At 73.7% G+C, this 57,333-nt stretch carries 49 protein-coding genes, 2 tRNA genes and 2 pseudogenes; 22 read left to right on the plus strand and 31 right to left on the minus strand.

The window, feature by feature from the left end; genetic code table 11:
* Nucleotides 1–1,283 precede the first annotated feature (1,283 nt).
* The 8 genes and pseudogenes from BUE45_RS28040 to BUE45_RS28075 form a co-directional block, all read right to left on the minus strand.
* Nucleotides 1,284–1,709, minus strand: coding sequence for a PIN domain-containing protein (locus tag BUE45_RS28040; RefSeq protein WP_143173508.1), 426 nt, complete (start codon nucleotides 1,707–1,709; stop codon nucleotides 1,284–1,286).
* 112 nt (nucleotides 1,710–1,821) lie between these two features.
* On the minus strand, nucleotides 1,822–2,931 hold the full coding sequence (locus BUE45_RS28045; RefSeq protein ID WP_073383911.1) for a helix-turn-helix domain-containing protein: 1,110 nt from the start codon (nucleotides 2,929–2,931) through the stop codon (nucleotides 1,822–1,824).
* Between the two features lie 745 nt (nucleotides 2,932–3,676).
* A complete protein-coding gene (locus BUE45_RS28050) occupies nucleotides 3,677–5,413 on the minus strand; it encodes an ankyrin repeat domain-containing protein (RefSeq protein ID WP_143173509.1) in 1,737 nt (578 codons plus the stop codon).
* Nucleotides 5,410–6,546: a leucine-rich repeat domain-containing protein gene (locus tag BUE45_RS28055; protein WP_073383914.1), complete on the minus strand. Its 1,137-nt coding sequence runs from the start codon at nucleotides 6,544–6,546 to the stop codon at nucleotides 5,410–5,412. The genes BUE45_RS28050 and BUE45_RS28055 overlap by 4 nt, the downstream gene beginning before the upstream one ends.
* Nucleotides 6,547–6,623: 77 nt before the next feature.
* Nucleotides 6,624–6,695 (minus strand): annotated as a pseudogene (locus tag BUE45_RS28060).
* 103 nt (nucleotides 6,696–6,798) lie between these two features.
* A tRNA-Ala gene (locus BUE45_RS28065) sits at nucleotides 6,799–6,871 on the minus strand.
* A gap of 97 nt (nucleotides 6,872–6,968) precedes the next feature.
* Nucleotides 6,969–7,041: transfer RNA gene (locus BUE45_RS28070), tRNA-Gly, on the minus strand.
* Between the two features lie 115 nt (nucleotides 7,042–7,156).
* Nucleotides 7,157–8,386, minus strand: a complete 1,230-nt coding sequence (locus tag BUE45_RS28075) for an ROK family transcriptional regulator (protein ID WP_073383916.1) — start codon at nucleotides 8,384–8,386, stop codon at nucleotides 7,157–7,159.
* Between the two features lie 98 nt (nucleotides 8,387–8,484).
* On the opposite strand from BUE45_RS28075, the gene BUE45_RS28080 reads away from it, so the two are divergent.
* On the plus strand, nucleotides 8,485–9,084 hold the full coding sequence (locus BUE45_RS28080) for a GNAT family N-acetyltransferase (protein ID WP_178378682.1): 600 nt from the start codon (nucleotides 8,485–8,487) through the stop codon (nucleotides 9,082–9,084).
* A 10-nt stretch (nucleotides 9,085–9,094) separates the two neighbouring features.
* A complete protein-coding gene (locus BUE45_RS28085) occupies nucleotides 9,095–9,565 on the plus strand; it encodes an NUDIX hydrolase (RefSeq protein ID WP_073383919.1) in 471 nt (156 codons plus the stop codon).
* 21 nt (nucleotides 9,566–9,586) lie between these two features.
* Here BUE45_RS28085 and BUE45_RS28090 read toward each other — a convergent pair whose 3' ends face one another.
* The 4 genes from BUE45_RS28090 to BUE45_RS28105 form a co-directional block, all read right to left on the minus strand.
* Nucleotides 9,587–10,519: a M48 family metalloprotease gene (locus tag BUE45_RS28090; protein WP_073383921.1), complete on the minus strand. Its 933-nt coding sequence runs from the start codon at nucleotides 10,517–10,519 to the stop codon at nucleotides 9,587–9,589.
* Between the two features lie 195 nt (nucleotides 10,520–10,714).
* On the minus strand, nucleotides 10,715–11,386 hold the full coding sequence (locus BUE45_RS28095; RefSeq protein WP_073383923.1) for a DivIVA domain-containing protein: 672 nt from the start codon (nucleotides 11,384–11,386) through the stop codon (nucleotides 10,715–10,717).
* Between the two features lie 28 nt (nucleotides 11,387–11,414).
* Complete coding sequence (locus BUE45_RS28100) at nucleotides 11,415–12,026, minus strand: DivIVA domain-containing protein (protein ID WP_073383924.1); 612 nt, start codon at nucleotides 12,024–12,026, stop codon at nucleotides 11,415–11,417.
* A gap of 93 nt (nucleotides 12,027–12,119) precedes the next feature.
* Entirely contained in the window at nucleotides 12,120–13,016 is an 897-nt protein-coding gene (locus BUE45_RS28105; protein ID WP_073383926.1) for an N-acetylmuramoyl-L-alanine amidase, read from the minus strand.
* A 429-nt stretch (nucleotides 13,017–13,445) separates the two neighbouring features.
* Between BUE45_RS28105 and BUE45_RS28110 the strand changes: the two genes are divergently transcribed.
* Nucleotides 13,446–14,675 carry a hypothetical protein gene (locus BUE45_RS28110; protein WP_073383927.1) on the plus strand — a complete coding sequence of 410 codons (1,230 nt, stop codon included), beginning with the start codon at nucleotides 13,446–13,448 and terminating at the stop codon, nucleotides 14,673–14,675.
* Between the two features lie 386 nt (nucleotides 14,676–15,061).
* Complete coding sequence (locus BUE45_RS28115; protein WP_245833505.1) at nucleotides 15,062–16,285, plus strand: hypothetical protein; 1,224 nt, start codon at nucleotides 15,062–15,064, stop codon at nucleotides 16,283–16,285.
* A gap of 346 nt (nucleotides 16,286–16,631) precedes the next feature.
* Here the strand turns inward: BUE45_RS28115 and bldC are convergent, their stop codons facing one another.
* Together bldC and BUE45_RS28125 are read right to left on the minus strand one after the other, a co-directional pair.
* Nucleotides 16,632–16,835, minus strand: coding sequence for a developmental transcriptional regulator BldC (gene bldC / locus BUE45_RS28120; protein WP_013155387.1), 204 nt, complete (start codon nucleotides 16,833–16,835; stop codon nucleotides 16,632–16,634).
* A 700-nt stretch (nucleotides 16,836–17,535) separates the two neighbouring features.
* A complete protein-coding gene (locus BUE45_RS28125) occupies nucleotides 17,536–18,369 on the minus strand; it encodes a DUF8083 family protein (protein WP_073383973.1) in 834 nt (277 codons plus the stop codon).
* 301 nt (nucleotides 18,370–18,670) lie between these two features.
* Between BUE45_RS28125 and BUE45_RS28130 the strand changes: the two genes are divergently transcribed.
* Nucleotides 18,671–18,892, plus strand: a complete 222-nt coding sequence (locus tag BUE45_RS28130) for a DUF3073 domain-containing protein (RefSeq protein WP_073383930.1) — start codon at nucleotides 18,671–18,673, stop codon at nucleotides 18,890–18,892.
* Between the two features lie 150 nt (nucleotides 18,893–19,042).
* On the opposite strand, the gene purM is transcribed toward BUE45_RS28130, so the two are convergent.
* From purM to BUE45_RS28145, 3 genes are all read right to left on the minus strand, one after another.
* Nucleotides 19,043–20,104 (minus strand): phosphoribosylformylglycinamidine cyclo-ligase, encoded by a 1,062-nt coding sequence (purM, locus tag BUE45_RS28135; protein WP_073383932.1) that lies wholly within the window; start codon nucleotides 20,102–20,104, stop codon nucleotides 19,043–19,045.
* Nucleotides 20,105–20,218: 114 nt separating this feature from the next.
* On the minus strand, nucleotides 20,219–21,715 hold the full coding sequence (gene purF / locus BUE45_RS28140) for an amidophosphoribosyltransferase (protein WP_073383933.1): 1,497 nt from the start codon (nucleotides 21,713–21,715) through the stop codon (nucleotides 20,219–20,221).
* 2 nt (nucleotides 21,716–21,717) lie between these two features.
* The gene (locus BUE45_RS28145; protein ID WP_073383935.1) at nucleotides 21,718–22,194 is read right to left on the minus strand and encodes a sterol carrier family protein; all 477 of its coding nucleotides are present in this window, start codon (nucleotides 22,192–22,194) and stop codon (nucleotides 21,718–21,720) included.
* A gap of 922 nt (nucleotides 22,195–23,116) precedes the next feature.
* Here BUE45_RS28145 and BUE45_RS28150 point away from each other — a divergent pair.
* Entirely contained in the window at nucleotides 23,117–23,734 is a 618-nt protein-coding gene (locus BUE45_RS28150) for a DUF47 domain-containing protein (protein WP_073383936.1), read from the plus strand.
* 150 nt (nucleotides 23,735–23,884) lie between these two features.
* Entirely contained in the window at nucleotides 23,885–24,346 is a 462-nt protein-coding gene (locus tag BUE45_RS28155; RefSeq protein ID WP_073383938.1) for a PaaI family thioesterase, read from the plus strand.
* On the opposite strand, the gene BUE45_RS28160 is transcribed toward BUE45_RS28155, so the two are convergent.
* Nucleotides 24,333–25,298, minus strand: a complete 966-nt coding sequence (locus BUE45_RS28160; protein ID WP_073383939.1) for a nucleoside hydrolase — start codon at nucleotides 25,296–25,298, stop codon at nucleotides 24,333–24,335. The genes BUE45_RS28155 and BUE45_RS28160 overlap by 14 nt on opposite strands.
* A 448-nt stretch (nucleotides 25,299–25,746) precedes the next feature.
* Here BUE45_RS28160 and BUE45_RS28165 point away from each other — a divergent pair, with 448 nt between their 5' ends.
* Nucleotides 25,747–26,085: an SH3 domain-containing protein gene (locus BUE45_RS28165; protein WP_073383941.1), complete on the plus strand. Its 339-nt coding sequence runs from the start codon at nucleotides 25,747–25,749 to the stop codon at nucleotides 26,083–26,085.
* Between the two features lie 189 nt (nucleotides 26,086–26,274).
* Here BUE45_RS28165 and BUE45_RS32115 read toward each other — a convergent pair.
* The 9 genes and pseudogenes from BUE45_RS32115 to BUE45_RS28205 form a co-directional block, all read right to left on the minus strand.
* Nucleotides 26,275–26,388 (minus strand): annotated as a pseudogene (locus BUE45_RS32115) (phosphate ABC transporter ATP-binding protein); the annotation flags it as partial.
* Nucleotides 26,389–26,414: 26 nt separating this feature from the next.
* Nucleotides 26,415–26,723, minus strand: coding sequence for a helix-turn-helix domain-containing protein (locus BUE45_RS28170; RefSeq protein ID WP_073383942.1), 309 nt, complete (start codon nucleotides 26,721–26,723; stop codon nucleotides 26,415–26,417).
* Entirely contained in the window at nucleotides 26,720–27,040 is a 321-nt protein-coding gene (locus BUE45_RS28175) for a type II toxin-antitoxin system RelE/ParE family toxin (RefSeq protein WP_245833507.1), read from the minus strand. The genes BUE45_RS28170 and BUE45_RS28175 overlap by 4 nt, the downstream gene beginning before the upstream one ends.
* A gap of 148 nt (nucleotides 27,041–27,188) precedes the next feature.
* Nucleotides 27,189–27,968 (minus strand): phosphate ABC transporter ATP-binding protein PstB, encoded by a 780-nt coding sequence (pstB, locus tag BUE45_RS28180; protein WP_073383943.1) that lies wholly within the window; start codon nucleotides 27,966–27,968, stop codon nucleotides 27,189–27,191.
* A 32-nt stretch (nucleotides 27,969–28,000) separates the two neighbouring features.
* Nucleotides 28,001–29,086 (minus strand): phosphate ABC transporter permease PstA, encoded by a 1,086-nt coding sequence (gene pstA / locus BUE45_RS28185; protein ID WP_073383944.1) that lies wholly within the window; start codon nucleotides 29,084–29,086, stop codon nucleotides 28,001–28,003.
* Nucleotides 29,086–30,048: a phosphate ABC transporter permease subunit PstC gene (gene pstC, locus BUE45_RS28190; protein WP_073383945.1), complete on the minus strand. Its 963-nt coding sequence runs from the start codon at nucleotides 30,046–30,048 to the stop codon at nucleotides 29,086–29,088. The genes pstA and pstC overlap by 1 nt, the downstream gene beginning before the upstream one ends.
* 351 nt (nucleotides 30,049–30,399) lie before the next feature.
* Complete coding sequence (gene mshD / locus BUE45_RS28195) at nucleotides 30,400–31,386, minus strand: mycothiol synthase (protein ID WP_073383946.1); 987 nt, start codon at nucleotides 31,384–31,386, stop codon at nucleotides 30,400–30,402.
* Nucleotides 31,387–31,613: 227 nt separating this feature from the next.
* Nucleotides 31,614–32,606 carry a hypothetical protein gene (locus tag BUE45_RS32740; protein ID WP_073383947.1) on the minus strand — a complete coding sequence of 331 codons (993 nt, stop codon included), beginning with the start codon at nucleotides 32,604–32,606 and terminating at the stop codon, nucleotides 31,614–31,616.
* Nucleotides 32,607–32,960: 354 nt separating this feature from the next.
* Nucleotides 32,961–33,755, minus strand: a complete 795-nt coding sequence (locus BUE45_RS28205) for a winged helix-turn-helix transcriptional regulator (protein ID WP_073383948.1) — start codon at nucleotides 33,753–33,755, stop codon at nucleotides 32,961–32,963.
* A gap of 109 nt (nucleotides 33,756–33,864) precedes the next feature.
* Here BUE45_RS28205 and BUE45_RS28210 point away from each other — a divergent pair, with 109 nt between their 5' ends.
* The 13 genes from BUE45_RS28210 to BUE45_RS28270 all read left to right on the plus strand — a co-directional run bounded on the left by BUE45_RS28210 (nucleotide 33,865) and on the right by BUE45_RS28270 (nucleotide 51,655).
* Nucleotides 33,865–34,122 (plus strand): MoaD/ThiS family protein, encoded by a 258-nt coding sequence (locus BUE45_RS28210; RefSeq protein ID WP_073383949.1) that lies wholly within the window; start codon nucleotides 33,865–33,867, stop codon nucleotides 34,120–34,122.
* A 34-nt stretch (nucleotides 34,123–34,156) separates the two neighbouring features.
* Nucleotides 34,157–34,423 (plus strand): glutaredoxin family protein, encoded by a 267-nt coding sequence (locus BUE45_RS28215; RefSeq protein ID WP_073383950.1) that lies wholly within the window; start codon nucleotides 34,157–34,159, stop codon nucleotides 34,421–34,423.
* Between the two features lie 341 nt (nucleotides 34,424–34,764).
* Nucleotides 34,765–35,460, plus strand: a complete 696-nt coding sequence (locus tag BUE45_RS28220; RefSeq protein ID WP_073383951.1) for a redox-sensing transcriptional repressor Rex — start codon at nucleotides 34,765–34,767, stop codon at nucleotides 35,458–35,460.
* 167 nt (nucleotides 35,461–35,627) lie between these two features.
* Nucleotides 35,628–37,100, plus strand: a complete 1,473-nt coding sequence (locus tag BUE45_RS28225) for a glutamyl-tRNA reductase (protein ID WP_073383952.1) — start codon at nucleotides 35,628–35,630, stop codon at nucleotides 37,098–37,100.
* Nucleotides 37,097–38,074: a hydroxymethylbilane synthase gene (gene hemC, locus BUE45_RS28230; protein ID WP_073383953.1), complete on the plus strand. Its 978-nt coding sequence runs from the start codon at nucleotides 37,097–37,099 to the stop codon at nucleotides 38,072–38,074. Before BUE45_RS28225 ends, hemC begins: the two co-directional genes overlap by 4 nt.
* A 92-nt stretch (nucleotides 38,075–38,166) precedes the next feature.
* The gene (locus BUE45_RS28235) at nucleotides 38,167–39,849 is read left to right on the plus strand and encodes a bifunctional uroporphyrinogen-III C-methyltransferase/uroporphyrinogen-III synthase (protein WP_073383955.1); all 1,683 of its coding nucleotides are present in this window, start codon (nucleotides 38,167–38,169) and stop codon (nucleotides 39,847–39,849) included.
* A gap of 45 nt (nucleotides 39,850–39,894) precedes the next feature.
* Entirely contained in the window at nucleotides 39,895–40,893 is a 999-nt protein-coding gene (gene hemB, locus BUE45_RS28240) for a porphobilinogen synthase (RefSeq protein ID WP_073383956.1), read from the plus strand.
* A 95-nt stretch (nucleotides 40,894–40,988) separates the two neighbouring features.
* Entirely contained in the window at nucleotides 40,989–41,648 is a 660-nt protein-coding gene (locus tag BUE45_RS28245; protein ID WP_073383958.1) for a bifunctional DNA primase/polymerase, read from the plus strand.
* 807 nt (nucleotides 41,649–42,455) lie between these two features.
* Nucleotides 42,456–44,228 carry a glycoside hydrolase family 6 protein gene (locus tag BUE45_RS28250; RefSeq protein WP_073383959.1) on the plus strand — a complete coding sequence of 591 codons (1,773 nt, stop codon included), beginning with the start codon at nucleotides 42,456–42,458 and terminating at the stop codon, nucleotides 44,226–44,228.
* Nucleotides 44,229–44,500: 272 nt separating this feature from the next.
* A complete protein-coding gene (locus BUE45_RS28255) occupies nucleotides 44,501–47,170 on the plus strand; it encodes a glycoside hydrolase family 48 protein (RefSeq protein WP_073383961.1) in 2,670 nt (889 codons plus the stop codon).
* A gap of 392 nt (nucleotides 47,171–47,562) precedes the next feature.
* Nucleotides 47,563–48,954, plus strand: a complete 1,392-nt coding sequence (locus BUE45_RS28260; protein ID WP_073383962.1) for an endo-1,4-beta-xylanase — start codon at nucleotides 47,563–47,565, stop codon at nucleotides 48,952–48,954.
* 152 nt (nucleotides 48,955–49,106) lie between these two features.
* The gene (locus BUE45_RS28265) at nucleotides 49,107–50,498 is read left to right on the plus strand and encodes a cellulase family glycosylhydrolase (protein ID WP_073383964.1); all 1,392 of its coding nucleotides are present in this window, start codon (nucleotides 49,107–49,109) and stop codon (nucleotides 50,496–50,498) included.
* A gap of 68 nt (nucleotides 50,499–50,566) precedes the next feature.
* The gene (locus BUE45_RS28270) at nucleotides 50,567–51,655 is read left to right on the plus strand and encodes a lytic polysaccharide monooxygenase (protein ID WP_073383966.1); all 1,089 of its coding nucleotides are present in this window, start codon (nucleotides 50,567–50,569) and stop codon (nucleotides 51,653–51,655) included.
* Between the two features lie 334 nt (nucleotides 51,656–51,989).
* On the opposite strand, the gene BUE45_RS28275 is transcribed toward BUE45_RS28270, so the two are convergent.
* Both BUE45_RS28275 and BUE45_RS28280 read right to left on the minus strand, forming a co-directional pair.
* Nucleotides 51,990–52,511 (minus strand): hypothetical protein, encoded by a 522-nt coding sequence (locus BUE45_RS28275; RefSeq protein ID WP_073383967.1) that lies wholly within the window; start codon nucleotides 52,509–52,511, stop codon nucleotides 51,990–51,992.
* Between the two features lie 91 nt (nucleotides 52,512–52,602).
* Complete coding sequence (locus tag BUE45_RS28280; RefSeq protein WP_073383969.1) at nucleotides 52,603–53,403, minus strand: GNAT family N-acetyltransferase; 801 nt, start codon at nucleotides 53,401–53,403, stop codon at nucleotides 52,603–52,605.
* 244 nt (nucleotides 53,404–53,647) lie between these two features.
* On the opposite strand from BUE45_RS28280, the gene helR reads away from it, so the two are divergent.
* A complete protein-coding gene (gene helR / locus BUE45_RS28285; protein ID WP_073383970.1) occupies nucleotides 53,648–55,822 on the plus strand; it encodes an RNA polymerase recycling motor ATPase HelR in 2,175 nt (724 codons plus the stop codon).
* A gap of 152 nt (nucleotides 55,823–55,974) precedes the next feature.
* On the opposite strand, the gene BUE45_RS28290 is transcribed toward helR, so the two are convergent.
* Entirely contained in the window at nucleotides 55,975–56,742 is a 768-nt protein-coding gene (locus BUE45_RS28290; protein ID WP_073383972.1) for a VOC family protein, read from the minus strand.
* A 148-nt stretch (nucleotides 56,743–56,890) separates the two neighbouring features.
* Nucleotides 56,891–57,333, minus strand: a 443-nt coding sequence (locus tag BUE45_RS28295; protein ID WP_342746018.1) for an ATP-binding protein, incomplete at its 5' end; no start/stop codon positions are given.

Consider the following 57,333-nt stretch of genomic DNA (forward strand, 5'->3'; position numbering starts at 1 on the left):
CGGGTGGTGGGGGTGTGCTGTCCGGGGGCGGGTCCGGGCGAGGCCTGCCCCGCCCGACCACGTGGAAAGGGAGGAAGGGTCCGCCTGCACAGCCGCGGTTGCTCACGACCTTGCTTGGAACACCAGCCCCAGACGTAGTAACCCGCACCCAAGCGCCCTCCCGCACCACGACGCACCGAGGCCGCGCGTGTGCGCCGCCCTCACCCCCGCGCGGCCGGGCGAGCAGGTACCCGCGGCTTCCACCCGCTGCGGACCGGATGGGAGCGACACCCTCCGGCTGGGGCCGGGGGCTCCAGTCGGGTGGACAACCCCCAGGGGCGCGGCCAGCAGGTACGCGCGGCCTTCACCCCCACGGGTTCGCGGAGCCGGGTACGCCCTCGTCAACCCCCTGGGGTCGGGGTGGCGATTCATGCTCACCGGCTGTGCCTGGGGCCCCAAGACCGTGCACGTTCCACCCCCTACGGCGTTGGGAGGGCATGGGTGTGCTCTACGTTCGGGCCGCTTGCCGCGCCCACCGCCCTTTGCAGGGGGCATTCCTCCCGCCCCGGGCGGCTGAGCTGGGATCGCCTCGCTCGACCCAGCCCCGGATGACACCCCCACCACTGACGACGTGTGCCCAACGCACCGGCCTTGCGGTCTGCCGTGCGCCGACTGCGCCGGGGCCAGGTCCACGCTCCGCCGGCCGCCGTTTCCAAGCGGCTGAGCTTTTGGAGAACTCCGGTCGAGCTTTCACCCCCTGGAGCGGAGGTCGCGGTCCGCTGACCGGCTGGGGCCGGGGGCTCCGGTTGGGTGGACAACCCCCCGTGGCTGGTCAGGGCAAGTGCGCGCGGCCTTCACCCCCGTGTGTCTGGGGAGGGAGGTACGCCCTACCGAAACCCGCTGGGGTCGGGGTATGGATCAACGCTGACCGGCTGTGCCCGGGGCCCAGAGACAGTGCACGTTTCACCCCCTACGGCGTTGGGAGGGCATGGGTGGGCTCTACGTACGGGCCGCTTGTCGCGCGCCTGGTCCTTTGCAGGGGGCATTCCTCCCGCCCCAAGCGGCTGAGCTGGGATCGCCTCGCTTGACCCAGCCCCGGATGACACCCCCACCACTGAGGATGCGCGCCCAACGCACCGGTCCTGCGCTCTGCCGCCCGCCGACCACGCCGGGGCCAGGTCCACGCTCCGCTGGCCGCCGTTTCCAGATGGCTGGACTTTTGGAGAACTCCGGTCGAGCTCTCACCCCCACGACCTGAGCTGGCAGCGACGCCCTCCCGCTGGGGCCGGGGTCGCGGCCCGTGCTCACGGAAGGAGGCCCTCTTCATATGCCCAGGTCAGAAGGCTCTCTCCTGATTGCAGAGGCAAGAACATGCCGGTGCCGAGCAGGTCGTCCACCACATCGGCGGCGGTCTTGCGGTCTCTGTCGAAGAGCGTCTTGTACGCCTCGATGACGATCCACAGGGTGTCGTGGTTGGGCACGCTGAGACGATCCGCCTGGGCGACCGCCGCGCGCTCGTCCAGGACCGCGGTCAGTCTCCGGTGCTTCGCACAGGCGATGACCGCGCACTCACCCATGTGTTCAGTCGGTCCCCCGCTCATCTGGGCCTTGATCTGGGCCTGGGTCCAGATCTCGGTCTCGTCCAGGACGGCGATCTCCGCCCATGCGACGGAAGCGACACTCGGGATGTTCGCGTACGTGTCCCGACCCCGCTCGATCTCCTCGCTCACGTCGCTCGGTATGAGCACGACCCCGCCGGGCGCGAGTCCTTGAAGGAGGCTCGCGTGCCCCGCCCGGCAGAAGTGCGTGTAGACGCTCGTGTCCATCACCCACCTGCGCCGATCAGTCATCGTGCCCCGCGAACGACCGTCGGTAGTCATCCGGCTCAAGCGCGTTCTTCCGGGGCAGTTCCTCGGCGGAAAGGGTTCCCCGCAGCAGTTCGACCGTCCGGTCCGCGGTCAGGCGGCCCGAGGTGTACCCGTTCAGGCAGGCCGACGCATAGGCGGGGGAGATGTAGGGGCTGGACAGCTCGTTGTCCCAGGACAGTCGCAGACGCAGATAGTCGCCGAACTTCGGTTCCTCTCTCCCCAGGTGTCTGCGCTCGTCCTGGCTGATGAGGCCGAGGTTTCTCAGCTGCCCGACCGCCGCGGACCAGCTCAGCCGGAAAGAGGCTCCCACGGCGAGTGCCCGGTCACGTGTGTTCCAACCCGAGTTCCTTCGCCACACCTCGGCGACCCCCGAGCGCGGAGCGAGAAAGTGGATGGCGAAGGAGCTGATCATCTTCTCGCTCTCCAGTGACGCCTGGGAGTCGTAGGCGTCGCCGCAGAGCCAGTGGCCGAGTTCGTGGGCCAGGGTCATGCGACGGCGCCCGTGGGCGGCCTCGCCGTTGATCACCGCGACCCCGAGGGCCGACGATTCTTCGCCGACCTCGACGCAGCCGCCGTCGGGCCCGTGCTTGCCGAGCGAAACGGAGTACGTGTACAGCCCCAGGTCCTCGGAGACCGCGCCGAGATCTTGGACGGGGCCGTTGCCGAGACCGAGGCGGTGCCGCACCTGCCCGGCCAGCCGTTCGGAGTCTTCGTGGTCCCGTGGCGTGCACGCCTGCGGGTTGCGTTCCACCGGGGCGAGGAGTCCCATCTCCACGCACGACCGCACGTCCGCCGCGAACTGTTCGAGTTCGGTGTCCAGAGCCCGGCTCGTGTGATGGGGCGCCGCGCTGTCGCTCCGTCGACTCACCACGGAGGGAACGGGCTCCGCCACGAAGTAGGCCAGCGGTCGTCCGAGCACGTTGGCGACCGCGACCAGTTCGGGAACGCTGAGCTTGCGGTCGCCCTTCTCCAGCCGACTGACCGCGCTCCGGTCCAGCCCCACGGCCCGGCTGACGTCCTCCTGTGTCAGCCCCGCGTCCTCGCGAGCGTCGGCGATGCGCTGTCCCAGAGCCAACTTGTCCATGTGTGATTTTCACACATCGTGATCGTGCTTGTCGAAGGAACACGGAACCCTGTCCCTGGTCACGCTGCCGCGGCGGTGAGCCGGTCGCGTGGTTCAGGGGCGGTGAGGGTACGTGTGGGCTTCATTCCCCGTGGTCCGGGTGGGAGCGACGCCCTCCGGCTGGGGCTGGGGGCGCCGGGCGGGTGGACGATCCTTGGTGGCGGGGTGGGGAGGGTGCGCGTGGGCTTCACCCCCGTGTGTCTGGGGAGGGAGGTACGCCCTCGTCAACCCCCTGGAGTCGGGGTATGGATCAATGCTCACCGGCTGTGGCCGGGGCCCGAAGACAGCGCACGTTTCACCCCCCATTGCGTTGAGGAGGGCATGGGTGGGCTCTACGTACGGGCCGCTCCTCGCGCGCCTGGTCCTTTGCAGGGGGCATTCCTCCCACCCCAAGCGGCTGAGCTGGGATCGCCTCGCTTGACCCAGCCCCGGAACACACCCCCACCACTGAGGATGCGCGTCCAACGCACCGCCCCTGCGCTCTGCCGCCCGCCGACCGCGCCGGGGCCAGGTCCACGCTCCGCTGGCCGCCCTTCCCAAGCGGCTGAGCTTTCGGAGAACTCCGGTCGAGCTCTCACCCCCGCGACCTGAGCTGGGAGCGACACCCTACGGCTGGGGTCGGGGCCGCGGTCCGCCGACCGGCAGTGGCCGGGGCCGCGGTCCGCCGACCCTCTGGGGCTGAGCGCTCAGGGCCGGTGGCCGTTCCTCACGCCTCCTCCAGCAGGCTCGCCCAGTCCTGCTCGATGACGCCGTCCTCCTCGGAGTCCTCGATCGAGCGCTGGTCGACCGCGTCCGACAGCTCGTCGCCGTGGTCGCCGCCGATGCCCGTGGTCCGCGCGCCCGCCTCCAGCAGGGCGCGGGCCAGCTCCACCGTCCCGCTGCCCACCACCGCGAAGTACAGCGGGGTGTGCCCGGCCGCGTCGGGGGCGTTCACGTCCGCCCCGGCGCCGAGCAGCCGCGGCAGCAGCGCCGCGTGGTCCAGGACGCCGGCGTGATGCAGCAGGGTGCGGCCGTGCCGGTCGCGGATGCGCGGGTCGCCGCCCGCGTCCAGGTAGCGCAGGACGGCACCGGTGTCGCCGTGCCGCACCCGCTCGAACAGCTCGTCGCGGTGGGCGCGCAGCGGGCGCGGCAGGCGGCCGTGCCCCGTCTCCCAGGCCCGGAGGGCGGCGAAGCAGCCGCCCGGCTCCCCGCCGAGCACCCGCAGCGACGCCTCCCGGACCTTCTCGTCCTCGCCGTGCGGGACGGCCATGCCGCGGCCGTCCACCGTGACGGTGTGCCACGCGCCGCGGCAGCGCACCCGCGCCGGGGCCGGGTGCGGTGACACCGCGGTACCGGTCACCGGGCCGCCTGCGGGCCGCCGGGCCGGGGCCAGGGCCGCGCGCACCAGCGGGTGGAGTTCGTCGGGGGTCATCCCGTCGCGGAGGACGTCGATGTCCGGCGGGCGCGCCCAGCACACCTCGGGCAGCACCGGGAGCTCCTCGGACTCCCAGGGCCGGTACTCCTCGACGTCCAGGTCCGGGACGTCCTTCTCCACGTCCAGGACCACCATCTCGTGGATGCTGTACGGGATGCGGAACCGCCCGCCGAACCCCGCTCCGGAGAGCAGCCGCGCCTCGCCGACCAGCCGCGCGGGTGAGAGCGGCAGCCCCGCCGCGATCGCGACGGGGTCGGCTGCGGCGCCCCAGTCCAGGTCGATCGGCGCCGGGTCGAGGCCGATCCCCGCCGCGGCCAGGGCCTCGACGACCCTTCCGGTCTGGTGGAGGGTGTCGATCCACTCGGTGCGGGCCGCAGGGTCCCCGGGGCCCGGGTCCCCCGAGGGCAGGCGGTCCGGGGTGCGCGGGGTGCCGTCCGGGTCCAGGAACGGCGCCCGGTCGGCGCCGCCGCCCCAGCGCTCCCGCATCTCACCGACGCGCCGGGAGTCCCACAGGTGGCGGGAGGTCGTCCACAGGTGGGCGGCCCCCGTCCAGTGCCCCGCGTAGGGGACCCGGTTGGAGCGCCGGAGGAAGTCGCGCACGGGCGGGTCGTCCACCTTCAGGACCAGCCGCTGGTCCCCGTGCACCTTCCATCCCCGGGTCCGCAGCGTCAGCCACGGCCCCTGCGGCCCGCCCGGCCGTGACAGCAGCACGGGCTGGGCCGGGACCAGGGTCCCCGACCCGTTCCAGAACCGGGGCAGGTGCAGCCGTGCCAGGTCCGGGGCCAGGTGGTGGAGGTCGTCGAGCAGGCGGTCGGTGAACTCGGTGCCGTGTTCGGCGCGCAGGGCGGCGGTGTCGATCTCGGCGTCGACCCCGGCGGCGGCGCAGGCGCCGCGCCAGTCCCCGGCCAGCCGGCGCTCCGTCGCGGCCTCGACCATGGCGGGCGCGATGCCGTAGCGGCGCCCGTTGCGCAGCCCCGCCGCCCGCATCGGCCGGTGCGACTCCGAGCGGGGGCGGTGGGAGCGCCTCACCGGTACAGGCTCCCGATCGCGCGCACGTCCTCGTGCACCCGGGACGCCGGGCGCAGGTTCCCGGCGATGGCCCGCTTGGTGCGGCGCGGCAGGCCCGGGCCCAGGCCCGCGTACTCCATGCGCCCGCTCCGGGCCACGGCCTCCGACAGCGCACGCGCCGCCGGGTACCCGAACCCGGTGTGGCGCACCTCCAGGCGGCGCAACGGGCTCGCGGGGATCGCCTCGGCCAGTGCCCTCACGCCCGCGTCGCCCAGGTCGTTGGCGGGCGCGCCCAGGGCCCGCTGCGACGGCGGGCGGCCCAGGTCCAGTGCCTCGATGCCGCCCAGGGCCCCGGCCAGGGCGCGCGCCCCCCGCGCGCCGATGCCGTTGCCGCCCAGGCCCAGGGTGACCGGCCGGTCCAGCCCGGCCGCCGCGGCGGCGATGGTCCGCGCGCCCTCGTCGCCCAGGTGGTTGGCGGGCGCGTACAGCTCCCGCACCCCGGCCTCGCGCAGGAACGCGGCCAGCAGTTCCGCGGTGTCCGGTCCCAGCCCGTTGCCGCCCAGGAACAGGCGCTCCAGCGGGGCGCCGCGGTCGGCCAGCGCGTCCAACAGGGCGCGCAGCCCGTCGGCGGTGACCCCGGTGTTGACCAGGTCGAGGGAGCGCAGGCGGCGGTTGCGGGCGAGCGCGCCGGCGACCGCCCGCGCGCCCGCGTCGCCCACGGGGTTGCGCTTGAGCCACAGCGCCCGCACGGTGTCGTCGCCGGCGAGCCGGTCGGCCAGGGCGGCCGCCCCGTCCGCGCCGATCCGGTTGCAGCCCAGGTAGAGGGTCTGGAGCCCGTGCCCGTCGGTGAGCGCCCCGGCCAGGAGGCGGGCGCCCTCGGAGCCGACGGCGTTGGTGCCCAGCAGCAGGTGGGCGGCGTGCGGGGAGGCGACCGCCGCGGGGATGACCCGGCGCGCTCCGGCCGGGCCCAGGCCCTGCTTGCACAGGTCCACCCGGCCGTCGGGGCGCAGCGTGCCCAGCGGGAAGACGGCGTCGGCCGTCACCGGGGCGGGGTCGGCCAGGCGCGCCAGCAGGGGGTCCAGCCCCGCCGGGTCCGCCAGGGGCAGGTCGGGGTGCTCGATGGCGGGGCAGCGTACGGGTGTCTTGTCGGGCATGGCCATTCCACCGCTCGATCGTGATCGGGCCGGTGGACGGAGCCGACCGGGGCCCCTGCGTGCAGAAGAAGAAGCGGCAGGACCGGTCGGATTCGAACCGACGTCCTCCAACTCGCTGTCCGGCGCGACGACCTCTGCGCTACGGCCCTGCCGAGCAGGGAGTCTAACCGCATCCGCCGACGTTTCCGGGGGTTCGGTCCCGGTTTTCCGTGTTCTCGCACGTGGGGAGGGACGAAAAGGGAACCGGGGCGGCGGGGGCGACCGGATTCGAACCGGCGTCCTCCTCCATGCCGTGCAGGCGCGACGACCTCTGCGCTACACCCCCGCCACGCGACGAGGGTAGCGGCCCCGGGGCGCGGGTGCCGTGCGCGGTCAGGGGGCGCGGTGCCGGGCGCGCCAGGGGGTACGGTGCGCGGGGACGGCGGGACCGGCCGGAATCGAACCGGCGTCCTCTCGGAGGGAAGCCGAGCGCGACGACCTCTGCGCTACGGCCCCGCCGCCGCGGGACACGCTAGCGCACGGAGCGGGCGGGCCGGGGCCGGCGGGGGCGCCGCGGGGGACGGCGTTCGGAGGCCGGGACCGGACCCTCCTGGGCCGCCCGGGGGCGGGGTCACGCCGTGCCCGCCGCCGCGGGCAGCGGCAGCGCACCCGAGTCCAGGGCGTGGATGACCCCCGCGGCCCCGCCCCGCGCCGCCGCGCTCAGCCCCAGCGCCGACGGCTCCACCCGGCACCCGGCGGGGCCGGCGGCGAACACCCCGGACGCCAGGGCGGCCCGGCACCGCGGCAGCAGCCACGGCCCCATGGGCACGAAGTACCCGCCCAGCAGCACCAGCCCCGGGTCCACCAGGTTGACCAGCGCCGCCAGCCCCCGGCCCAGCCGGGTCCCGGCCCGCTCCAGTGCCGCCACCGCCACCGCGCCGCCCGCCGCCGCCCGGCCCACCGCGGCCTCCACCAGCGCCGCCACCTCCTCCCCCGACAGTGGACGCCCCGGCGCCAGGTCCGGGACCGCGTCGCGCAGGATCGCGCCGATGCCCGCCACCGCCTCCAGGCAGCCGCGCCGCCCGCACGAGCACTCCGGCCCGCCCGGGTCCAGTTCCAGGTGGCCCAGCTCCCCGGCGAACCCGCCCGAGCCGCGCAGCAGGCTCCCGCCGGTGAGCACCCCCGCGCCGATCCCGACCTCGCCGGTGACGTAGACCAGGTCGGGGGTCCCGGCGAAGGAGCCCACCCGGTACTCGGCCACCGCCCCCAGGTTCGCGTCGTTGTCCACCCGCACGGGGAACCCCAGCACGTCCACGCTCTCGCCCAGCGGGAAGTCCGACCAGCCCAGGTTGGGGGCCCGGCGCACCGTCCCGGTGGGGGAGTCCACCAGCGCCGGCACCGCGATCCCCGCGCCCACCACGGTCCGCCCGCGCACCGCCGGGTCGTCGGCGGCCTCCCGCAGCGCCGCCACGATCCGCCGGGCGCTCTCCCGCGGCCCCGCCTCCCGGGCGTCGAAGGGCGTGTGCCGGGCGGTCAGCTCCCGCTGCACCAGGTCCACCGCCACCACCGACAGGTAGTCGACGTTGACCTCCAGGCCCAGCGCCGCCACCGACGTGTCGTCCAGGTCCAGCAGCACCCCGGGGCGGCCCACCCCGTGCTGCTCGGTCCTGCCGGTCTCCCGGACCAGGCCGCGCGCCATCAGGTCGGCGACCAGGCTGGACACCGTCGTCTTGTTCAGGCCGGTGGCCGCCGCCACCGCCGCCCGCGAGCACGGGGCCGACTCGCGGACGGTGCGCAGCACCACCCCCAGGTTGGCCTCGCGGACCGTGCGCAGGCCCACCGTTCCCGAACCCGCCCCCACGGGGACCCCCCTCGTCGATGCTCCGCCGTGTCCGGATCGTACCGGGCGGACCGAAAACGGTTTGCCGGGCGTCCGACGACGGTGGTGGAATGCCGACCATGGTCCCCGCAGACGTCTTCCGCGACCAGCCGGTCCTCACCGGCGACCTGGTCGAGCTCCGCCCCCTCGACGCGGTGTCGGGTGCTCCGCTCGTCGCGTCCCTCGTCGACATGGACCCGGAGGTGCGCCGCCTCACCGGCACCCACCGGCGGTTCACGCGCGAGGTCGCGCAGGAGTGGAACCGCACCCGCCCCGACCACCACGACCGGGCCGACTGGGTGATCGTCGAGCGGGCCGGCGGCACCGCCGTCGGGGACTGCGCGCTCATCGGGCTGGACCCCGACAACGCCTCCGTCGGCTACCGGATCGCGCTCACCGGTCTCGGGCACGCCGGGAAGGGCTACGGCACCGCGGCCACGGACCTGGTCCTGGAGTACGCGTTCACGGTCGCCGGCCTGCACCGGGTGGCCCTGGAGGTGTTCGACTTCAACCCGCGGGCGCGGCGCTCCTACGAGAAGTCCGGGTTCGTCCGCGAGGGGGTGTGGCGCCAGGCCCTGCACTGGGACGGGGAATGGCACGACGCCGTCCTGATGTCGGTGCTGGCGCACGAGTACGCGGCCTTGCGCGCCGGTGGGGGATCCGCGGCCGGGGGCCGTTAGCCTCGGGGGCATGCCCGTTCCCGAGTTCCTGCGCGAGCTGCGCGACCAGATCGGCCCCGCCCTGCTCCCCCTGACGGGGGTCACCGGCGTCGTGCTGGACGAGGACGACAACGTACTGCTGCACCGGCGCGCCGACGACGGCCGCTGGGCCACCCCCGGCGGCATCCTCGAACCGGGGGAGCAGCCCGCCGCCGCCGTGGTGCGGGAGGTGTGGGAGGAGACCGGGCTGGTCGTCGAGGTCGAGCGGCTGGTCAGTGTGGTCGGCCAGGACCCCTACGTCTACCCCAACGGCGACCGGGTGCAGTTCCTGGACCTGGCGTTCCGCTGCCGCCCGGTGGGCGGCGCCCCCGACGCGGGCGGGGACGAGACGCTGGAGGTGGGGTGGTTCGCCCCCGACGCGCTGCCCGCCATGTCGGACAGCATCATGCGGCGCATCGGCTACGCCCGCGAGTCCCGCACGGAACCCTTCTACGTCCTCTGAGGCGGCGTCCCGGGCGGCCGGTCAGAGGAAGATCCGCCCGCGGCGCCCCCGGTCCCGCAGCGCGGCCATCCGGCGCACGTTGCCGGGCCGCCGCGACAGCAGGTGGTACAGCAGCAGCGTGCCGCTCCGGTCGGTGCGCGCCCGGTCGGCCATCTCGCCCATGTTGACCCGCGGGTACAGCCGCACCCCGCCCGCGTGCATCCGCACGGTGTGCGCGCCCTCCGGGAAGTGCGCGTAGGCGTGGTTGTCCGCCGTGTACTCCGAGCAGCGCGCCAGCGCCGCGCCCAGCAGCGGCACCAGGTCGGCGCACAGGATCGCGACCCGGCGCCAGAACCCGGTGTGCCCCGCGACCACGTGTCCGAGCTGGTGCGCCACCGCGAACGCCAGTGCGTCCGCGTCGCGCGCCCGCCCGTCGTCGTCGAACAGCTCGCCCGACAGCACCAGGTGGCTGCGCAGCCCGTGCCCGCCGGCGTCGGCCTGCCCGCCGTCCACCCGCACGTACGCCTCCGGGGTGCGCACCCCCATCGCCGCCGACAGCATCGCGATCACCCGGTACGCCTCGGGGAACTGGGTGGGGGAGATCTTCACCGACTCGGCCCGGTGCCGGGCGTGCCGCAGCCCCCGCACCAGCCAGCAGGCGGCCGGGACCAGCGCCAGCGCCAGCGCCGGGGCCTGCCAGGTGCCGGTCAGCCCGCCCAGCAGCTGCGCGCCCAGGGCCAGCAGCAGCAGGTTCGCCAGGACGCACATGAGGAACAGCGGCGCCTCCCACGGGTGGGCGGGCGCCGGGACGATCTCCTCGCCCTCCCCGAGCTCGTAGGAGCCCCGGCCCCCCGGCCGGGCGGAGCGGCAGTAGGGGGCGGCCGGGTACCGGGTCTCCGGGACGTAGCCGCACCCGCCCGACCCGTGCACCGAACAACCCGTGGGGCGGCCCTGCGCGGACACGGCACGGAACATGGTGGCCCTCCCCTCGGGAGCGGGAACGATGGATCAAGGGTTGATCACTCCCTGTATCCAAATATTACTTTCCGCTTCCACCGGGATGGGCTTAAAGGCACTACGGCGTGTCAGAAAGTGACCGCCGCCCCCTTTGCGGGCCGGGGCGCCCGTGTGCGGGGCCGGCCCCCGCGGAGGCCGCGCCCCGCCGCGCCCTCAGCGCTGCTCGTACCGGCGCAGCTCCTCGGCGAGCACGTCCAGGAAGCGGTCCACCTGCGCCGGGTCGTACCCCGGCCGGGCCCGCGTGGTCGAGAACTGGACCCGCTCCACGTCCTTCGATGACAGCGTCGCCCGCTCCGGCCGCCCCTGGTGGAGCACCTCCAGGGTGAACTCGGCCCGGTCCAGGAAGTCGTCGACCTCCTGTTCGTTGTAGCCCGTGGTCAGCCGCGTGGTGGCGAACTGCTGGCCGCGCACCTGCTCCGGGGTCAGCCCGGGGGGCGGGGCCTGCGGCCCCTGCCGCCCGCGGTCCGCGGGCGGGGGCTCGGCGGCGGTCCGCGGGGCCCCGCCGCGCGGCGGCAGCGGTGGGGTGCCCGGACCGGACCTGCCCAGGCCGCGACCGGCCAGGTCGGCGACCACCACGTCGAGGAAGTCGTCCACCTCGTCCTCGCGGTACCCCGGGCTCAGCCGGGTGGTCCGGAAGCGCGAATTGCGCACCTCCTCGGCCGTGATGGGCGGACCCTTGCGCGGTCCGCCCTCCAGCGCGACGAGCGTCGCCTCGATGCGGTCGAGCAGCGCGTCGACGTCCTCCTCGTTGTATCCCGGGCGCAGACGCACCGTGTGGAACTTCTTGTTGCGGATGTCCGCCGGTGTCAGAGGCATGGTCCCTATTGTGCAGTTCAGGAGGTTCTCAGGGTGGTCATTCCCGCCCGCCGCGCTCCTCCGACCGCGCGACGCGCTGTGCGAGGTCGTCCAGCACGGCGTCGACCTGGACGCGGTCGTAGCCCCGCAGGACGACGTCGAAGCGGGCGGAGGCGAGTTCGGCCGCGGTGACCGCCGTGGTCCCGGCGGGGGCCTCCACGGGGGAGGCGGTCCCGGTGCGGGCGGTGAGGGTGGCGAGCGCCCGGTCGATGATGCCGCTGACCTGGACGCGGTCGTAGCCGCGCAGGACCACGTCGAACCGCGGCGGCTCCACGGGTGACTCCGGGGCGGGGAGATCCCGCGCCGGGCGGTCCGGGCCCGCGCCGGTATTCCCGGTGCGGGCCTCCAGGAGGGCGATATCGCGTGCGAGGTCCTCGATCCAGCCGGCGACCTGGGTGCGGTCGTAGCCGCGCAGGACGACGTCGAAGCGGGCTGAGGCGAGTTCGGCCGCGGTGACCGCGGTGGTCCCGGCGGGGATCTCGGCCCGCGGCCGCTCCCCGGTGCCGGCGGCCAGGGTGACGATCGCCCGGTGCAGCAGGTCGGTGACCTGGACGCGGTCGTAGCCGCGCAGGATGATGTCGAAGTCCGGGACCGCCAGGGGGGAGTTCATGCCCGCATTATGCCGAGGGGCCGTGGCCCGCGCCATACCGGAGCGCGCCCGTGGCCGACTGCGGACGCCCGGCCGGGACCACTCCCGCACCGCTCATTCCCGCATCAGGTACATGGCCAGGCCGCGGGCGATCGCGTCGGCCGCCCGCTCCCGCCACTCGGGGTCCTCCAGCAGGGCTGCGTCCTCGGCGTTGCGCATGTTCCCCGCCTCCAGGAACACCTTGGGCACGGTGGACATGTTGAGCCCGCCCAGGTCGGTGCGCTCGTCCAGGCCGTCCTGGGCGAGGTAGTCGGCGTAGGGGACGTCGGTGCCCTCGCGGTACTCGCGGCGCAGGTCCTCGGCCAGCTCCAGGGAGGGCTCGACGATGTCCTCGGTATAGCCCTCGACCTCGCCCGGCACGATCACGTGGAAGCCGCGCCCGGACTCGGGCCCGCCGTCGGCGTGGATGGACACGGCGGCGTCGGCCTCCGCCTCGTTGCCGATGCCGGCGCGCTCGTCGATGCAGGGGCCCACGCCCTCGTCGTCCTCGCGGGTGAGGACCACCGTGGCGCCGTCGGCCTCCAGCCGCTCCTTGACCAGGACGGAGAGCTCCCAGTTGAAGAGGTGCTCGGGGTAGCCGGTGTTCGTCTCCGCGCCCACGGTGTCGCAGGCCTTCTGCTGGGGCCCGGCGGGCACCTGCTGGTTGATCTCGGAGGCGGCGGAGGCGTTGCCGCCGTTGTGCCCGGGGTCGATGACCACGACCCGGTCGTGCAGCGGGCCGTCGCCCACGGGCCGCTGGGCGGCGCCGTCCTCCCCGTCCGCGGTGTCCCCGGGGCCCCGGCCGGAGGAGCCGTCGTCGGGGCCGGGCAGCGGGATGGCGGAGGTGGGGTCGGAACCGGGCTCGGCTCCGGACGCCGACGCGCAGCCGGTGGCGAGGAGTGCCAGGAGCGGGATGAGGTACAGGGCGCGGGTGGCGCGGCTCCGGGGCCCTGACGGTGCGGAGACGGGCATGCCCACAACCTACCGGGCGAACCGGGCGGAACGCCCCTCTCGCGCGGGTACTTCTTATTAAGACGCCCGGTGCATTGATCGGTTTACACGATACAGGGAAGTTTTCTGAAGTGAATTCGAATCCCTCCGGAGAGTAGTGGGAGTTTCTCCCGTAATCTTTTTGTGATCCATTTTCGGATGTTTTCGGCCATGAGTGAGCTGTAGGATTCCCGTGAGGAAGCGGGAAGTCTCCCGCATCGGTTCCGCAGGCCCCTCCGTCCAGGGCCGCAGCCGGTTTTCACAGGTGGAAGGCCTTTTCGAGCGCCTCCCCTGCCCCCATCCGAACCCTGGTGACAGTCGATCGCCCGGTGCGGCCCCACCCGCACCCGGGCATTGCATTGAACCGGGCCGACCTGTCCCATGCGGGTCGGAATCCCCTAGAGGATTGATGTGAAGAGCACCAAGATCGCCGCCCGCCGTGTCATTCAGGCCGGCGCCACCTTCGCTGCTTTCGGCGCGCTGACCGTGGCGGCGGCCCTCCCCGCGGCCGCGGACCCCGTCTCCGGCTGGGCCTACGCCTCCTCCAACGGCGGCGCCGGCTTCATCGAGACGCAGGACGGCAGCGTCAGCGACGCCTTCTCCGTCGACTACGGCTGGGTCTCCTGGTCCGGCAACTCGACCGCGTCCGTGACCGGCAGCGGGGTCCTGGCCACGGTGGAGGTCCCCTCCGTCCGCGTCCAGATCACCGTGGCGGACGCCGAGAACGGCCTCCCCACCGAGGACGAGGATGAGGAGGAGACCGAGGACGGCGCGGAGGCGTCCGAGGAGCCGACCGACACCGACGACGACCAGGCCCCCGGTGACGGGGAGGGCGACACCGGCGGGGACGACACCTCCGGCGGCGGGGACGACGGCTCCTCCGAGGGCGGCCAGGACGGCGGGGGCGAGAGCGGTGGCGACACCGACGAGCCCGCCCCGACCGCGCCCCCGGCCGACGGGGACGACACGACCCCCTCGCCCAGCCCGGAGCCCAGCCCCTCCGCCGAGGAAGCCGACGCGGACGCCGCCGAGGCCGACACCACCGTCGTCGTGCTCGACGAGACCAACAGCGAGCCGGTGTCCGAGTCCGACGAGATCCTCGTCGAGGCCACCATCTCCGGCATCTCCGTCAGCACCTTCAAGAGCTGGGACGGCTCGGTCCGGCACAGCGTCGACCCCGGCAGCGTCAGCGGCGTGACCGTCCCCGAGGACGTGGACTTCACCATCACCCCCGACATCTACGAGTGGGAGCAGCCCACCGAGGTCGACGGGTACACGTGGGAGGACGCCTACTCGGTCCTCGACTACGACTTCAAGGTCGACGGCGAGCTGGTCCAGTTCGTCACCATCGCCGAGACCGGTGTCGGCACCCTGACCGTCGACGGCGGCGGGAACCCCGGCGGGGGCGACGGCGACGGCGAGGAGAAGCCGCGTCCGGAGAAGCCCGTGGAGAAGCCCGAGGCCGACGACAAGAAGCCGGTCGCCCAGCCCGCCGAGGCCCTGGCCACGACCGGCAGCCCGATCGGCGGCCTGATCGCCGCCGGTGCCGCGATCGCCGCCGGTGGTGGCGCTGCCGCCTACCTGGCCCGTCGCAAGAAGAACGCCGTCGTCGAGGCTCCCGCCGAGGAGAACGACAACTAGGCACCGGCCACCGCACCACCGGCCCCGCCGGTGACACGGTGACCAGCACGGCCCCGGGGCACCTCCCCGGGGCCGTTCGCGTTCTCGGACACCGGAACTCCCCGGGGCCGGCGGCCGTTGACCGGGCATCCGGACCATCACAGTGAGCGATCACGCGTAGGAGGGCGGTTTCCGTTTCGTGATCGAGCGGTTAGGCTCGGCCGTGCGGGCGCGCTCCGTGCGCCCCGCCCCGCACGGCCCCTTCCCCCGGGGCGGGAAGGCCGTCGTCCCCGCCGCCCCGCATGCCGCGCCGCCGCGCGCGGCGCTCCCCGTGGACCCCGCTCCGAGCCCGGTCACGGGACCGGCCGCACGGCCGGACATCCCCCAGTAGCTACAGGAGTGCCGTGGTGACCCCCGCCAGAAAGACAGCACACCGCCTGCTCGGCGCCGCCGCCGCGGCCGTGCTCGCGGCCTCGCTCGGCCTCACCGCGTCCCCGGCCGGGGCCGCGGTCGCCGCCGTCGACCCGCTCGTGTGGGGGAACGCCCAGGCCTGGGCCGCCAACGGCGACGCCGTCTCCGGCTACTCCACCGCCGTCAGCTTCGGCGGCGACAGCGAGGAGCGCGGCGACACCGGCGAGGTGTACGGGCCGCTCGCCCCCTACATCAGCATCCGGGGCTCCAGCCGCACCGCCGTCGACGACAAGGGCGCCGCCGCCACCGCCGGCGTGGAGTCGGCCGTCCTGCGCCTGACCGTCGTGGACCTGGTCACCCTCGGCATGATCGACGTGCCCTCCGGCGTCGACCTCGCCCCCTCCTCCCCGGACGACGTCCCCTCTGGCGACGGGGAGGACCCGCTCGGCCCCTACTGGGACGCGCCGACCCCGGAGGGCGGGGAGGAGCCGGAGCCCCGGCAGCCCCCCGCCGACGGGGACCACCCGTTCCGGGACGGGGAGTCGGAGAGCCCCGCCCCGGAGAGCCCGTCGCCGAGCGGCAGCCCCACGGACGACGTGATCGCCCTCGACGACGCCGACACCCGCCGGGTCTCGGCCGACAATACCCTGGAGATCTCGGTTGCCGACGTGGTCACCACCGCCTCGGCGGGGTTCTCCGGGAGCACGGACACCGGTTTCGAGCACGGTGCCCTGAGCGCTTTCGGGGTACCCGTGGGCGAACTGCGGTCCGGGCGGGCCCACGTGGTCGAGGACGTCCTGGAGATCATGGACGAGGAGGGGGAGACGGTCCAGGAGGTCCCGGTGGCCGTCCACTTCGCGCGCGTCCAGGAGACCTTCGACGACCAGGACCCGGACTGGAGGGGCGAGGGCTCCCGCTCCCGGCTGTCCGTGACGGTGAGCGTGGGGGCGGCCGGGGACGGCAACGGCTTCAGCATCGACTTCGCCGACGCCTGGGCGCTGGGCTCCACCTACGAGGCGGGTTCCTCCCCGTCGCCCCAGGACCGCGCGAGCGCCTCCCCGCAGGCGCAGGAGCAGCGCCCCCGCAACAACCTGGCGATGACCGGCAGCTCCCTGGCGGCGCTGATCACCGCCGCGCTGGTGGCCGTCGGCGGCGGATCCGCCGCCACGTTCCTGGCCCGCAAGCGCACCAGCGCCATGGACGACCGCCTCGGCGACTGACGCACCGGGCGGACGCCGGGTCCTGCCCGTCCCGCAGGCCGCCCGCGCCGCCTCCGCGCGGTCGCGGGCACCGGTCCCGCCGGCGGTCGGCTACGGGTGCGGCCGGGAGCCCCGCCGGGGTCGCCCCGGCCGGGCCGGCGGCGTCCGCGCGGTGCTCCGCCTCGGCGGGCCCGACCCCGGTCCCGGGCGCGCCGACGGGCCGCCGCCCCGGCAACACGCCGCCCCCCGAACACAAGGGGGCGGGCCTTCTCGGTGAAGGCCCGCCCTCGGGTCTTGTCAGCCTGTGTCGGCGGCCGGAGCCACTCCGGCCGGTTCCCCCCGGAAACAGCGGCTCAGACCGGGGAGATCACTCCGTACGCTGGCTGGGGATACCGGCCAGCAGGGCACGGACCTCCGTCTCACGGTAGCGACGGTGTCCGCCCAGGGTGCGGATCGAGGTCAGCTTGCCCGCCTTGGCCCAGCGCGTCACGGTCTTGGGGTCCACGCGGAACATGGTGGCAACCTCGGCGGGGGTCAACAGGGGCTCCGCCTCGGGCGTGCGAGTTGACATGTGTACGGCCTCTCCTCCTGGATCTGTGTGCCGATCCTTGAGCCTGTGATCCTGGCGCTTCGCCCGGATGACCAATATGGGTTCATACTGGCATCACCCGAGGTGATGGTGCAGCCACTTTCAGCAACTTTGCTCAGGGGAGGCCCCGGAAGCCGTTCGTGGCTGCGTCACGCTAAGTGATTCTAGCGACACGTTTAGTGGCATGTGGCGTATTCGGTCAAAACTTCGTTCTCGGGCCTCGTTTTTCTCGATCCGGAGGACACGAAGTGCTACGGAGGTCTGACCGAAACCCCGGTGTCGGGCTCTCGGCCGCTGGATCGTGCCCCTGGCCGGCCCGCCGGGGGAGGGCGGGAGCGCCGGGGGGCGGGATCCCCCTCCGCGGTCCGCCCCGGGGCGGACCGATCGCACGGGATCGCCCGCGCGACAGGGGTTCTCCGATGGTCGTCGGTGCTTTCGGTGATCGGGCGACTACAGTCTACGTCGATCACTAACGGGCGTTATGCCCAGTTTCTCCATGCTTGATGTCGTGCGCGGGCGACGTCCGGGCTCGCACCGTTGTCACGTGCGCAAACGACTCCGGTGGGCGGAAAGAAACCTGGTGTACCAGGTTGGCGGACGGCGCGTCGCGGACGTGCGGGTGCCGGAATTTCACGACGGACCACGGGGTGGTGTCGACGAAAACCTGGGCATCTCATCACCGTCAGTTGGCGTGCTCCAGGGCGCGCAGCGACCTCCAGCGGCGCAGCAGCCGGTCCCGCAGCTCCACCACCCGCTCCGCGTCGCCCGCCGCCAGCGCCTCCACCGCCCCGGCCACCTCCGCCACCGACCGCTCCCCGGCCAGCCGCGCGTCGTCGAACAGGTGCACCAGCCCGCCGTAGTCCAGCTCCAGCAGCGAGCCCGGGTGGGCCACCGACCGCAGCCAGTCCACCAGCCGCTCCGTGGCCGCCGACACGGCGTGCCTGCCGATGTGCTCGGTCATCACCGCCCCGGTGCGCTCCAAACGCTCCAGGCCGGTCGCGGTCCGCGTCAGGTACACCAGGGCCCGGGTCGGCCCCGCCGACGCCACCAGGCGGCGCTCCCCGTCGGAGAAGGGCACGAACCACGGCACCGGCACCGCCCAGTTGCTCGACAGGATCCCCGGCCGCAGGTGCGCCCCCGACGCCCGCCACTCGCGGTACCCCTCCTCCACCCGCTCCGCCTCCCGCTCCGGCACGAAGGCCTCGCTCAGCGAGGGAGGCGTCCGCTCCGCGAACTCCGTGAAGGCCCGCCACGACCGCAGCCGGGTCTCCCAGGGGCACACGTACAGCAGCCCCTCCACCCGGCGCAGGTACGCGTTGCGGCTCTCCTCCCGCGGCGCCGCCAGCGGCGGGGTCACCAGCAGCCGGCCCAGCACCTCGGCCTGCTCTGCGGCCAGGGCGTGCGCCCGGCGCGGCCGGTGGGGCGAGCGCGCGTACTCCTCCCACCTCCTCCGCTCGTCGGGCGCGAACGATGCGAGCGGCTGGTAGACGCGGAGATAGGCGGTGTAGGGCAGCACGGAACGCATCGTGGCACACATCCCGGCGTGTGGCACTCGCCACGCCCGAAGCCCGTATCCGCCGCTGGGGAAGGGTTTCCGGGGGCCGTACCGGTGGTGGCCGGGGCGGTTGCGGACCCCTTCACCACACCCGTCACACCCGGGTGGCGTAGGCACGGCGGGGCCCGACCAGGTACGGTTGTACGTGTACGTAAGCTGACGCCTGTCGTCAGTCGCGTTTGACGGCCGTCAGCCCGTTAGTGCGGGTTAGTTAAGTGATCCGGGGTTCCGTCGGAACCCCATCGTTGAGGGGGTCGAGCCAATGGGGCGCGGCCGAGCCAAGGCCAAGCAGCAGAAGGTCGCCCGGAAGCTCAAGTACAGCACCGGTGGGACCGACCTTGATCGGCTGCGGTCGGAGCTGGGTGTCGCTGAGGATGAGGAACCGACCGGACCGGGTCCGGACGATTCCTACGCGGATTCTCACGATGACCTGATCGACCGCTACGCGGATCTCGCCGAGAAGTACACGGAGTCCGACAAGTAGGCAGTACGTCGGACGGGGCTTCCAGGTCGCTCGGACAACACGACAGACCTGCGGACACCACCGGTCCCTGCGGGGACCGGGCCGGACAGGTGGATATAGCCGGTGCGAACCACTGCGGTGGTTCGCACCGGCTATGTTCGCGTCCACCGCTCACGCGCCGGGGTGGTCGCCGTTCAGGTGGGCCGTGCCGGTGCCGGGCGTGACCGTGCCCAGCCTCCAGGCCGGGACGCCGCGCTCGGAGAGCACCTCCAGGGCGCGCTCCGCGTCCTGCGCCGCCACGACCGCCACCATGCCCACGCTCATGTTGAACGTGGCCTCCATGTCCTCCCGCGACACCCCGCCCTTCTCCGCCAGCAGGCCGAACACGGGGGCGGGCGTCCAGGTGGAGCGGTCCAGCACCGCGTCCAGGTGGCCGGGCAGCGACCGCGACAGGTTGGCCGCCAGGCCGCCGCCGGTGATGTGCGAGTACGCGTGCACCTCCACAGCCCCGGTCAGCGCCACGCAGTCCTTGGCGTAGATCCGGGTCGGGGTGAGCAGGACCTCGCCCAGCTCGGCGCCCAGCTCCGGCGGGTGCGCCTTGAGGTCCAGGCCGGCGGTGTCCACGATGCGGCGGATCAGCGAGTAGCCGTTGGAGTGGGGTCCCGAGGACGCCATCGCGATCACGGCGTCGCCCTCGCGGACCCGGTCCGGGCCCAGGATCGCGTCGCCCTCGACCACGCCGGTCCCGGCGCCGGCCAGGTCGTACTCCTCGGGGCCCATCGCCCCGGGGTGCTCGGCGGTCTCCCCGCCGATGAGGGAGCACCCGGCCTGGTGGCAGCCCTCGGCGATACCGCCGACGATCTCGGCGATCCGCTCCGGGACCACCGAGCCGCAGGCGATGTAGTCGGTCATGAACAGCGGCTCGGCCCCGCTGACCACCAGGTCGTCGACGACCATGCCCACCAGGTCGATGCCGATGGTGTCGTGGCGGTCCAGCTTCTGGGCGAGCAGCACCTTGGTGCCCACGCCGTCGGTGGACGTGGCCAGCACCGGGTCCTTGTACCTGCCGGTGTCCAGGCGGAACAGGCCCGCGAAACCGCTGGCGTCGGTGACCTGCTCGGGGCGCCGCGTCCGCGCGACATGGCGCTTCATCAGGTCGACGGCGCGCTCCCCGGCGGCGATGTCGACGCCCGCGGCGGCGTACGCCCCCGTCGCCTTGCTGTCGGCTGCCACGCGAGTTCTCCTCGTGCTGTGATGGTTGGTGCTCGTTGGTGCCGGTACGGCCCGCCGCGCCCCGGGGTCCGGGGCACGGCGGATCCGCGCACGGCGGGACCGCCGTGCGGACGGCTACTTGGGGCTGCTGGCCAGGGTGGATCCCTCGGGGGTCCCGCAGGACTTCTCCAGCAGGTACTTGCCGCGGGCCGCCGGGTCCACCTCGATCGGGTAGACGCCGTCGAAGCAGGCCCGGCACAGGTCGTTCTTGGGCACCGTGGTGGCGGCGATCAGCTCGTCCAGGTCGACGTAGGCGAGGCTGTCGGCGTTCACCGACGCGGCGATCTCGTCCACCGAGAGGTTCGCGGCGATGAGCTCGGCCCGGGTGGCGAAGTCGATGCCGTAGTAGCAGGGCCACAGCACGGGCGGGCTGGAGATGCGCACGTGCACCTCCGCGGCGCCCGCGTCGCGCAGCATCCGCACCAGCGCGCGCTGGGTGTTGCCGCGCACGATCGAGTCGTCCACCACCACCAGGCGGCGGCCCTCGATGACCTCGCGCAGCGGGTTGAGCTTGAGCCGGATGCCGAGCTGGCGCAGGGTCTGGCTGGGCTGGATGAAGGTCCGGCCCACGTAGGAGTTCTTGACCAGGCCCTGGGCGAACGGGATGCCGCTGGCCTCGGCGTAGCCGACCGCGGCGGGCGTGCCGGACTCGGGCACCGGGATGACCAGGTCGGCCTCCACCGGGTGCTGCCTGGCCAGGCGGCGCCCCACCTCCACACGGGTGGAGTTGACGTTGCGCCCGGCGATGGTGGTGTCCGGGCGGGCCAGGTAGACGTACTCGAACAGGCAGCCCTTGTTCCGGGCGGGCGCGAACCGGCGGGACCGGACGCCGCGCTCGTCGATGGTGAGCAGCTCGCCGGGCTCGATCTCGCGGACCACCTCGGCGCCCACGATGTCCAGCGCGGCGGTCTCGCTGGCGACCACCCAGCCGCCCGCGCCGGAGGTCTCGCCCAGGCGGCCCAGCACGAACGGCCGGATGCCCTGCGGGTCGCGGGCCGCGTACAGGGTCTCCTCGTCCATGAACACCAGTGAGAAGGCGCCCTGGACCTGCGGGAGCAGCTCCATCGCGGCCTCTTCGACGGTGCTGCCGTCGCGGGCCCGGGAGGCCAGCAGGTTGGTGAGGACCTCGGTGTCCGTGGTCGCGCCGCTCCGGGAGTCCGGCAGCATCGCGGCCAGTTCCGGGGTGTTGATGAGGTTGCCGTTGTGGCCGAGGGCCAGGCCCCCCTCGCGCGCCGTGTAGAAGGTCGGCTGCGCGTTCTCCCAGACCGGCGAGCCGGTGGTGGAGTAGCGGCAGTGGCCGATGGCGAGGTGCCCGCGCAGGGAGTCCAGGGTCGCCTCGTTGAAGACCTGGGAGACCAGCCCCATGTCCTTGTAGACGAGGATCCGCTCCCCGTCGCTCAGGGCGATGCCCGCGGACTCCTGTCCGCGGTGCTGTAGAGCGTAGAGGCCGAAATAGGTGAGCTTGCTGACTTCTTCGCCGGGAGCCCAGACCCCGAATACACCGCAGGCGTCCTGCGGGCCGCGTTCGAGCGGGTCGAGGTCCATGGAGAGCCGGCCGTCGGAGTACGACACGCTCACAGCTTAGTGCCTGGGGATGCGGGCGGTACCACCCGGGGCCACAGGGGCAGGTGTCCGGACAGGTCGGAACGGGTCCCGCTGGCCTGTACCGCCCCCTGCTCCACCGCCCGTCCCCAGGGGGTTTCGCCCACCGCCAGGCGCAGCCAGGTGTCCGGGGAGGCCTCCACCACACCGGGCGGGGTGCCCCGGGTGTGACGTGGGCCCTCGATCGCCTGTACGGCTCCGAACGGCGGCACGCGGACCTCCAGGGAGTTGCCGGGGGCCCGGTCGGCGAGCAGCGCCAGGGAGGCCCGCACGGCGAGCTTGACCAGCGGCCGGGCGGCCCCGGGGTCGGAGTCCGCGCGCGCCAGCGCGGTGCGCGCCAGGGCGGCCACGGCCCCGTCGGCGCCCGCGTCCGCGGGGATGTCGGCGCCCGCGTCGGCCAGGGCGCTCAGGACCCGGCGCACCAGCGCGGGGGTGAGAGTGGACGGCATGCCCGAAGCCTAGGCGCACCGGGCGCGGGGGCCGGTCACGGGCGGTGCCCGCCCCGCCCGGTCCGCGTGGGGAGGGTCGTCGGCGGCGGTGCGGACCGCGGGATCCGCGCCGGTCCGCCCGCGGGGGTGGCCGCCGCGCCCGGGTCCGCCGTCTCGTGGACGGCGGGCGGCCGCGGTGTCCGTGCATCCCGTCCGCGAGGGGGCGTCGGCGCACCGCCCGGGAGAGGAGTCTCCGCCCGCCCGGGAGGTCCCGCCCGCGCGGTCGCGGGCGCGCCGGCCGCCGGGCCGCCGGTGCGCGCGGGGCGGGGCCCGGGTCGTTGCCCCCTGCGTGCTTTGTGGGAGATTGTCATGAGTTCGTGTGTTCCGACCAGGGGTGGCCGTCTGTGGCGCCCCGGGTGCGCACGCGGGTCCCGGGGGGTACGGGGGTCCTTCGTCACCCCGCAGGTCCGCCGGGGGCGGCATCCGGAGCCCCGCGGCACCCCCGGTGCGGCGGATCCTCCGCTGCTCAGGGCCTGCCGGGACGGGCCCGGGGGCCGGGGCCGCCCACCCGGGGTCCGTCAACGTCCAGATGAACGGGCGGGATACTTGCCATTGCCGCCGAATGGCCTGAAAGTGGACATCGAAGAGTCGGGGGGTCCGCGTCCACCGGTCTCCTACCGATCGGGTGATTCGTGTCTCAGCGCACCGCTGGTCAGCGGGCGCCGAACACGGTAGCGTCCCGAACCGTCCCGGTGTCGTTGAGATTGGGAGGAATGCGATGGGCCCCTTCCCCCAGGGAGTTCCACGCACCGGGGCCGCCGGGTGAACGAGGGATGACCGCGCACGCGACCGACGCGACGGACCCTCGCGTCACGACGAGCCGCTCGGCGGACCCGCTTAACATCCACCAAGGAACACCCACCGCACCATCGGGAGAGACGACGTGCGCCTGCGTTTGCGCCCGCGTGATGACAGTTACTACGAGATGTTCACCGACTCGGCGAACAACCTGGTCATCGCGGCACGCCTGCTGGTGGAGCTGATGAGTGACGGCGCCGACCGCGAGGCCATCACCGAGAAGATGCGTGCCTGCGAGCACGCCGGAGACGACGCCACCCACGCGATTATGCGCCGCCTCAACAAGAGTTCGGCGCCTCCCATGCACCGGGAGGACATCTACCGTCTGGCCTCCAACCTCGACGACGTCATGGACTCGATGGAGGCGGCGGTCGACCTCATCGGCCTCTACGGGCTGGACCGGCTCCCCAAGGGCATCATCGACCAGATCGAGGTCCTGGAGCGCGCCGCCGAGCTGACCGCCGAGGCCATGCCGCGCCTGCGCACCATGCAGGACCTCACCCGGTACTGGATCGAGATCAACCAGCTGGAGAACCAGGCCGACCGGATCTACCGCAAGCTCCTGGCCAAGCTGTTCAGCGGCGAGTACGACGCGCTGACGGTGCTCAAGCTCAAGGACGTCATCGAGGAGCTGGAGACGGCCGCCGACGCGTTCGAGCACGTGGCCAACACGGTCGAGAGCATCGTCGTCAAGAACCGCTGACCCGGAACCCGCCCGCGCCCGCCCCGGACCCCGGCGGGCCCGCACGGCCCCTCCGCGCCCCCGCGGGGGCGGATGTGGGAACCTGCACGGGGGACCCGGCGGGGGCGTGTCCGCGCCCGGGACCGGAGAGCGCGGTGGAAGGCGGGTGCCATGTCGTCCGAGAGTCCCGGGGCCGGCCCCGGTGCCGTTCCGCCCTCCGGGGCCGACGCGCTCGCCCTGGCCGCCTCGGTCCTGGACGCGCAGCCCTTCAGCAGGCTGCTCGGCGCGCGGATCACCCGCTTCGACCCGGGCGGCGCCGTCCTGGAGCTGGACGTGCGCGACGACCTGCTCCAGCAGAACGGCTTCCTGCACGGCGGGGTGCTCTCCTACGCCGCCGACAACGCGCTCACCTTCGCCGGCGGCGCGGTCCTGGGCCCGTCGGTCCTGACCGGCGGTTACGGCATCGAGTACCTGCGCCCGGCCCGCGGGGTGCGCCTCAGCGCCCGCGCGCACGTGGTGGAGCACACCCGGCGCCGCGCCCTGTGCCGCTGCGACCTGGTGATGGCCGACGCCGCGGGCGGCGAGACGACCGTCGCCGCCGCCCAGGGCGTCATCGCGTTCACAGGCCCGTGATCTCGCGCTCCGGCGCGGTCTCCCCGGCCAGCACGCCCCGGACGAGCGCGTAGAACGCCTCGGCGTCGATCTCCTCGACCACCCGGGCGTTGGGCTCCAGGCCGTGCACGCCCCACGACATCGCCGAGTAGCCCCGGGTCAGCTCCCCGGCGGTCTCCACGTCCACGTGGTAGCGGGAGGCCCTGAGCACCAGCTCCGGGTGGAGCAGCACGGCCGCGGTCAGCGAGTCGGGGTGCGTGGTGCCGTCGATGCCCACCCTGCGGTCGAATTCCAGCGTCGCCGCGCAGATGCGGGTGAAGAACCGCGAGAGCGGCGTGTCCAGTGCGGCGATCTCGTCCAGGCGCTCCTGCCCGAACACGGCCTGGCGCAGCGTCAGCGGGTCCCACGGCACCACGGTGATGTCGAACCCGGCGGCGAACACCGCCTTGGCGGCCTCGGGGTCCACGTAGAAGTTGAACTCCGCGGCGGCGGTGATGTTGCCGCGGCCGTTGTTGGAGCCGCCCATGATGAACAGCGACTTCACGTTCGCCGCGAACCCGGGGTCCTTGACCACGGCGGCGGCGATGTTGGTGAGCGGGCCGATCGCCACGACCGACAGCTCGCCCGGGCTCTCGGCGGCCATCCGCACCAGGGCGTCCACCGCGTGCTCGGCCTCCGGAGCCAGGCCGCCCTGGTCCATGGCCAGCCCCCCGGAGCCGTCCCCGTGGACGTCCTCGGCGCTCACCCACGGCCGCACCAGCGGCCGGCGGCAGCCCAGGTACACGGGAACGCCCGCCCCGGTCCCGGACACGTTGAGCGTCATGAAGGCGTTGCGGACCTGCTGGTCGAAGCCCACGTTGCCGGCGACCATCGTGATCGCCCGCAGGTCGGCCGCCGGGTCCAGCAGGCCGACCAGCAGGGCGACGCAGTCGTCCTGCGCGGTATCGGTGTCGATCACCAGCGGTACGGCCATGCGGTTCCCCCGAGCAGACGACGGGAGCCCGCGGCGGGCCCCCTCCCGCTCCCATTCAACCCGGTCCGCCCGGGCGCCCGGCCTGCGCCCGCGCACACGCGCGGGGCCCGCGGGACCGGGCGCGGACCCCGGCGGGCGCCGGGGCGCGGACCGGTCACCGGAGCCCCGTGTTCCCCGTGGGCCCCGGAGGGAATCGTCGACACCATTCCGGTACGGGGTCTCCTGAAGGGGCGACAGGGAAAGCCGTGAAAAGGGGTGATCCGCTACCCGGGCCGTAATATCCGGCTTTCTCCGAAAGGAGAGCGGGCGGGTGGCCTGATGCGGCCGAAACCGTGCGCGCAAGGTAATTCGCCGTTACGCTGACCGTGGATTCCGGCGGTGCCCCCGCTCGCGGATCCCGCCCTCGGCCGAGGTCCGCCCATCCGTTACCGCATGATGGAGGAAATCCGTGAAGACCACGAAATCCCGTCGTCTCGCCCGCGGCCTGGCGGCCGCGGCCCTCGCCGCCGGCACCGTCCTCGCCGGGCTGTCCGCCCCCGCCCAGGCGGCGCCCGTCCCGGGGGAGGCCTCGGCCGCCGCGGTCTGGTGCCGGTACAAGGTCAGCGCCAGTGGCGGCCTCAACGTCCGCAGCGGCCCCGGGACCGGCTACTCCGTCGTGGGCTCGCTGGCCAACGGCGCGATCGTGAACGCGACCCAGGCCACCACCAACGGCTTCCGTCAGCTGGGCACCACCCGGTGGGCCTCCTCGGCCTACCTCGTCAAGCAGCCGGGCGCCTGCTTCACCTGATCCCGCCCGGGGCGGTCCCGGCCCCGCGTCCCCCGGCGGGGCGTCGGAGGAAAGGGCCGGGGCCCTCCTGGAACGGCGTTTCCCCGCGGCGCGGAATCCCATCCGGCCCCCTTTCGGGAATCCGCCGCCCCGCCCCGCGCGAAGGGGGTCCGCGGTGCGGACCCCCTTCGCGGAGCGGACGTGGCGGGTTTATCCGAAACGGCCGGTGATGTAGTTCTCGGTGTCCTTCTTCTCGGGGCGGGTGAAGATCTTGTTCGTCTCGCCCATCTCGACCGGCTTCCCCGGCTTGCCGGGCGCCCGCGGGCTGAAGGGAAGGGCCCGTGACGTCCTCAGGCCGCGGCGGTGGGGTGCTCCAGACGGACGCTGAGGACCAGGCCCAGTGCCTCCGCCAGCTTTTCCAGGGTCGGCAGCGTCGGCTGGGTGCCGCCGTGCTCGAACCGGGCGATGCTGGGCTGCGGCATGCCCGCCCGGCGCCCGAGCTCGGCCTGGGACCACCCGAGTTCCTCGCGGCGGAGCCGTACCGCCTCGCCCAGTGTGAAACGCAACCGCGCCAACTCGTAGGACTCGCGGACCGCGGGGCGGTCGAAGCGCTCCGACTCCCTCAGCTCCGACAGGGTCGTTCTCGGAGTCTCCCTCACTGCTCCTCCTCGTTCTCCGCCGTGTGTCCTGCCGCCGCACACGCGTCCATGGCGCGCTTGGCCCTGCGCACCTCGGCGGTCTCCCGCGCGGAGGTCTTGTGGAACACGGTCAACATGATGATGCGCCGCTCACCTGTCATGAAGTACGTCAGCCGTACACGACGGCCGCCGCAGTAGAACCGCAGTTCCCTGAGCCTGCCGTCGAGTTGGCTCGTGTAGGGGAAGCCGAGTGCGACACCCCTCTCCTCCAGGAGGTCCAGATGGAACAGGGCCTGGCCCCATTCCTCGTCGGGGAGGCCTCCCAGCCACTTCTCCACTTCGGGTTCAAGCTCTACCGTACCCCAGGTCATATCAACGATGCTATGACCCGGGCCGGTGGGGCGGGGGCGTTTCCGGGAACCGGGCCGGGGGAACGCGAAGGGGGTCCGCGGTGCGGACCCCCTTCGCGGAGCGGACGTGGCGGGTTTATCCGAAACGGCCGGTGATGTAGTTCTCGGTGTCCTTCTTCTCGGGGCGGGTGAAGATCTTGTTCGTCTCGCCCATCTCGACCAGCTTCCCCGGCTTGCCGGGCGCCGACAGGTTGAAGAACGCCGTGCGGTCCGACACCCGGGCCGCCTGCTGCATGTTGTGGGTGACGATGACGATCGTGTAGTCCTCCTTCAGCTTGTGAATGAGGTCCTCGATCGCCAGCGTCGAGATCGGGTCCAGGGCCGAGCAGGGCTCGTCCATGAGCAGCACCGACGGCTTGACGGCGGTGGCGCGCGCGATGCACAGGCGCTGCTGCTGGCCGCCGGACAGGCCCGAGCCGGGCTTGTTCAGCCGGTCCTTGACCTCTTCCCACAGGTTGGCGCCGCGCAGCGAGTCCTCGACCAGTTCGTCGGCGGCGGCCTTGCTCATCCGCTTGTTGTTGAGGCGCGCGCCCGCGAGCACGTTGTCGTAGATCGACATCGTCGGGAACGGGTTGGCCTTCTGGAACACCATCCCGACCTCGCTGCGGACCAGCACCGGGTCCACGTCGGGCGCGTAGATGTCCATGTCGTCCAGGAGCACCTTGCCCTCGGCGCGGGCGCCGGGGGTGACCTCGTGCATCCGGTTGAGGGTGCGCAGGAAGGTGGACTTCCCGCAGCCGGAGGACCCGATGAACGCCGTCACCGAACGCGGCTCGATGGTCATTGACACGTCCTCGACGGCGAGGAAGTCGCCGTAGTAGACGTGGAGTCCGGAGACGTCGATTCGTTTCGCCACTGGATGTTCCTCGTGATTGCCGGGTTGGCGGGCTAGCGGGACTTCGGCGCGAACAGGCGGCCGATCATGCGGGCCAGGAAGAAGAGCAGCATCACCACGAGGATGAGCGTCAGCGCGGCCGCCCAGGCCCTCTCGTAGTTGACCGCGCCGCCCATGCGCACCTGCGAGTAGATGAACACGGGGAGGCTCATCATCTGCCCGTCGAACAGGTTCCAGTTGATCGACACCGCGGACGACCCGGCCGTGAGGATCAGCGGCGCCGTCTCACCGATAACGCGCGCGATGGCCAGCATGATTCCGGTGGTCAGCCCCGCGGCCGACGTGGGGAGGACCACCTTGGTGATCGTCCGCCACTTGGGCACGCCCAGCGCGTAGGACGCCTCGCGCAGGTCCTGCGGGACCAGGCGCAGCATCTCCTCGCTGGAGCGGACCACGACCGGGATCATCAGCACCGCGAGGGAGAGCGCGCCGGCGGCGCCGTTGGTGTTGCCGGGGCCGAAGAGGATGATCCACAGGGCGACCACGAACAGTCCGGCGACGATCGACGGGATGCCCGTCATGACGTCGACGAAGAACATGATGGTGCGCTTCATCCGGCCGCGCGCGTACTCCACGAGGTACACGGCGGTCATCACGCCGACCGGCACGGAGATCAGCGTGGCCATGCCGGTGATCGCCAGGGTCCCGACGATCGCGTGGTAGGCGCCGCCCGCGTCCATGCTCGGCAGGACGCCGTTCATGGACACCGACAGGAAGTACCCGTCGAACCGGGCGAGGCCGTTGCCCAGCACCGTCCACAGCACCGACACGAGCGGCAGCATCGCCAGCGCGAAGCAGATGTAGACGAGCGAGGTGACCAGGCGGTCCACGGCCTTGCGCCCGCTCTCGACGCGCGCGGAGGCCGCCACCACGATCACGGTGTAGGAGAGCGCGGTGAGCACGGCCCACAGGACGAACCCGAACGAGGAGAAGGCCAGCAGGACCCCCGCGACCACGGCGGCCGAGGAGGCCAGCAGGGCGGCGGGGAAGTAGCGGGGCAGCGAGCCGCTGCGCAGGTCGCGGCGGGGCGCTCCGGCACCCGGACCGGGGCCGGCGGGCTGGGCGGTCGTCAGGCTCATCAGGACTCCTTGTTGCCGCGCGCGACGATGTAGCGGGCGCCCATGTTGACGACCAGGGTGATCGCGAACAGCACGAGGCCGGCCGCGATCAGCGCGGACACGCCGTAGCCGGTGGCCTCGGGGTACTGGAGCGCGATGTGGCCGGCGATGGTCTGGTTGCCGCTCTGCAGCAGGTTCCAGGAGACGGCCAGCGAGGGCGACAGGATCATGGCGACGGCCATGGTCTCGCCCAGGGCGCGGCCCATGCCGAGCATGGCGCCGCCGACGATGCCGGACCTGCCGAAGGGGAGGACGGCCAGGCGGATCATCTCCCAGCGGGTGGCCCCCATGGCGAGCGCGGCCTCCCGGTGCCCCTGCGGCACCTGGTGGAACACGTCGCGGGACATGGCGGTGATGATCGGCAGGATCATCACGGCGAGCACGATGCCCGCGGTGAGGATGGTGCGGGCCGAGGTGGAGGCGGGCCCGGCGAAGAGCGGGATCCAGCCGAGGTTGCGGGCCATGCCCTCGTAGACGGGGACCAGCTGGGGGGCGAGGAACCCGATGCCCCACAGGCCGTAGACCACGCTGGGGATCGCGGCGAGCAGGTCCACCAGGTAGCCGAGCAGCGAGGCGAGCCGGCGCGGTGCGTAGTAGACGATGAACAGCGCGATGCCGATGGCGACCGGGGTGGCCAGCAGCAGGGCGATCGCGGCGGCCAGGACGGTGCCGAACGCCAGGGCCCCGACACCGAAGGCGGGGTTCTCGCGGACGTTGGCGTCCCAGGACCGGTCGGTGATGAAGTTCGCGGTGTTCGCGCTCAGCGACGGCCAGGCCTGAACGATCAGGAAGGCGGCGACGCCCGCGAGGATCACGAGGATCAGGATCCCCGAGCCCTGGGCGAGCCCGGCGAATACGACATCGCCGATCCGGCGCCTGCCCCTGGGCGGTGGTGCCACCGTGGGCGCGTCCGTCGTCGTCATGTATCGGCTCCGGTTCGGAAGGGTTCAGTGCTGCCCACCAGCCCCCTGCGGGTGGGTTCCGGACCCTGTCGGGTTCGGTTTTCCTCCCGGGGAGGTCCCCCCGCGGGAGGTCGTCGCGACCATCGAACACGGAAAGGCCACGATGCGCCGAATGCGAAGGTAGGCCCACTAGGTGACCAGTTGTCCCAGGGAAGGTGAACGGAAGATGAACGAGGTGTCGCACTCCCGTGGCGGCCAAGGGTTCGACCGGTGAATGTGATCAGCGGCACGCGTCGGCGGCCGGACCGCCGGGGCGTCCCCCGGCCCGGCCGGGCGGGGCGCCCGGTCCGGTGACCGGCGCGCGGCGCGCCCTCACGCTCGGGCGGCGGGCCCCTCGGGCGGCGCGTACATCACGTCGGTGTCCCAGATCTCGAAGCCCAGCGACGTGTACAGCCGCACCGCGGCCTCGTTGTCCCCGTCGACGTACAGGTGGACCCAGGGCAGCCCCGCGTCGCGCAGGTGCAGCAGCCCCTTGAGGGTGAGCGCCCGGCCCAGGCCGGTGCCCTGCCAGTCCGGGTCCACCCCCACCGCGTACACCTCGCCCGCGGGCCCGCCGTCGGTCAGCCCGGCGCCGTCGGCGTGCACCTTGGTCCAGTGGAACGCGGTGACCCGGCCGTCCTTGGCGGTGGCCAGGAAGAACCCGTGCGGGTCGAACCAGTCCTCGATCTCCCGCTGGAGCAGGTCGTCCAGGGTGAGCCTGCCCTGCTCGGGGTGGTGGGAGAAGGCGCGGGCGTTGGCGTCGAGCCACGCCCGCTCGTCCTGCCCGACGACGAACGCGCGCACCTGCACGCGGTCGGCCACCTCGGGCCGCAGCACCGGCTCGTGCAGGACCGGGGCGGTCCGCGGGCCGCCCCGCTCGTCCGCGGCGAGGTCGCGCAGCGGCATCCGCATCTTGTGCAGTTCGCGCACGGACCGCCACCCGTCCTGCTCGGCCACCGCCACCGCACCGGGGGTGCGGCCGTGCGCCCACACGCGCACCCCGTGGGGCCCCGCGTCCCGGTGGACCGAGTGCAGCAGGGCGGTGCCGTGCCCGCGCCCGCGGTGCCCGGGGTGGACGACGACCTCTCCGGCGTCGGGCTCGTCCGCGCCGCGCTCGACGAAGGCGAAGCCCACGACGCGGCCCTCCTCGGAGAGCACGTGGAAGCGGGCGCTGCCGGACGGGGCGCCGTGGCGGACGCGCAGCAGGGTGTGTTCGGACAGGGGGGCGGTGCCGTCCGCTCTGCGGGCGGCCTCGGCGAGCGTCAGCACCTGGTCGGCCGGTCCGGCCGCCAGGTCGTCGGTGACCAGCGGGGTGCTCATGGACCGAAAGCCTACGACGACGGGCACGTAAAGATTCCGTTGGCCCGGCCCACCGGCCGACCGCCTGTGCTCCGTGCCTGGTCGGAGGGGGTTTCGTGCCCGATCCGCCAGGGCGGTCGGCGTGTCCGCGACCCGCGGCGCCCCCGGACCGGAACGCCGTCCGCACAGGGGCGCGCCCCGGTCCCGCGGGTGCGGGGGCCGGGGCGCGTGTGTCGCCGGTGCGGCCGTCAGCCCCTGCGGCGCCGTCCCTGGTAGCCGCCCGCGCCGGGGCGGACCCGGCGGGTGGGGGCCAGCGGGGCGGCCAGCAGCAGGGTGAGGAGGAAGGCCGCCAGCAGGACCGCGGGGGCCATGTTCGGCCCCATGTCGGTGTGCTCGGCGGCGATCTCGGTCTCGGCCGCGTCGTCGGTCCCGGTCGGGGTGGCCAGCGGCAGGGTCGCCAGGTCCTCGCCGGGCAGCACGTCGGGCAGGGCCGCCTCGTCCCGCGGCAGCGTGGGGATGTCGGCGCCGCTGGTGGGCACGTCGCCCACGCCGCCGCGCGGGCGGTTGGGGGTGGAGGGCCGGGAGGTGTTGTTGTTCGGGGGCCGGGTGGAGGGCCTGTCGCTCGTCCGGTCGTCGGTGGGGGTGGCCGACGGGGTGGGGCGCTCGGTCGGCGTCGGGGTCGGGGTCGGGGCGGGCGTCTCGCTCGGCGGCCCCGTGGGGGAGGGGGTCGGGGTGGGCGAGGGGGAGGGGCCGGGACGGGTGACGGTGACCGCCCACACCCCGGAGGAGAGGGAGTGCACGTCGCCCGGGGGCGTGGTGCATCCGTTGTCGGGGTCGGCGGCGGCGAAGGTCAGCGTGGCGATCACGTCGGTCGAGCGCCGCGGGGAGCCGGTCACCGTCACGGTGTCCGAGTCGCCGGGGGCGAGCGGGCCGCCGTCGAGGCCGTGGGCCGTGAAGCCCTCGGTGACCTCCAGACCGATCACGCAGATGTCGAGGGTGCCGGTGTTGGCGAGGGTGAGCGTGTTGGGCGGTGCCTGGCCGCCCAGCGTGACGCTGTCCGCGTCGCGCGCGAAGGCGACCTCGGCGACCGGGGTCGCGGGCGGGCTCGGATCACCGGGATCCGTCGGCTCGGCGCTGGCGGGGGGGACCACCGCGACCAGCGTCGATCCGATGAACGCGGCACCGAGGGCGATGCCGAGACGTCGGAGGGTGAGCGGGGTGCTCGCGGCGTGGGTGGACATCGGGGCGGGTTCACTCCTCACGGGGCGCGCCATGCAGCGGTCCGCACCCGGTCGGGGCGCCATGCCGCGCCTGGCCCGGCCCCGTGGGGTGCCCCACAGATCTTAGGGCGTCCCCGCCCTCAAAACGAGGCCCCACACCACACCGTTCTTGTCCTGTAACGGTGAGTTCCTCCGCTTTCGGGAGTCCGCGGGGGAGGAGGTGTGATGTCCGGTCCCGTCAATATAAGTCGCTCTTGCAGGGTTTTTCGATGGAATGCGGAGACCCCGGCCCCTGTCCCGCCGGAAGCGGACGCCTTCCCCGCGCGGGCGCCGGGCCGCGGGTGCGGCCCGGCACGAGCGCTCGGTGCCGGCCGGTCAGCTGGCGGTGGCCTCGGTGCGCGCGGCGGGCAGGGCCTCGCCGCCCCCGCCGGCCTCGCCGGGCTGCGCCTGGCCCGCCCCGGCGGACTGCTGACCCTTGTTGACGGGGTCGGGCACGAACCGGTAGCCGACGTTGCGCACGGTCCCGATCAGCGACTCGTACTCCGACCCCAGCTTGGCCCGCAGCCGCCGGACGTGCACGTCGATGGTGCGGGTGCCGCCGAAGTAGTCGTAGCCCCACACCTCCTGGAGGAGCTGAGCCCGGGTGAAGACCCGGCCCGGGTGCTGGGCCAGGAACTTGAGCAGCTCGAACTCCTTGAAGGTGAGGTCGAGGATGCGCCCGCGCAGCCGGGCGATGTAGGTGGCCTCGTCGATCACCAGGTCGCCCCGGCGGATCTCGTCGGGGTCGTCGGTGCCCGCGTCGGCGCCGCCGACGGCCAGCCGGAGCCGGGCCTCCACCTCGGCCGGTCCGGCGGCGGTGAGGATGAAGTCGCTCACCTGCCAGTCCGGGGTGAGCGCGGCGACGCCGCCCTCGGTGAGGATCACCAGCAGCGGGCAGTCCAGGCCCGTGGTGTCCAGCAGGCGGCAGAAGTTCCGGGCGGCGGCCAGGTCGGTACGGGCGTCGACCAGAATGGCGTCGACCGGGGCGTTGGAGCCGGACCCGGCGCCGGACGCCAGGAGTGCGCCGGCTTCGGCGGGCGCCACCCGCACAGAGTGCAGGAGGAGACCGAGGGCGGGCAGCACGTGATCGGACGGTTCGTTGGAGTTCGTCAACAGAAGCAGATGGCTCATGCGTCTCTTCCCGTCACCCCGCGCTATGCGGGCGATCGAAGGCGCCATTGCCCCCGGTGAAGATTTGTTTAATACGTCGCCTCCGAGCAACACCAAGGATAATCAACAGATGGCGAAGTGCACTATCAGGTACTGGGCCGCGGCCAAGGAAGCGGCGGGAATCGCCGAGGAGCAGGTCGATGCCGCGACTCTCGGTGAGGCGCTCGACTCGGCGCGCCGACTCCACCCCGACGACCGCTTCCTGCGCGTTCTCGGGGTTTCCTCGTTCCTGGTCGACGGGGCCCCGGTCGGCCGCAGGGCCCATGGTGACGTCTCGGTCACGGATGCGACTGTGATCGAGGTCCTACCGCCCTTCGCGGGCGGATGAGGAGTTCGAAAAGCCTGTGGAATCCGGAGGAAACATGACGGAAATGCCTGCCTGGGCGGGCCGCGCGCGCGTGGTGATGCTCGGGCGGCCGGGGTGCCACCTGTGCGAGGACGCCTGGAAGGTGATCGGCGCGGTGGCCGGCGAGGCCGGCGCGACCCGGGCCGAGGTGACCCTCGACGAGGTCGCCGAGGCCGACCGGGAGGAGTACTGGGACAAGATCCCGGTCACTTTCGTCGACGGCGCCCGGCACGATTTCTGGCGGGTGGACGAAGGGCGGCTCCGCGCCGCGCTGAACTCCTGAATCCGGGGCGGAAAGCGTTCCGCGGAGAATGCCCGGCCGCCGTGCCGACGCGTTCGGATTCCCTTTTTCCGTCCGCGGAACGGCCGGCGCGGAGCAGCGATAACACCACGTCCCACCGGGCGCGTTCCGCGTGCGGGGCGGCCGGGCCGCACGCGGGTCGCCGGCCCCCGGGGGCGTCGGCGCGGGGTGACCGCTGGGAACTTATGGGGCGCGCCTCACAACCCACCCCACTTTGTGCGTGCTTTCACAAGCGCGTAGCCTGGAGCCACCCGCCGACCCTCCGGGGGTCCGCCCCGGCCGCCGCCCCGCGTTCGTACGACCGCCCTCAGGAGCACTCGCACGTGACCAGTCGTCCGCCCAGGCCCCGGGAGAGGGGAATCCCGGAGGCCACCGTCGCCCGGCTCCCCGTCTACCTGCGCACGCTTCAGGCGCTCCAGGACCGCGGCACCCTCACCGTGTCATCGGAGGCCCTCGCCTCGGCCGCCGGCGTCAACTCGGCCAAACTCCGCAAGGACCTCTCCCACCTGGGGTCCTACGGGACGCGGGGGGTCGGCTACGAGGTCGAGTACCTCGTCTACCAGATCTCGCGTGAACTTGGTCTCACCCAGGACTGGGCCGTGGCCATCGTCGGGATCGGCAACCTGGGCCGCGCCCTGGCCAACTACGGGGGGTTCGGGACCCGCGGGTTCCGCATCGCGGCCCTGCTCGACGCCGACACCGCGATGGTGGGCAGGCGCGTCGCTTCACTGGACGTCGGGCATATTGACACCCTGGAGGCCGTTGTGCGCGACAAGGGCGTCTCCATAGGGGTGATCACCACACCGGCCGCCGCCGCGCAGGCGGTCGCCACCCGCTTCGTGGAGGCGGGGGTGGCCAGCATCCTCAACTTCGCCCCGGTCGTGCTCAATGTGCCGGACGGAGTCGATGTGCGTAAGGTCGACTTGTCCATCGAACTCCAGATCCTCGCGTTCCACGCGCAGCGCCGCAACGGCGACGGGGGCCGCGGCGCGGAACCGGCGGGACTGGAACTGACATGAACACACCGCGGGACCGCCGGGTCCCGCGGACACGGGCCGCGAGGCCTGCATGGGCGGCGGCGGTGAGCGAGCGTGCGCCGCGCTTGACGGGGGGTCGCGCGCAGACGGCGCGGACCCTGCCGGAGCATGGAGAGACGCCGATGTAGTGCCTGCATAGGAGAATGCGGATGAGTGTCCTGGCCGTGGGGTTGAGCCACCGGAGTTCGCCGGTGGCGCTCCTGGAGCGTGTCGCGCTGAACGGGGAGACGCGCGCCAAGGCCGTCGAGGAGATGATCGGCGCCGAGTCCGTCAACGAGGTCATGGTGGTCTCCACCTGCAACCGGACGGAGATCTACGCCGACGTCGACGCCTTCCACGGCGGTGTCGCCGCCGTGACCGAAATGCTGTCCTGGCACACCGGCGTCCCCCTGACCGACCTCGCGGAGCACATGTACGTGCACTACGAGGACCGTGCCGTGCAGCACCTGTTCTCCGTCACCTGCGGGCTCGACTCCATGGTCCTGGGCGAGGGCCAGATCCTGGGCCAGGTCCGCGACGCCCTCAAGACCGGGCAGGAGTCCGGCTCCGTCGGCCGCGTCCTCAACGACCTGGGCCAGCGCGCCCTGCGCGTGGGCAAGCGCGCCCACACCGAGACCCACCTGGACCACGCCGGCGCCGACATGGTGAGCTTCGGCCTCACCGTGGCCCTGCGCCGCCTGGGCGCCGGCCCCACCGGCGGCGGCGAGCTGACCGCCGACCGCACCGTGCAGGCGCTCGGCGCCACGCCCCCGGTCGGCTGTCCCATGTCCGCCGCCGAGGGCGACACCGCGGACGCCCCCGGCATCGCCCGCGCCACCGCCGGGCCCCTGGCCGGGATGAGCGTCCTCATCCTGGGCGCCGGCTCCATGAGCGCCCTGTCCGCCAACACCGTCGCCCGCCAGGGCGCCGCCACCGTCGTCGTGGCCAACCGCACCCGCGAGCGCGCCGACCGCCTCGCCGAGTGCCTCACCGAGGCCTACGAGGGCGTCACCGCCCGCTCCGTCCCCTTCGCGGACGCCGCCGCCGTCCTGTCCGGCGTGGACCTGGTCGTCTCCTGCACCGGGGCCCAGGGCCTGGTGCTGCCCGCCGACGCGGTCGCCGCCGCCACCGCGGGCCGCACCCGCCCGCTGGTCTTCCTCGACCTCGCCCTGCCCCACGACATCGACCGCGCCGTGCGCGACCTGCCGCACGTCCACCTCGTCGACATCGAGGACCTGCGCCGGGCCGCCTCCCACGGCGCCGGCACCGGGGCCGGCCGCGGCGGAGCCCTCGAACTCGTCCGCGGCATCGTGGACGAGGAGGTGACCGAGTTCCGCACCGTCCGCCGGGCCGCGCAGGTCGCCCCCACCGTCGTCGCCCTGCGCGCGCAGGCCCGCGGCGTGGTGGAGGCCGAGCTGGACCGCCTGCACGGGCGGCTGCCCGAGGACCTGGACGACCGCAGCCGCGAGGAGATCACCCGGGCGATGCGCCGCGTCGCCGACAAGCTCCTGCACCGGCCCACCGTGCGCGTCAAGGAACTGGCCGCCGCCCCGGACGGGGAGTCCTACGAGGCGGCCCTGCGGGAACTGTTCGACCTCGACACCACGACCACGGCGGCACCCGCCGCCCAGGAGAAGGCATGACCGGCACCACCGGGCCCGCCAGGCTCGCCACCCGTCGCAGCACCATGGCCACCAGCCAGTCGCAGCTGGTCGCCGACGCGATCACCGCGCGCACGGGGCAGGAGATCGAGCTGGTCCTCGTCACCAGCTTCGGCGACGTCACCAAGGCCCACCTGACCCAGCTCGGCGGCACCGGCGTGTTCGTCAACGCCCTGCGCGACGAGCTCACGGCCGACAGCGTCGACTTCGCGGTCCACTCCCTCAAGGACCTGCCCACCACCCCCGCCGAGGGCCTGGTCCTGGCCGCCATCCCCGAGCGCGACGACCCGCGCGACGCCCTGTGCGCCCGCGACGGCCTCGCGTTCGCCGACCTGCCCGCGGGCTCCAGGATCGGCACCGGCTCCCCGCGCCGCGTCGCCCAGCTGCGCGCCCTGCGCCCCGACCTGGAGTACGTGCCGATCCGCGGCAACGCCGAGACCCGCCTGGGCAAGGTCGCCTCCGGCGAACTCGACGCCGTGGTCCTGGCCTACGCCGGACTGGGCCGGGTGGGCCGCATGGCCGACGTCACCGACGTGTTCGACCCCGACCAGGTGCTGCCCGCCCCCGGCCAGGGCGCCCTGGCCGTGGAGTGCCGCGCCGACCGCGGCGCCGGGGACCTGGCCTACCTGGCCTCCGTGGACCACCCGGCCACCCGGCTGGCCGTGGTCGCCGAGCGCACCGTCCTGGCCGAGCTCGAAGCGGGCTGCGCCGCCCCGGTCGGCGCCCACGCCGTCCACGACGCCGGGAGCGGCGAACTGCGGCTGCGCGCCGCGGTCGTGGCCACCGACGGCTCCGAGGCGGTGCGCGGCGAGCGCACCGCTGTCCTCTCCGGCACCGCCGACCTGAAGGGCGCCGCGGCCCTGGGCCGCGACCTGGCCCGCTCCATGATCGCGGACGGCGCCGACCGCATCGTGGCCGCCGCCTTCGCCGAGAGGGACGCCCCGACCGAGTCGTGAACCAGAGCCCACCGGCGGGCACGTCAGGCCCCGCCGGTCCCGCACGCATCCCGGCGACCGCGCCCCGGGACGCGGCAACCCAGAGGAGTCACGTGAACGCCAACGCCAACCCCTCGCCGGAGGAGCAGCGCCCCGCCCCCCGGCCCGGGCACGTCGCCCTGGTCGGTGCCGGGCCGGGCGGGGCCGGGCTGCTGACCCTGCGCGGCGCCGAGCTGCTGCGCGACGCCGACGTGGTCATCACGCTGCGCGAGCCCGCGGCCGAGGAGATGGCGGGCTTTCGCGGGGAACTCCTCGCCCTGTGCCGCGAGGACGCCGCCGTCGTGCGCGCCGAGGACGCCGGCGACGTCGACGCCTTCGCCGTGTCCCGCGCCCGCGAGGGGCAGCGGGTGGTGCGCCTGTACGCGGGGGACCCGTTCTTCGGCTGCCGCGGCGCCGACCTGGTCCTGGCCTGCCGGGAGGCGGGCGTCGAGGCGGAGGTCGTGCCCGGCATCTCCTCCGTCACGTCCGTCCCCGCCTTCGCGGGCATCCCGCTGCTGGGCCACGGCGCACCCGAGGTGCGCGTCCTCAACGCCCGCGACCACACCGCCGAGGTGGACTGGCACGAGGCCGCCGCCGGTGACGCGCCCCTGGTGATCCTGGGCGGCGACGCCCCCGCCGACGAGCCCCCCGCGTTCCAGGGGCCCGGCTTCGACGTGCTGTGCAAGGCCCTCATCGCCGGGGGGCGGCCCGCCGCCACCCCGGTCGCGGTCGTGCGCGCCGGGGGCACGACCCGCCAGACCACCGTCGCCTCCACCCTGGGCCGCCTGGTCGCCGAGCTCAAGGCCAAGGACGCCAAGGGGCACCACCTCACCGCCCCCGCGATGATGGTCGTCGGCGCTCCCGCCGGCCGCTCGCGCGATCTGGGCTGGTACGAGAGCCGCCCGCTGTTCGGCTGGCGGGTCCTGGTGCCCCGCACCAAGGAGCAGGCCGCGGCCCTGTCCGAGCAGCTGCGCGACCAGGGCGCGGTGCCCGAGGAGGTGCCCACCATCTCGGTGGAGCCGCCCCGCACCCCGCAGCAGATGGAGCGCGCCGTCCGCGGCCTGGTCACCGGCCGCTACCAGTGGGTGGCGTTCACCTCCGTCAACGCGGTCAGGGCGATCCGCGAGCGGCTGGAGTCCTACGGCCTGGACGCGCGCGCGTTCGCCGGGGTCAAGGTCGCCGTCGTCGGCGAGGCCACCGCCCGCGCCGTCCGCGAGTTCGGCATCCAGCCCGACCTGGCCCCGCCCGAGGACGCCCAGTCCAGCACCGGGCTGGTGTCGGTGTGGCCGCCCTACGACAGCGAGATCGACCCCATGGAGCGGGTGCTGCTGCCCCGCGCCGACATCGCCACCGAGACCCTGGCGGCCGGCCTGGCCGACCTGGGCTGGGAGGTCGACGACGTCACCGCCTACCGGACCGTCCGGGCCGCGCCGCCGCCCGCGCCCGTCCGAGAGGCGATCAAGGGCGGCGGTTTCGACGCGGTGCTGTTCACGTCCTCCTCCACGGTGCGCAACCTGGTGGGGATCGCGGGCAAGCCGCACAACACCACCGTCATCGCCGTGATCGGCCCGGAGACCGAGAAGACCGCGATCGAGTTCGGCCTGCGCGTCGACGTCGTGGCGCCCAAAGCCTCCGTTTCGGCCCTCGTGGACGCGCTTTCGGAGTACGGTGCGGCCAAGCGCACCGAGGCGGTCGAGGCGGGCAAGCCCGTCCTCAAGCCCAGCCAGAAGCGCCGCGGCCGCCGCCGCAAGCTCTGAGCCGACGCTCCCGCCAGCAGGAACCCACCCTTTTCAGGAGTACCCATGGACACCACCGGCCGCGAAGCCGCCTTCCCCGCCGTCCGGCCGCGCCGCCTGCGCCGGGGCCCGGCGCTGCGGCGCCTGGTCGCCGAGACCCGGGTGCTGCCGGAGAACCTGGTCCTGCCGATGTTCGTCAAGGAGGGGATCGGCGAGCCGGTGGCCATCTCCTCCATGCCGGGCCAGTTCCAGCACACCCGCGACAGCCTGCGCCGGGCCGCCCTGGAGGCGGCCGAGGCCGGGGTCGGCGGGGTTATGCTGTTCGGCATCCCCGCCCGCAAGGACGAGCGGGGCTCGGCCGCCGACGACCCGCACGGGATCGTCCAGGAGGCGCTGCGCGACCTGTCCAAGGACGTCGGCGACGCCCTGGTGGTCATGGCCGACCTGTGCCTGTGCGAGTACACCTCGCACGGCCACTGCGGGCCGCTGGAGACCGACGGGCACGTGGACAACGACCGCACCCTGGAGCGGTACGCGTCCATCGCCGCCGCCCAGGCCGAGGCGGGCGCCGCCGTGGTGGCCCCCAGCGGCATGATGGACGGCCAGGTCGCGGCGATCCGGGCCGGGCTGGACGGGGCCGGGTTCGCCCGGGTGCCGATCCTGGCCTACGCCGCCAAGTACGCGTCCTCGTTCTACGGCCCGTTCCGCGAGGCGGCCGAGGGCGCCCCGCGGTTCGGGGACAGGTCCGGGTACCAGCAGGACCCGGCCAACGTCCGGGAGGCGCTGCGGGAGGTGGCGCTGGACGTCGCCGAGGGCGCGGACATGGTGATGGTCAAACCCGGGCTGGCCTACCTCGACATCGTCGCCAAGGTCGCGCAGGCGTCCCCGGTGCCCGTGTCGGCCTACCAGGTCAGCGGGGAGTACGCCATGATCGAGGCGGCGGCGGAGCGCGGCTGGATCGACCGGGAGCGGGCGATCCTGGAGACCCTCACCTCCTACCGGCGGGCGGGGGCCGAGCAGGTCCTCACGTACTGGGCGACCGAGGCGGCCCGACTGCTCCGGTAGCGCGACCGGATCGCCCTCCCCCGGTCGCGGTCGCCGGGCGCGGGTCCGGCACCCAGGACCGCGCCTGGAAGATCGAGAACACCGGGGAGGGCTCCATGGCCGATGTGTTGTACCGACGGAAGCGGCGTCCGGCGATGGACGGCATGGTCGACGCCGCGCTGGGCTACGCGGCGCTGGGATGGCCCGTGGTGCGGGGCGCCGCGCCGGGCGAGGACCGCGCCTGCAACTGCGACCGTCTGGGCTGTCCGGATCCGGCGGCCCATCCGGCGACCATGGCCTGGGGGGTGGAGGCCAGCACCGACGCGGACACGATCCGCCGGTGGTGGGCTGCCGACCCCGAGGCCAACGTGGTCCTGCCGACGGGGCGGGTCTTCGACGTCTTCGACGTGCCGCGCGAGGCCGGGGTGATGGCGCTGGCGCGCACGGGCCGCGCGGGTGTGCCGGCGGGCCCGGTGGCGGCGCTGGGGTCGCGGTACCTGTTCTTCGTGGCGACCCGCTCGCCCGTGGACGAGGACGAGTGGTGGTCCTGCCACCTGGACTGCGTCCCGGAGGCGATCGAGGACATGCCGGGCCTGCGCTGGCACTGCCGGGACAGCTTCGTCCTGGGCGCGCCGTCCCGGCTGCCCGGCGGGGACCGGGTGAGCTGGATCCGCACCCCGCGCGACGACGGCGGCTCGGTGGTCCTGCCCGACCCCATCGCGGTCCTGGGGATCCTGGCGGACGCCAGCGAGGAGTTCGGCGACACCGCCTCCTGAGGGCGGCCCGGCCGCCCGCGGCGCGGGTACCGGATGCACGGTGCCGGCCGCCCTCGCCGGGCCCGGAGCGGACGCGCGGGTGCCACGGCCGGGAGCGGCCCCCCGTGCGGGCCCGGATACGCGGTGCCGACCGCCGGGGCGGGCTGGAGCTGTCCCACCCCCGGGGCGGGACACAAGGGGTCTGCCGGAGGCGCGGCGGCGCGCGCCGCGGACACCAGGGACACCGTGGGGGGAGCCCGTTCGTTCCTGGGCCCGCGGGCGGCGGTCGGCCGGATGCGCGGGCCCTCCGAGGGCCCGGACGCACGCGGCGGCGCGACCCCGTTTGGGGGTCTTGACAGCGGCGGCAAAAAAAGCAATAGGTAACACCATTGCTGTCGAAGCGCTTCACTCCAGTCCCACAATTCACACATCCTGCCGTGCGGACTGAATGCTTGATAACTGTTCACCGGCGGCTTGGTCCGGAGATGCCGTGCCCAGTGGGACGAAATCTCTTTTTCATTCGCTGTTTACATATCACCATTGCGTGGTTACTCTCGTGGGAGCGCTCCCGAACAGAGCGCGACCGCCTCCCCCGTGGGCCTTCGGGTCCCAACCGCCCCCCAGTCCCTCCGCTGCCCGTCCGGACTTCCCGCCCTGTGTGGGAGCGCTCCCGGTCGCGGTCCGTCCCCGCCGGAGAAAAGCCATGCCCCGCTCGCCGCCATTGTCGTGCCCGCCATTCCCGGATTCCCCGCAGTCGTCGCGTTCCGCGCGACACCTTCTTTCCTTTCCCTACGGATCACCCCCCTCCGCGAGGAAGAAGTAGAAGAGATGAGCAGAATCCACAGTGCCGCGACACCCGGACCGTCGCGAGCACGCAGAGGGCCGGCCGCCCTGTCCGCCCTGGTGGTGGGCGCCGCACTGGCCGTCGTCCCCGCCGCCCCCGCCAGCGCCGACTCCGGTTGTGCCGTCGAGTACACGGTCAACGACTGGGGCTCGGGTTTCACCGCGAACGTCGAGATCACCAACCTGGGCGCCGCCGTCAACGGCTGGACCCTCGACTGGTCCTTCCCCGGGAACCAGCAGGTCACCAACCTCTGGGGCGGCACGCACACCCAGAGCGGCGCCAACGTCTCCGTATCCGACGCCGGCTACAACTCCTCCATCTCCACCGACGGCGCGGTGAGCTTCGGGTTCAACGGCTCCTACAGCGGCTCCAACGCGGCCCCGCTCGCGTTCGAGCTCAACGGCGTCCTGTGCGACGGCGCGGTCGACCCCGGCGAGCCGGGAGAGCCCGGAGAGCCCGGTGAACCCGGAGAGCCGGGCGAGCCCGGCACCTCCCGCGTGGACAACCCCTACTCCGGGGCCGACGTCTACGTGAACCCCGTCTGGTCCGCGAACGCGGCGGCCGAGCCGGGCGGCGAGGCCGTGGCGAACGAGCCCACCGGCGTGTGGCTGGACCGCATCGGCGCCATCGAGGGCAACGACAGCCCGACCACCGGCTCCATGGGCCTGCGCGACCACCTGGACGAGGCCGTGGAGCAGTCCGGCGGCGAGCCCCTGGTGTTCCAGGTCGTCATCTACAACCTGCCCGGCCGCGACTGCGCCGCCCTGGCGTCCAACGGCGAGCTCGGCCCCGACGAGATCGACCGCTACAGGGACGAGTACATCGACCCGATCGCGGACATCCTCGCCGACTACGAGGACACCGAGCTGCGCATCGTGACGACCATCGAGATCGACTCGCTGCCCAACCTGGTCACCAACGTCTCCCCGCGCGCGACCGCCACCCCCGAGTGCGACGAGATGCTGGCCAACGGCAACTACGTCGAGGGCGTCGGCTACGCCCTGGCGACCCTGGGCGACATCGACAACGTCTACAACTACGTGGACGCCGGCCACCACGGCTGGATCGGCTGGGAGGACAACTTCGTCCCCTCCGCCCAGATCTTCTACCAGGCCGCCAACGCCGCCGGGGCCACCCCCGCCGACGTGCACGGGTTCATCGCCAACACCGCCAACTACTCGGCTCTGGAGGAGGAGAACTTCTCCATCGGGCAGACCATCGCCGGCGTGCCCGTCCGCCAGTCCTCCTGGGTGGACTGGAACAACTACGTCGACGAGCTGAGCTTCTCCCAGGCGCTGCGCACGGAGCTGGTCTCCCAGGGCTTCCCGTCCGACATCGGGATGCTCATCGACACCTCCCGCAACGGCTGGGGCGGCGCCGACCGGCCCACCGGCCCCGGCCCCCAGACCGACGTGGACGCCTACGTCGACGGCGGTCGCTACGACCGGCGCGTCAACCCCGGCAACTGGTGCAACCAGGCCGGTGCCGGGCTGGGCGAGCGCCCGCAGACCGCCCCCGCGGCCGGCATCGACGCCTACGTCTGGATGAAGCCCCCGGGCGAGTCCGACGGGTCCAGCGAGCTCATCGACAACGACGAGGGCAAGGGCTTCGACCGGATGTGCGACCCGACCTACGAGGGCAACGTCCGCAACGGCAACAGCCCGAGCGGCGCCCTGGGCGACGCCCCGATCTCCGGGCACTGGTTCTCCGCCCAGTTCCAGGAGCTGCTGGACAACGCCTACCCGCCCCTCGACTGACCCGGACGCGGTCACCGGCCCGCGGCCGGTGACCGCACCAGGCCCCGGCGGCGCCCGGGCCGACCGAGCGGACGCGACCGCCCGGCCGCCGCCGGATCCGACCGGTCCCCCCGCCTCTCGGGGACCGTCCGCCGGGCGGGGACCCGACCAGCACGGTCCCCGCCCGGCACCACACCACCCGCACCGCTCGCCGGCCCCGCCCACTCGGTGGCGCGGCCCCGCCATGCCCGCGCCCCGGGTCCGGCGACGGGGATCCCACCCAGGAGACGCACGTGCACACCCCCCGCACGGTCGGCCGCCGCCGATGGCGCCGACCCCTCCCGCTCCTGGCGGCCACCGCCCTGGCCGCCGCCCTGCTCCCGGCCACCTCCGCCCACGCGGACCCGCTCTGCACGGTCGACTACACCGTCACCAACGACTGGGGGAGCGGCTTCACCGCCGAGGTCTCCCTCACCAACCACGGCCCCGAGGTCTCGCCCTGGACCCTGGGCTGGGACTTCCCCGGCAGCCAGCGGGTCACCAACGCGTGGAACGCCACCGTGGCCCAGACCGGCGCCTCCGCCACCGCCACCGCCCCCGCGTGGGCGTCCGGCCTGGGCACCGGCGCCACCGCCGTCTTCGGCTTCCAGGGCACCGGCTCCGGGGCCGCCCCCACCGCGTTCACCCTCAACGGCACCTCCTGCGAGGACGGCGAGGAGCCCGGCCCGGAGGAGGGCGCGCTCGTCGTCACCCCGGCGAGCCTGGCCGTGGACCCCGGCGGCACGGCGGCCTTCGGCGTCCACCTGTCGGCGGCCCCCGCCGACGACGCGGACGTGGACGTCACCGTCGAGCGCTCCTCCGGCTCCGAGGTGCTCGCCGTCACCGGCGGTGCGGGGCTCACCTTCACCGCCGACGACTGGGGCCAGTCCCAGGAGGTCACCGTCGCCTCCTCCGGGGACGGCTCCCAGGACCCGGCGCAGGCCGTGTTCACCGTGGCCGCCGAGGGCTACGACCCCGTCACGGTGACCGTGCGCGAGCGCGCCACGGCCTCCAACGAGTACGAGGCCGAGTTCCTCGACCAGTACGAGAAGATCAAGGACCCCGCCAACGGGTACTTCCGCGAGTTCGACGGCCTGCTGGTCCCGTACCACTCCGTCGAGACGCTGATCGTGGAGGCCCCCGACCACGGGCACGCCACCACCTCCGAGGCGTACAGCTACTACCTGTGGCTGGAGGCCACCTACGGCCGGGTCACCGGGGACTGGGAGCCGTTCAACGCGGCCTGGGCGTCCATGGAGGCGTTCATCATCCCGGGCACCGCCGACCAGCCCACCAACGCCTCCTACGACCCGTCCTCGCCCGCCACCTACATCGCCGAGTCCACCGACCCGTCGGACTACCCGATGCCGCTCGACCAGGGCGTGCAGGTGGGACAGGACCCGCTGGCCGACGAGCTGAGCGGTACCTACGGGACCGACGAGGTCTACGGCATGCACTGGCTGCTGGACGTCGACAACACCTACGGGTTCGGGTTCTGCGGCGACGGCACCGACGACGCCCCCGGCTACATCAACACCTTCCAGCGCGGCTCGAACGAGTCGGTCTGGGAGACCGTCCCGCACCCCTCCTGCGAGACGTTCGAGCACGGCGGGGCCAACGGGTACCTCGACCTGTTCACCGACGACTCGAACTACTCCGAGCAGTGGCGCTACACCAACGCCCCCGACGCCGACGCGCGCGCCGTGCAGGTCGCCTACCAGGCGCACACCTGGGCGAGCGAGCAGGGCAACGAGGGCGCCATCGCCGACAGCGTCTCCGACGCCGCGCGGATGGGCGACTACCTGCGCTACGCCATGTTCGACAAGTACTTCAAGGAGGTCGGCGACTGCGTCGGACCCCAGGCCTGCGCCCCCGGCGGAGGCAAGGACTCCGCGCACTACCTGATGTCCTGGTACTACGCCTGGGGCGGCGCGCTGGGCAGCGCCGAGTTCCCCTGGGCCTGGCGCATCGGCGGCTCCTCCGCCCACCAGGGCTACCAGAACGTGATGGCCGCCTACGCCCTCTCCGAGGTCGACGCCCTCACGCCCGCCTCGCCCACCGGCGCCGACGACTGGGCCACCAGCCTCGACCGCCAGCTGGAGTTCCTCCAGTGGCTCCAGTCCGCCGACGGCGGCATCGCCGGCGGCGCCACCAACAGCTGGGAGGGCGACTACGGCCAGCCGCCCGCGGGCACCCCGACCTTCCACGGGATGTTCTACGACGAGAAGCCCGTCTGGCACGACCCGCCGTCCAACCGGTGGTTCGGGTTCCAGGTGTGGGACATGGAGCGCGTCGCCGAGTACCACCGCATCACCGGCGACGAGCGCGCCGGGGACGTCCTCGACGCCTGGGTGCCCTGGGCCCTGGCCAACACCACCGTCGGACCCGACGGCGAGTTCGCCGTCCCCGCCGACATGGACTGGAGCGGAGCCCCCGACACCTGGACCGGCACGCCCACCGGCAACCCCGGCCTGAGGGTGGAGGTGGTCTCCCACAACCAGGACGTGGGCATCGCCGCCGGGCTGGCCAAGACGCTCCTGCACTACGCCGCCGCCACCGGCGACGCCGACGCCCTGGCCACGGCCGAGGGCCTGCTGGAGTCGCTGCTGCACCACCAGGACGACCTGGGGGTGGCGGTCCCCGAGGTGCGGGCCGACTACCAGCGGTTCGACGACCCCTACGGCGCGCCCGACGGCGGGCTGTACGTCCCCGACGGCTGGACCGGGACCATGCCCAACGGCGACGCCGTCGACTCCGACTCGACGTTCGCCTCGATCCGGTCCTTCTACGAGGACGACCCCGACTGGCCGAAGGTCCAGGCGTACCTGGACGGCGGTCCGGCACCCGAGTTCACCTACCACCGCTTCTGGGCGCAGGTGGACGTGGCGACGGCCCTGGCCGTGCACGGGGAGCTGTTCGGGTGAGGTGCGCCGCGGCCGGACCCGCGGTCCGGCGCCCCGCCCGACCGGGCGGGGGCCCGCGGGCCGGCCGCGGGCCCGGATGCCCGGCGGCCCGGGAGGCCCGCCGGCCGACCGACCGCTGACCGACACCGCCGACCGACCGACCGCTGCGGCGGTCCCGACAGAAACCCCCGCGGTGGCCGCCTCCACACCCCGCCGCCCTGTGCGGCCGCCGCGGGACCCCGAGCGGGGGAGGGGCCGGGTCCGGCCCCGGCCCCTCCCCGTCACCCCCCGTCCCGGAGCGCACCCGCCCCCGGGACCCTCCCGGCCGGGCCGCGGCGGGCCCGGCCGGAGCCCCCTCGCCGACTCCGACCCCTCCCGGGTCCCCCGACCCGGACCCCTCCGAGGAGCGACCGATGAAGACGACCACGCGACGCCGCACGGCGGGGTTCCTCGCCCCGCTGCTCGCCCTCGCCCTGGCCCTGGCGGCCGGGGCCCCCGCCCACGCCGAGGACCCGCCGCTGCGCGACCTCGCCGACCAGCACGGCCTGCGCATGGGCGTGGCGGTCTCCGCCCACCTGCTCGACAACGCCCGCTACGCGGAGATCGCCGCGGAGCAGTACAACTCCGTCACCCACGAGAACGAGCTGAAGTGGGAGAGCGTCCAGCCCCAGCGCGGGCAGTTCAACTGGTCGGGCGCCGACCGCCTGGTGGACTTCGCGCAGGCCAACGGCCAGGACGTCTACGGCCACACCCTGGTCTGGCACAGCCAGCTGCCGAGCTGGGTGGCCGACGGCGGGTTCGGCCCCGCGGAGCTGGAGGGGGTGATGGAGGACCACATCTCCACCGTGGTGGGCCGCTACGCGGGCGAGATCAGCCACTGGGACGTGGTCAACGAGGCCTTCAACGAGGACGGGACCTTCCGCGACTCGGTCTTCCAGCGGACCCTGGGCCAGGACTACATCGCCACCTCCCTGGAGATGGCGCACGAGGCCGACCCCGAAGCGCGGCTGTTCATCAACGACTACAACGTCGAGGGGATCAACGCCAAGAGCGACGGGCTCTACCGGCTGGTGACCTCCCTGCTCGACCGGGGCGTCCCGCTGCACGGCGTCGGCCTCCAGTCGCACCTCATCGTCGGCCAGGTGCCCGCGAGCATGCAGGCCAACATCCAGCGGTTCGCGGACCTGGGCCTGGAGGTGGTCGTCACCGAGCTGGACATCCGCACCACCACCCCCGCCTCGCAGCAGCAGCTCCAGGCGCAGGCCGCCGACTACACGCGGGTGTTCCAGGCCTGCATGGCCGTGGACGGCTGCGGCGGCGTCACCGTGTGGGGCGTGGGCGACGCCAACTCCTGGATCCCCGACGTGTTCCCGGGACAGGGCGACGCGCTGCCCTACGACCACCAGTACGCCCCCAAGCCCTCCTACTGGGCGATGCACGAGGTCCTGGGCGGTGACGGCGGCCCCGGCCCCGGTCCCGGCCCGGGTGACGGCGACTGCGCGGTGACGTACACCGTGAGCAACGCGTGGAACCAGGGCGCCGTCATCGACGTGACCGTCCGCAACACCGGCTCCGCGGCCGTCGACGGCTGGACCCTGGCCTGGACCCAGCCCGCGGGCCAGACCATCACCTCGTCCTGGAACGCCACCGTCACCCAGACCGGCGGCGCGGTCACCGCCGAGGGAGTGTCGTGGAACCGGGTGCTCCAGCCCGGCGGCAGCGCGACCTTCGGGCTCCAGATCACCCACCAGGGCCAGACGGCCGGGCCGGCCGCGTTCGAGCTCAACGGCGCCGCCTGCGACTGACCCGCCGCACCTCGACCCCCGGGGCCCCGCTCCCCACCACGGGCGCCCCGGGCCCGCCCGTCCCGGGGGCCGGACCTCCTCCAGCCGGCCCCCGGGACCCCGACCCGAACCCCGCCCCCCGAATCCCGCCCCCCCGAACCCCCGGAGCACCCATGCACCCGCGAACAACGACGGCGAGCCCCCGGGCCGCGGTCGCCGTGGCCCTGGCCACGGCGCTGGCCCTGGTCCTGTCCATGGTCGTCGCCCTGCTCTCCGTCTCCCCGCCCGCCGCCCGCGCCGACACCGGGTTCCGGGTCGAGAACGGCCGCCTCGTCGACGCCGCCGGCAACGACTTCCTCATCCGCGGCGTCAGCCACGCCCACACCTGGTACCTCCAGGAGACCGGCTCCTTCGCCGACATCAAGGCCCTGGGCGCCAACACCGTCCGCGTCGTCCTCAGCAGCGGGCAGCGCTGGACCGAGAACAGCGCCGCCGACGTGGCGAACGTGGTCTCCCTCTGCAAGGCCCAGCGCCTGATCTGCATGCTGGAGGTCCACGACACCACCGGCTACGGCGAGCAGTCCGGGGCCGCCACCCTCGACCAGGCCGTCGACTACTGGCTGCGCGTCCAGGACGTGCTGGAGGGCGAGGAGGACCACGTCCTCGTCAACATCGGCAACGAGCCCTACGGCAACAACGAGTCCGTCAACCAGGGCTGGGCCGACGACACCATCGCCGCCGTGGAGCGGCTGCGCGGAGCCGGGTTCGAGCACACCCTCGTCGTGGACGCACCCAACTGGGGCCAGGACTGGCAGGGCATCATGCGCCGCGACGCGCCCCTGGTGGCGGCGGCCGACGGCAACACCGTCTTCTCGATCCACATGTACGGCGTCTACCAGCAGGAGTCCACGGTCGTCTCCTACCTGGAGCACTTCTCCGACGCCGGGCTGCCGCTGATCGTCGGCGAGTTCGGCCACGACCACAGCGACGGCAACCCCGACGAGGACGCCATCATGGAGCACACCCGGCGCCTGGGGCTCGGCTACATCGGCTGGTCGTGGAGCGGCAACGGCGGGGGAGTGGAGTACCTCGACATGGTCGAGGCGTTCGACCCGGACCGGATCACCCCCTGGGGCGAACGGATCTTCCACGGGCCCGACGGGATCGGCGAGACGTCGGTGGAGGCCCCCGTGTACGGCGGGGGCGGCGACCCGACGGACCCGCCGACCGAGGAGCCGACCGACCCGCCCACCGAGGGCCCCACGGACCCGGCGGGCGAGTGCACCGCCGAGTTCCGGATCACCAACGAGTGGTCCGGCGGCTTCCAGGCCGAGGTCGAGGTGACCGCGCACACCGCCCTCACCGGGTGGACCGTCACCTGGACCGCACCCTCCGGACAGACCGTGGCCCAGGCGTGGAACGCCGACCTGACCTCCGCCGGGGGCACCGTCAGCGCCCGCAACGCCGCCTACAACGGTGCCCTCGCCACGGGCGCGGCCACCGTCTTCGGACTCATCGGGAGCGGCCCCGCCGTCGCCCCCGACCCGACGTGCGCCGCCGCCTGACCCGCGGCGGCGACTCCGGCCGGGCGCCCGCCCGGTCGGGACTCCCCCACCCGAAAGGAACACCCCCCATGGAGAGGACCCGCACCCGCAACCTCCTCACCGCGGCGGTGGCGCTCAGCGCGCTCGCCGTCGGCTACGCGGTGGCGGCTGCGCCCGAGCCCGCCCAGGCACACGGCGCGTTCACCTACCCCGCCTCCCGCACCTACGCCTGTTTCCAGGACGCCACCGGCGGCTCCTCCGGCGGCGCCCTGGCGCCCACCAACCCGGCCTGCGTCGACGCGCTGGCCGAGGGCGGCGACTACGCGTACTGGAACTGGTTCGGCAACCTCATCTCCAACTCCGCGGGCAGGCACCGCGAGTTCGTGGCCGACGGCGAGCTTTGCGGGCCGACCCCGCAGTTCAGCGCGTTCAACGCGGCCCGCGACGACTGGCCCTCCACCCCGTTGCAGGCCAACACCACCGTGGAGTTCCTCCACAACGCCTGGGCCCCGCACCCCGGCTCGTTCTTCACCTATGTCACCAAGAGCGGCTGGGACCCGGAGCAGCCGCTGACCTGGGACGACCTGGAGCTGATCGACACGGCCGTCAACCCGCCGCTGCGCAGCGGCGGCGAGGCCGGGGCCGAGTACTACTGGGACGTGGACCTGCCCGACCGGTCCGGGCGCCACGTCGTCTACTCGGTCTGGGAGCGCTCGGACAGCCCGGAGGCGTTCTACAACTGCTCGGACGTGGTGTTCAGCGGCGGCACCGGCCAGCCCGGTCCGACCGACCCGCCGGACCCGACCGACCCGCCCGAGCCCACGGACCCGCCCGAGCCCACCGACCCGCCGGACCCGACCGACCCGCCCGCCGACGCCTACTGCACGGCCGAGTTCCGGATCTCCAACGAGTGGTCCGGCGGCTTCCAGGCCGAGGTCGAGGTGACCGCCGGCGAGGACGGCGCGGACGGCTGGATGGTGGACTGGGTGTTCGCCAACGGGCAGGCGGTCTCCAGCCTGTGGAACGGCACGGTCGTCAACCACGGGTCGCACCACGAGGTGCGCAGCCTCCCGCACAACGCGCTGCTGGACCCGGGCGAGAGCACCACGTTCGGGTTCACGGCCGACCACCCGGGCGGGGTGAACATCGTTCCGCTGCCCGACTGCGGTCCCGCGTGACCGCGCCCGCCTGACCGCGGGTCCCGGCGCCGCGCCACGGCGCCGGGACCCGCGCCCCGCCGCGGGCGGCGGGTCCCGCGGGTCCGCGCCGCCAGGGGCGCGGAGCGGCCCCGCCAGGACCGCGGCGCCGGTGCGCGGGGGACGGCGGCCGGGCCCCGCAGCGGGCCGGCGCAGGGGGGGCGGGACCGCCGGGATGAAAACGGGCCGGGGGGACACGGCGCCTCCCACGCGGTGGGGGCCGCATTCCCGGTGCTCCCCGCCCGGAGCGGCGACCGCCCGCCGCCCGTGGCCGGTGCCGGGCGGCCCGCGGACGGGACCGCCGCGCGGGTGCGGGTCAGGCGTCGACCCGGTCGAACCAGTTGATGTAGCGCGCGTCGGGGTCGCTCATGTACATCCACAGGCGCAGTTCGCCCCACTCCCGGTCCAGGCCGAACACCCAGGTCTCCTGTTCGGGCGGCTCGTCCGACCTCCAGTCGTGCCCCTTCGGCAGCCGCAGCCAGTGGTCGTCGAACACCTCCGTGGCCCCGGTGATCCCGGTGCTGGCCACGTGCACCTCCGGCCCCCAGTTCTCCGTCTCGACGATCTCCCAGGTGCCGGTCCCGCTCAGCCGCCAGCCCTCGTCGAAGGCGAACCAGTACCCGTCCAGCGCGGTGAACTCGGCCGTGCCGTCGCCGTGCAGGGTGATGAAGCTGTACTCCCAGCCCTGCCAGGTGCCCGACAGCTCCTCGGGCTCGACCGCGTCCACGTGCGGCGGGATCATGTTCCGCAGGACGAGGACGCAGCCGGAGACCACCAGCAGCAGGAGCAGTGCCAGGTTCGGGGCGACGACCCAGGTCAGAATCGGACGACGGGACACGGGGGACTCCTCGCGTTCGAAGCGCTCTGTGCCCCCATTCTCGGGGCCTCCCCGGCGGGCGCTCCGGCGGGGCCGCCGTTGCGGGCGTCCCTCAGCCCTTGAGGGCGTAGAAGTGGATCGGGGAGTTCGGCTCGAAGCCGATGCGCGGGTACATCGGCGCCCCCGCCGCCGTCGCGTGCAGGACGGCGCGGGTGATCCCGGTGGCCCGCGCCCCCTCGTACAGGGCCTTGCGGGTGACCGCCTCGCCGTACCCCCGGCGCTCCCACTCCGGCGCGGTCGCGACCAGCACGACGAAGAGCCTCCTGCGCGCCTCCACCACGCCCGCGCAGGTCACCGGGACGCCGTCGCGCAGCCCCAGGTAGGCGTGCACCACGTGCCTCCACAGCGCCGACCCCAGCAGCCCGTCCCGGCCGTCCCCGGGCGCGAACCCGTAGGCCAGCGAGTTCAGGTCCGCGTACGCCCGCAGGTGGTCCCCGGTGGAGACGCGGACGAACTCCAGCTCGGGGTGGCGGGGCTCGGGGAGCGGCGGCAGGTCGGCCGCCATCCCGGTCCCCGGGAACGCGAACTCCAGCCCCGCGTGCCCGGCGGCGGCCCGCAGCCCCGCGCGGGCCTCGCGGGCGAGGAGGTCCTCGAAGACCCACAGGAACCCCGGGCGCCCCTTGGAGCGCATGACGTCCGCCGCCGTGGCCAGCCGCTCCCCGAGGAGCCCGGCGTCCGCGTCCACCTCGCTCAGCGTCACGCAGTTCCAGAACGCGAACCGGCTGTCGGCCCAGCGGACGGCGACGCCCGGCAGGTCGCGCACGTCCGCCGCGGGGTCCCGGTCGAGCACCAGGGCCCGCCAGCCCGCCGCCAGCTGCTCCATGGACTCGACCGACTCCGCGCGACCCGCCATCACAAACCCCCTGTCGGAGACACACCGTGAGAGCACACGATCGCGCAGGGGGCGGGGGTTACCGGCGGGTTCCCCGGATTCGTGACACCGGCCCGGCGCCGGGACCCGGGGCAACAGAAAAGGAGGGGCCTTTGACGGCTCCCCTCCACTCTCAATCTATAGCGCACACCGGGACTTGCCGCAAGACCCCCCTCATGCCCCACAATCGACCTTCGTGACGACACGCCACGTTTCGGGGGACCACGTGAATCCGCAGGCCACGAGCCTTTTCGAGCTGCCCGACAACCTTGCCGCCAAGGCTGATCCGGTACTCATCTCCGCCGACGAGCAGCACTTCGCGGACATCACCCGCAGCCTCGCCGAGACCATCGCCGACCTGACCGGGCGCCTCGACGCCGCACGCCTGGAGCCCGGCGGCCGGGGCCGCATGGTGATGGACCGCGACATGGAGGTGCACCGCCTCTCCACCCGGCTGCGCACCCTGCGCCGCTTCGGCCTGGACCTGTGCCTGGGCAAGGTCGTCCCCGCCGACGGCTCCGAGCCCGTCTACATCGGCCGGCTGGGGCTCTCCGACCGGGAGGGGCGCCGCCTGCTGCTGGACTGGCGCTCCCCGGCCGCCGCCCCGTTCTTCGCCGCCACCCACGCCGACCCGATGGGCCTGGAGAGCCGCCGCCGCTACCGCTGGACCCTGGGCAGGATCACCGACTACTGGGACGAGGTCTTCACCGAGGAGGGCCTGGACGGCCACCACGCGGCCCTGGACGACCAGTCCGCCTTCATCGCCGGCCTCGGCGCCGCCCGGTCGTCCCGGATGCGCGACGTCCTGGGGACCATCCAGGCCGACCAGGACGCCATCATCCGCGCCGGGTCCGCCGGCGCCCTCGTCGTCGACGGCGGCCCCGGCACCGGCAAGACCGTCGTCGCCCTGCACCGCACCGCCCACCTGCTGTACTCCGACCCGCGCCTGGGGCACCGGCGGGGCGGCGTGCTGTTCGTCGGCCCGCACCAGCCCTACCTCTCCTACGTCGGCGACGTCCTGCCCAGCCTGGGGGAGGAGGGCGTGCGGACCTGCACCGTCCGCGACCTGGTGCCCGGGGGCGACGCGGTGGGGCAGGAGAAGGACCCGGAGTCGGCGCGGCTCAAGGAGTCGGCGCGGCTCGTGGACGCCGTCGAGCCCGCGGTCCGGTTCTACGAGCGCCCGCCGAAGCAGGGGCTGGACATCACCACGCCCTGGGCACGGGTCCGCCTCACCGCGCAGGACTGGGAGGAGGCGTTCGACGCCGTCGAGCCCGGCACCCCGCACAACGAGGGCCGCGAGCCCATCTTCGACGCCGTGGTCGCCATCCTGCTGGACAAGCACGACCGCGACGGGGAGGAGGGCGTCTCGCCGGAGATGCTGCGCCGGGTGCTCCAGCGCGACCGGGAGCTGGTGACCGCCCTCTACCGGGCGTGGCCGCTGTTGGAGTACACCGACATCGTCGGGGACCTGTGGTCGGTGCCCGCCTACCTGCGCCTGTGCGCCCCGTGGCTGGACGCGGACGAGGTGCGGGCGCTCCAGCGCGCGGACGCCCAGGCGTGGACGGAGGCCGACCTGCCCTTCCTGGACGCCGCCCGGCTGCGGCTGGGCGACCCCGACGCGTCGCGCCGCGCGCGCGGCCACCGGGCGGCGGAGACCGCCCAGCGCGAGCGCATGTCGACGGTCATCGACGACCTGGTCTCCGCCGACGACGACGGCGAGGGCCTGGTGACGATGCTGCTCGTCGAGGACATGCGCAACAGTCTCGTGGACGAGTCCGTGCTGCCGGGGGCGGACCGGGACGCGCTGGCGGGGCCGTTCGCGCACATCGTGGTGGACGAGGCGCAGGAGCTGACGGACGCCCAGTGGCGGATGCTGCTGCTGCGCTGCCCCTCGCGCAGCTTCACGATCGTGGGCGACCGCGCCCAGGCCCGGCACGGGTTCGCGGAGCCGTGGCGGGAGCGGCTGGAGCGGGTCGGCCTGGACCGGGTGGCCCTGGCCTCGCTGAGCATCAACTACCGGACGCCGGAGGAGGTCATGGCGGAGGCGGAGCCGGTGATCCGGGCGGTGCTGCCGGACGCCAACGTGCCCACGTCCATCCGCCGCTCGGGTGTTCCGGTGGAGTACGGCGACCTCGCGGGGCTGGACGCGCTGCTCCGGGAGTGGGAGCGGGAGAACCCCGAGGGCGTCGCCTGCGTGATCGGCGACCGGGAGTTCCACCGGGCCTTCCCGGACCGGCCGCGGGTGCGCTCGCTGACACCGGAGCTGGCCAAGGGCCTGGAGTTCGACCTGGTGGTCCTGGTGGACCCGGACGGGTTCGGCGGGGGCGTCGAAGGCGCCGTCGACCGGTACGTGGCGATGACCCGGGCCACCCGGCGCCTGGCGGTCCTCACCGGCCGGTGAGGACCGCCCGGGTGGGCGCCGGCGCGGTCCGTGCGCTGCCGGACCCCCCGGAGGACACCGCCGTCCCGCGCAGCGGGCCGGGGGCGCCGGCCCGCCGCCTCTCCGGCTGACCGCCGCCGCGGCCCCGGTCCCCGGCCGGGGACCGGGGCCGCTCAGGCGGGGGAGGGGCGGAGCAGGACGAAGGCGTTGCCGTCGGGGTCGGTGCACGCCGACAGCCGGCCGACCCCGGCCGCGTCGTCGGGCGCCATGGTCACCCGGCCGCCGGTCTCCGCGACCAGGGCGGCGGCGCCGTCGACGTCCTCGACGTGGAACACCGGGTGCCAGTCCCCGGTCCCCGAGGCCTGCGCGATGCCCCCGTGGGCGCGTTCGTCCGGCAGGCCCCCGGGGCGGACGATCCGGTAGGTGCTCCCCCCGGGCAGGGGGAAGGGGGTGGAGTCCCAGGAGAAGAGCGCGGTGTAGAACTCCAGTGCGCCCTCGGCGTCGGGCGTCCACAGCTCGGTCCACATGAGGGACCCGGGCTCGTCCACGGCCTCCAGGCCGGGGAAGGAGAGCGGCTGCCAGAGGGCGAACCCCACCCCCTGCGGGTCGGCGCAGTGCGCCATCACGCCCATGCCCATGACGTCCACGGGCTCGACCCCGACGGTGCCGCCCAGCTCCGCGACCCTGCGGACACCGGCCTCGGCGTCCGGGGTGTGGAAGTAGAGCGTCCAGGCGGGCGGCTGCCCCGCCTCCATGAGCGGTCCGGCGCCGCCCACCGCCCGGCCCCGGGACCTGAGGATCATGTACCCGCCGGTGTCCGGGCCCGCGGACTCCGCCTCCCAGCCGAACAGGCCGCCGTAGAAGGCCAGGGAGGAGCCCGGGTCGGAGGCGGAGAGCTCGATCCAGCAGGGTGAGCCGGGACGGTGGTCGGTGGTGATCATGGCGGGTCTCCTCCGTGCTCGTGCGGTGCGCCGTGCCACCTGTGAGTGTCACCCCGACCGGCGGCAAGGAGGGGCCCGTCGGCGGCAAAATTCGCGCAAGCGGCGCCGGGAGCGGGCTCCCCGGTGTGCCGGGGAGCCCGCGATGCGGTCAGTGGGTGAGGGTGAAGGTGGCCCAGGTGTGGGTGCCGATGTCGCCGAAGGGGCACAGGGGTGAGTATCCCCAGGCTGTGGACAACTCTTCGATCATGAGGAGTCCGCGCTGGTCCTCGGCCTGTTGCCATTGGGTGGTGCTGCGGGTGCGGGGGAGGGCGGGGACGGTGCCGCCCAGGCCGTCGTCGGTGAAGCCCAGGGTCAGCGTGTGGTCGTCGGCCTGCCAGAGGGTGCGCACCACGCCGCCGTCGTGTCCGGAGGCGGTGTACTTGACGCAGTTGGCGAACAGTTCGCTGCCGCACAGCACGAGGGTGTCGACCGTCTCGTCGTCGAGCCCGTCCAGGTCGGTGCGCAGGTCGCGGCGCACGGCGGACAGGCGGGGCAGCTCGCCGGGGTAGAGGCGGTGGGTCCACAGACGGTTCGGATTCATGCTCCCACTCC

It is taken from the genome of Nocardiopsis flavescens, from assembly GCF_900141985.1.
Lineage (GTDB): Bacteria > Actinomycetota > Actinomycetes > Streptosporangiales > Streptosporangiaceae > Nocardiopsis > Nocardiopsis flavescens.

Excerpts from the sequence above, each read along its gene's own strand:
- BUE45_RS28045 (WP_073383911.1), bottom strand. The coding sequence starts at position 2,931 with ATGGACAAGTTGGCTCTGGGACAGCGCATCGCCGACGCTCGCGAGGAC.
- BUE45_RS28055 (WP_073383914.1), bottom strand. The coding sequence starts at position 6,546 with ATGCCCGACAAGACACCCGTACGCTGCCCCGCCATCGAGCACCCCGAC.
- BUE45_RS28080 (WP_178378682.1), top strand. The coding sequence starts at position 8,485 with ATGGTCCCCGCAGACGTCTTCCGCGACCAGCCGGTCCTCACCGGCGAC.
- BUE45_RS28085 (WP_073383919.1), top strand. The coding sequence starts at position 9,095 with ATGCCCGTTCCCGAGTTCCTGCGCGAGCTGCGCGACCAGATCGGCCCC.
- BUE45_RS28090 (WP_073383921.1), bottom strand. The coding sequence starts at position 10,519 with ATGTTCCGTGCCGTGTCCGCGCAGGGCCGCCCCACGGGTTGTTCGGTG.
- BUE45_RS28100 (WP_073383924.1), bottom strand. The coding sequence starts at position 12,026 with ATGAACTCCCCCCTGGCGGTCCCGGACTTCGACATCATCCTGCGCGGC.
- BUE45_RS28105 (WP_073383926.1), bottom strand. The coding sequence starts at position 13,016 with ATGCCCGTCTCCGCACCGTCAGGGCCCCGGAGCCGCGCCACCCGCGCC.
- bldC (WP_013155387.1), bottom strand. The coding sequence starts at position 16,835 with ATGTCAACTCGCACGCCCGAGGCGGAGCCCCTGTTGACCCCCGCCGAG.
- BUE45_RS28130 (WP_073383930.1), top strand. The coding sequence starts at position 18,671 with ATGGGGCGCGGCCGAGCCAAGGCCAAGCAGCAGAAGGTCGCCCGGAAG.
- BUE45_RS28145 (WP_073383935.1), bottom strand. The coding sequence starts at position 22,194 with ATGCCGTCCACTCTCACCCCCGCGCTGGTGCGCCGGGTCCTGAGCGCC.
- BUE45_RS28155 (WP_073383938.1), top strand. The coding sequence starts at position 23,885 with ATGTCGTCCGAGAGTCCCGGGGCCGGCCCCGGTGCCGTTCCGCCCTCC.
- BUE45_RS28160 (WP_073383939.1), bottom strand. The coding sequence starts at position 25,298 with ATGGCCGTACCGCTGGTGATCGACACCGATACCGCGCAGGACGACTGC.
- pstA (WP_073383944.1), bottom strand. The coding sequence starts at position 29,086 with ATGAGCCTGACGACCGCCCAGCCCGCCGGCCCCGGTCCGGGTGCCGGA.
- pstC (WP_073383945.1), bottom strand. The coding sequence starts at position 30,048 with ATGACGACGACGGACGCGCCCACGGTGGCACCACCGCCCAGGGGCAGG.
- mshD (WP_073383946.1), bottom strand. The coding sequence starts at position 31,386 with ATGAGCACCCCGCTGGTCACCGACGACCTGGCGGCCGGACCGGCCGAC.
- BUE45_RS32740 (WP_073383947.1), bottom strand. The coding sequence starts at position 32,606 with ATGTCCACCCACGCCGCGAGCACCCCGCTCACCCTCCGACGTCTCGGC.
- BUE45_RS28205 (WP_073383948.1), bottom strand. The coding sequence starts at position 33,755 with ATGAGCCATCTGCTTCTGTTGACGAACTCCAACGAACCGTCCGATCAC.
- BUE45_RS28210 (WP_073383949.1), top strand. The coding sequence starts at position 33,865 with ATGGCGAAGTGCACTATCAGGTACTGGGCCGCGGCCAAGGAAGCGGCG.
- BUE45_RS28215 (WP_073383950.1), top strand. The coding sequence starts at position 34,157 with ATGACGGAAATGCCTGCCTGGGCGGGCCGCGCGCGCGTGGTGATGCTC.
- BUE45_RS28225 (WP_073383952.1), top strand. The coding sequence starts at position 35,628 with ATGAGTGTCCTGGCCGTGGGGTTGAGCCACCGGAGTTCGCCGGTGGCG.
- hemC (WP_073383953.1), top strand. The coding sequence starts at position 37,097 with ATGACCGGCACCACCGGGCCCGCCAGGCTCGCCACCCGTCGCAGCACC.
- hemB (WP_073383956.1), top strand. The coding sequence starts at position 39,895 with ATGGACACCACCGGCCGCGAAGCCGCCTTCCCCGCCGTCCGGCCGCGC.
- BUE45_RS28245 (WP_073383958.1), top strand. The coding sequence starts at position 40,989 with ATGGCCGATGTGTTGTACCGACGGAAGCGGCGTCCGGCGATGGACGGC.
- BUE45_RS28250 (WP_073383959.1), top strand. The coding sequence starts at position 42,456 with ATGAGCAGAATCCACAGTGCCGCGACACCCGGACCGTCGCGAGCACGC.
- BUE45_RS28260 (WP_073383962.1), top strand. The coding sequence starts at position 47,563 with ATGAAGACGACCACGCGACGCCGCACGGCGGGGTTCCTCGCCCCGCTG.
- BUE45_RS28265 (WP_073383964.1), top strand. The coding sequence starts at position 49,107 with ATGCACCCGCGAACAACGACGGCGAGCCCCCGGGCCGCGGTCGCCGTG.
- BUE45_RS28270 (WP_073383966.1), top strand. The coding sequence starts at position 50,567 with ATGGAGAGGACCCGCACCCGCAACCTCCTCACCGCGGCGGTGGCGCTC.
- BUE45_RS28280 (WP_073383969.1), bottom strand. The coding sequence starts at position 53,403 with ATGGCGGGTCGCGCGGAGTCGGTCGAGTCCATGGAGCAGCTGGCGGCG.
- BUE45_RS28290 (WP_073383972.1), bottom strand. The coding sequence starts at position 56,742 with ATGATCACCACCGACCACCGTCCCGGCTCACCCTGCTGGATCGAGCTC.